The organism is Rhodospirillaceae bacterium, from assembly GCA_002728255.1.
Taxonomy (GTDB): domain Bacteria; phylum Pseudomonadota; class Alphaproteobacteria; order UBA7887; family UBA7887.
Genome location: PBWV01000034.1, coordinates 57,672 through 105,996, shown reverse-complemented (window position 1 = coordinate 105,996; position 48,325 = coordinate 57,672). Strand labels below are relative to the sequence as shown.

50 protein-coding genes, 1 tRNA gene and 1 other RNA gene are annotated in these 48,325 nt (G+C 47.8%); 21 read left to right on the top strand and 31 right to left on the bottom strand.

What is annotated here, in order from left to right:
* Positions 1 to 81 (top strand) — tRNA-Ser (locus CMM32_09120).
* A gap of 83 nt (positions 82 to 164) precedes the next feature.
* Here the strand turns inward: CMM32_09120 and CMM32_09115 are convergent.
* The 4 genes from CMM32_09115 to CMM32_09100 form a co-directional block, all read right to left on the bottom strand.
* Positions 165 to 437: a hypothetical protein gene (locus CMM32_09115; GenBank protein MBT07054.1), complete on the bottom strand. Its 273-nt coding sequence runs from the start codon at positions 435 to 437 to the stop codon at positions 165 to 167.
* A gap of 72 nt (positions 438 to 509) precedes the next feature.
* Positions 510 to 878 carry a thiol-disulfide oxidoreductase gene (locus CMM32_09110; protein MBT07053.1) on the bottom strand — a complete coding sequence of 123 codons (369 nt, stop codon included), beginning with the start codon at positions 876 to 878 and terminating at the stop codon, positions 510 to 512.
* On the bottom strand, positions 871 to 1,236 hold the full coding sequence (locus CMM32_09105) for a hypothetical protein (protein MBT07052.1): 366 nt from the start codon (positions 1,234 to 1,236) through the stop codon (positions 871 to 873). The genes CMM32_09110 and CMM32_09105 overlap by 8 nt, the downstream gene beginning before the upstream one ends.
* A gap of 137 nt (positions 1,237 to 1,373) precedes the next feature.
* Positions 1,374 to 2,153: a hypothetical protein gene (locus CMM32_09100; GenBank protein ID MBT07051.1), complete on the bottom strand. Its 780-nt coding sequence runs from the start codon at positions 2,151 to 2,153 to the stop codon at positions 1,374 to 1,376.
* 122 nt (positions 2,154 to 2,275) lie between these two features.
* On the opposite strand from CMM32_09100, the gene CMM32_09095 reads away from it, so the two are divergent.
* The 3 genes from CMM32_09095 to CMM32_09085 all read left to right on the top strand — a co-directional run bounded on the left by CMM32_09095 (position 2,276) and on the right by CMM32_09085 (position 4,150).
* Complete coding sequence (locus tag CMM32_09095) at positions 2,276 to 2,839, top strand: glutathione peroxidase (GenBank protein MBT07050.1); 564 nt, start codon at positions 2,276 to 2,278, stop codon at positions 2,837 to 2,839.
* Positions 2,840 to 2,914: 75 nt separating this feature from the next.
* The gene (locus CMM32_09090) at positions 2,915 to 3,334 is read left to right on the top strand and encodes a biphenyl 2,3-dioxygenase (protein MBT07049.1); all 420 of its coding nucleotides are present in this window, start codon (positions 2,915 to 2,917) and stop codon (positions 3,332 to 3,334) included.
* Between the two features lie 33 nt (positions 3,335 to 3,367).
* Entirely contained in the window at positions 3,368 to 4,150 is a 783-nt protein-coding gene (locus CMM32_09085; GenBank protein MBT07048.1) for an oxidoreductase, read from the top strand.
* Between the two features lie 21 nt (positions 4,151 to 4,171).
* Here CMM32_09085 and CMM32_09080 read toward each other — a convergent pair whose 3' ends face one another.
* From CMM32_09080 to CMM32_09065, 4 genes are read right to left on the bottom strand one after another with little or no spacing between them, the layout of a single operon-like run.
* Positions 4,172 to 4,666, bottom strand: coding sequence for a hypothetical protein (locus tag CMM32_09080; protein ID MBT07047.1), 495 nt, complete (start codon positions 4,664 to 4,666; stop codon positions 4,172 to 4,174).
* On the bottom strand, positions 4,656 to 5,891 hold the full coding sequence (locus tag CMM32_09075; protein MBT07046.1) for an SAM-dependent methyltransferase: 1,236 nt from the start codon (positions 5,889 to 5,891) through the stop codon (positions 4,656 to 4,658). Before CMM32_09075 ends, CMM32_09080 begins: the two co-directional genes overlap by 11 nt.
* A gap of 2 nt (positions 5,892 to 5,893) precedes the next feature.
* On the bottom strand, positions 5,894 to 6,652 hold the full coding sequence (locus CMM32_09070) for a DUF1365 domain-containing protein (protein ID MBT07045.1): 759 nt from the start codon (positions 6,650 to 6,652) through the stop codon (positions 5,894 to 5,896).
* Positions 6,645 to 8,081 carry an NAD/FAD-binding protein gene (locus tag CMM32_09065; protein MBT07044.1) on the bottom strand — a complete coding sequence of 479 codons (1,437 nt, stop codon included), beginning with the start codon at positions 8,079 to 8,081 and terminating at the stop codon, positions 6,645 to 6,647. The genes CMM32_09070 and CMM32_09065 overlap by 8 nt, the downstream gene beginning before the upstream one ends.
* An 83-nt stretch (positions 8,082 to 8,164) precedes the next feature.
* Here CMM32_09065 and CMM32_09060 point away from each other — a divergent pair, with 83 nt between their 5' ends.
* The 4 genes from CMM32_09060 (at position 8,165) to CMM32_09045 (ending at position 11,569) form a co-directional block, all read left to right on the top strand.
* Positions 8,165 to 8,782: an RNA polymerase subunit sigma gene (locus CMM32_09060; GenBank protein ID MBT07043.1), complete on the top strand. Its 618-nt coding sequence runs from the start codon at positions 8,165 to 8,167 to the stop codon at positions 8,780 to 8,782.
* Positions 8,775 to 9,425, top strand: a complete 651-nt coding sequence (locus CMM32_09055) for an anti-sigma factor (protein ID MBT07042.1) — start codon at positions 8,775 to 8,777, stop codon at positions 9,423 to 9,425. Before CMM32_09060 ends, CMM32_09055 begins: the two co-directional genes overlap by 8 nt.
* 45 nt (positions 9,426 to 9,470) lie before the next feature.
* The gene (locus tag CMM32_09050) at positions 9,471 to 9,941 is read left to right on the top strand and encodes a hypothetical protein (protein MBT07041.1); all 471 of its coding nucleotides are present in this window, start codon (positions 9,471 to 9,473) and stop codon (positions 9,939 to 9,941) included.
* Positions 9,942 to 10,195: 254 nt separating this feature from the next.
* On the top strand, positions 10,196 to 11,569 hold the full coding sequence (locus CMM32_09045; protein ID MBT07040.1) for a leucyl aminopeptidase: 1,374 nt from the start codon (positions 10,196 to 10,198) through the stop codon (positions 11,567 to 11,569).
* Positions 11,570 to 11,598: 29 nt separating this feature from the next.
* Here the strand turns inward: CMM32_09045 and CMM32_09040 are convergent, their stop codons facing one another.
* The 6 genes from CMM32_09040 to CMM32_09015 all read right to left on the bottom strand — a co-directional run bounded on the left by CMM32_09040 (position 11,599) and on the right by CMM32_09015 (position 18,917).
* Positions 11,599 to 12,528 carry a glyoxylate/hydroxypyruvate reductase A gene (locus CMM32_09040; GenBank protein ID MBT07039.1) on the bottom strand — a complete coding sequence of 310 codons (930 nt, stop codon included), beginning with the start codon at positions 12,526 to 12,528 and terminating at the stop codon, positions 11,599 to 11,601.
* Between the two features lie 34 nt (positions 12,529 to 12,562).
* Entirely contained in the window at positions 12,563 to 14,155 is a 1,593-nt protein-coding gene (locus tag CMM32_09035; protein MBT07038.1) for a microcin ABC transporter ATP-binding protein, read from the bottom strand.
* Complete coding sequence (locus tag CMM32_09030; protein MBT07037.1) at positions 14,155 to 15,183, bottom strand: ABC transporter permease; 1,029 nt, start codon at positions 15,181 to 15,183, stop codon at positions 14,155 to 14,157. The genes CMM32_09035 and CMM32_09030 overlap by 1 nt, the downstream gene beginning before the upstream one ends.
* A gap of 23 nt (positions 15,184 to 15,206) precedes the next feature.
* The gene (locus CMM32_09025) at positions 15,207 to 16,313 is read right to left on the bottom strand and encodes a microcin ABC transporter permease (protein ID MBT07036.1); all 1,107 of its coding nucleotides are present in this window, start codon (positions 16,311 to 16,313) and stop codon (positions 15,207 to 15,209) included.
* A 34-nt stretch (positions 16,314 to 16,347) separates the two neighbouring features.
* Complete coding sequence (locus tag CMM32_09020) at positions 16,348 to 18,342, bottom strand: hypothetical protein (GenBank protein ID MBT07035.1); 1,995 nt, start codon at positions 18,340 to 18,342, stop codon at positions 16,348 to 16,350.
* Between the two features lie 32 nt (positions 18,343 to 18,374).
* Positions 18,375 to 18,917: a cytochrome c family protein gene (locus CMM32_09015; GenBank protein MBT07034.1), complete on the bottom strand. Its 543-nt coding sequence runs from the start codon at positions 18,915 to 18,917 to the stop codon at positions 18,375 to 18,377.
* 128 nt (positions 18,918 to 19,045) lie between these two features.
* On the opposite strand from CMM32_09015, the gene CMM32_09010 reads away from it, so the two are divergent.
* From CMM32_09010 to CMM32_08985, 6 genes are all read left to right on the top strand, one after another.
* A complete protein-coding gene (locus tag CMM32_09010; protein MBT07033.1) occupies positions 19,046 to 19,801 on the top strand; it encodes a 3-deoxy-manno-octulosonate cytidylyltransferase in 756 nt (251 codons plus the stop codon).
* A gap of 11 nt (positions 19,802 to 19,812) precedes the next feature.
* Positions 19,813 to 20,673 carry a prephenate dehydratase gene (locus tag CMM32_09005; protein MBT07032.1) on the top strand — a complete coding sequence of 287 codons (861 nt, stop codon included), beginning with the start codon at positions 19,813 to 19,815 and terminating at the stop codon, positions 20,671 to 20,673.
* A 119-nt stretch (positions 20,674 to 20,792) separates the two neighbouring features.
* An RNA gene (gene ffs, locus CMM32_09000) (signal recognition particle sRNA small type) lies at positions 20,793 to 20,890 on the top strand.
* Positions 20,891 to 20,967: 77 nt separating this feature from the next.
* Complete coding sequence (locus CMM32_08995; GenBank protein ID MBT07031.1) at positions 20,968 to 22,650, top strand: DNA polymerase III subunit gamma/tau; 1,683 nt, start codon at positions 20,968 to 20,970, stop codon at positions 22,648 to 22,650.
* The gene (locus CMM32_08990) at positions 22,650 to 22,970 is read left to right on the top strand and encodes a YbaB/EbfC family nucleoid-associated protein (GenBank protein MBT07030.1); all 321 of its coding nucleotides are present in this window, start codon (positions 22,650 to 22,652) and stop codon (positions 22,968 to 22,970) included. Before CMM32_08995 ends, CMM32_08990 begins: the two co-directional genes overlap by 1 nt.
* A gap of 34 nt (positions 22,971 to 23,004) precedes the next feature.
* The gene (locus CMM32_08985) at positions 23,005 to 23,601 is read left to right on the top strand and encodes a recombination protein RecR (protein ID MBT07029.1); all 597 of its coding nucleotides are present in this window, start codon (positions 23,005 to 23,007) and stop codon (positions 23,599 to 23,601) included.
* A 25-nt stretch (positions 23,602 to 23,626) separates the two neighbouring features.
* On the opposite strand, the gene CMM32_08980 is transcribed toward CMM32_08985, so the two are convergent.
* The 3 genes from CMM32_08980 to acs form a co-directional block, all read right to left on the bottom strand.
* Positions 23,627 to 24,832 carry an enolase gene (locus CMM32_08980; GenBank protein ID MBT07028.1) on the bottom strand — a complete coding sequence of 402 codons (1,206 nt, stop codon included), beginning with the start codon at positions 24,830 to 24,832 and terminating at the stop codon, positions 23,627 to 23,629.
* Positions 24,833 to 24,910: 78 nt separating this feature from the next.
* A complete protein-coding gene (glpK, locus tag CMM32_08975) occupies positions 24,911 to 26,398 on the bottom strand; it encodes a glycerol kinase (protein MBT07027.1) in 1,488 nt (495 codons plus the stop codon).
* 53 nt (positions 26,399 to 26,451) lie between these two features.
* Positions 26,452 to 28,389: an acetate--CoA ligase gene (gene acs / locus CMM32_08970; GenBank protein ID MBT07026.1), complete on the bottom strand. Its 1,938-nt coding sequence runs from the start codon at positions 28,387 to 28,389 to the stop codon at positions 26,452 to 26,454.
* A 135-nt stretch (positions 28,390 to 28,524) separates the two neighbouring features.
* Between acs and CMM32_08965 the strand changes: the two genes are divergently transcribed.
* Both CMM32_08965 and CMM32_08960 read left to right on the top strand, forming a co-directional pair.
* The gene (locus tag CMM32_08965; GenBank protein ID MBT07025.1) at positions 28,525 to 29,652 is read left to right on the top strand and encodes a succinyl-diaminopimelate desuccinylase; all 1,128 of its coding nucleotides are present in this window, start codon (positions 28,525 to 28,527) and stop codon (positions 29,650 to 29,652) included.
* Positions 29,653 to 29,660: 8 nt separating this feature from the next.
* Positions 29,661 to 30,206 carry a hypothetical protein gene (locus CMM32_08960; protein MBT07024.1) on the top strand — a complete coding sequence of 182 codons (546 nt, stop codon included), beginning with the start codon at positions 29,661 to 29,663 and terminating at the stop codon, positions 30,204 to 30,206.
* Here CMM32_08960 and CMM32_08955 read toward each other — a convergent pair.
* The 4 genes from CMM32_08955 to CMM32_08940 all read right to left on the bottom strand — a co-directional run bounded on the left by CMM32_08955 (position 30,203) and on the right by CMM32_08940 (position 33,701).
* Entirely contained in the window at positions 30,203 to 30,985 is a 783-nt protein-coding gene (locus CMM32_08955; protein MBT07023.1) for a tRNA pseudouridine(38-40) synthase TruA, read from the bottom strand. The genes CMM32_08960 and CMM32_08955 overlap by 4 nt on opposite strands.
* Positions 30,986 to 30,992: 7 nt before the next feature.
* Positions 30,993 to 31,919, bottom strand: coding sequence for a methionyl-tRNA formyltransferase (locus tag CMM32_08950; GenBank protein ID MBT07022.1), 927 nt, complete (start codon positions 31,917 to 31,919; stop codon positions 30,993 to 30,995).
* Positions 31,920 to 31,955: 36 nt separating this feature from the next.
* Positions 31,956 to 32,471: a peptide deformylase gene (locus tag CMM32_08945; GenBank protein ID MBT07021.1), complete on the bottom strand. Its 516-nt coding sequence runs from the start codon at positions 32,469 to 32,471 to the stop codon at positions 31,956 to 31,958.
* Positions 32,472 to 32,582: 111 nt separating this feature from the next.
* Entirely contained in the window at positions 32,583 to 33,701 is a 1,119-nt protein-coding gene (locus tag CMM32_08940) for a hypothetical protein (GenBank protein ID MBT07020.1), read from the bottom strand.
* A 768-nt stretch (positions 33,702 to 34,469) separates the two neighbouring features.
* Here CMM32_08940 and CMM32_08935 point away from each other — a divergent pair.
* Positions 34,470 to 35,660, top strand: coding sequence for a hypothetical protein (locus CMM32_08935; protein MBT07019.1), 1,191 nt, complete (start codon positions 34,470 to 34,472; stop codon positions 35,658 to 35,660).
* Here CMM32_08935 and CMM32_08930 read toward each other — a convergent pair.
* On the bottom strand, positions 35,657 to 36,670 hold the full coding sequence (locus CMM32_08930) for an alpha/beta hydrolase (protein ID MBT07018.1): 1,014 nt from the start codon (positions 36,668 to 36,670) through the stop codon (positions 35,657 to 35,659). The two genes, CMM32_08935 and CMM32_08930, sit on opposite strands and share 4 nt — an antisense overlap.
* A gap of 34 nt (positions 36,671 to 36,704) precedes the next feature.
* On the opposite strand from CMM32_08930, the gene CMM32_08925 reads away from it, so the two are divergent.
* Positions 36,705 to 37,559, top strand: coding sequence for a DUF4743 domain-containing protein (locus tag CMM32_08925; GenBank protein ID MBT07017.1), 855 nt, complete (start codon positions 36,705 to 36,707; stop codon positions 37,557 to 37,559).
* 55 nt (positions 37,560 to 37,614) lie between these two features.
* On the opposite strand, the gene CMM32_08920 is transcribed toward CMM32_08925, so the two are convergent.
* The 3 genes from CMM32_08920 to CMM32_08910 form a co-directional block, all read right to left on the bottom strand.
* The gene (locus CMM32_08920; GenBank protein ID MBT07016.1) at positions 37,615 to 38,028 is read right to left on the bottom strand and encodes a hypothetical protein; all 414 of its coding nucleotides are present in this window, start codon (positions 38,026 to 38,028) and stop codon (positions 37,615 to 37,617) included.
* Entirely contained in the window at positions 38,025 to 39,923 is a 1,899-nt protein-coding gene (gene prpE / locus CMM32_08915) for a propionyl-CoA synthetase (GenBank protein MBT07015.1), read from the bottom strand. Before prpE ends, CMM32_08920 begins: the two co-directional genes overlap by 4 nt.
* Before the next feature lie 184 nt (positions 39,924 to 40,107).
* Positions 40,108 to 40,824: a hypothetical protein gene (locus tag CMM32_08910; GenBank protein MBT07014.1), complete on the bottom strand. Its 717-nt coding sequence runs from the start codon at positions 40,822 to 40,824 to the stop codon at positions 40,108 to 40,110.
* 258 nt (positions 40,825 to 41,082) lie between these two features.
* On the opposite strand from CMM32_08910, the gene CMM32_08905 reads away from it, so the two are divergent.
* Positions 41,083 to 41,763, top strand: coding sequence for a hypothetical protein (locus CMM32_08905; protein MBT07013.1), 681 nt, complete (start codon positions 41,083 to 41,085; stop codon positions 41,761 to 41,763).
* Between the two features lie 313 nt (positions 41,764 to 42,076).
* Here CMM32_08905 and CMM32_08900 read toward each other — a convergent pair whose 3' ends face one another.
* On the bottom strand, positions 42,077 to 42,604 hold the full coding sequence (locus CMM32_08900; protein ID MBT07012.1) for a hypothetical protein: 528 nt from the start codon (positions 42,602 to 42,604) through the stop codon (positions 42,077 to 42,079).
* On the opposite strand from CMM32_08900, the gene CMM32_08895 reads away from it, so the two are divergent.
* The gene (locus CMM32_08895) at positions 42,591 to 43,397 is read left to right on the top strand and encodes an NUDIX hydrolase (GenBank protein MBT07011.1); all 807 of its coding nucleotides are present in this window, start codon (positions 42,591 to 42,593) and stop codon (positions 43,395 to 43,397) included. The genes CMM32_08900 and CMM32_08895 overlap by 14 nt on opposite strands.
* Before the next feature lie 29 nt (positions 43,398 to 43,426).
* On the opposite strand, the gene CMM32_08890 is transcribed toward CMM32_08895, so the two are convergent.
* The 4 genes from CMM32_08890 to CMM32_08875 all read right to left on the bottom strand — a co-directional run bounded on the left by CMM32_08890 (position 43,427) and on the right by CMM32_08875 (position 47,358).
* Positions 43,427 to 44,323: an MBL fold metallo-hydrolase gene (locus CMM32_08890; protein ID MBT07010.1), complete on the bottom strand. Its 897-nt coding sequence runs from the start codon at positions 44,321 to 44,323 to the stop codon at positions 43,427 to 43,429.
* Entirely contained in the window at positions 44,324 to 45,037 is a 714-nt protein-coding gene (locus CMM32_08885) for a haloacid dehalogenase type II (GenBank protein ID MBT07009.1), read from the bottom strand.
* A gap of 1 nt (position 45,038) precedes the next feature.
* Entirely contained in the window at positions 45,039 to 46,139 is a 1,101-nt protein-coding gene (locus CMM32_08880) for a mandelate racemase (protein ID MBT07008.1), read from the bottom strand.
* A gap of 67 nt (positions 46,140 to 46,206) precedes the next feature.
* The gene (locus CMM32_08875) at positions 46,207 to 47,358 is read right to left on the bottom strand and encodes a threonine aldolase (GenBank protein MBT07007.1); all 1,152 of its coding nucleotides are present in this window, start codon (positions 47,356 to 47,358) and stop codon (positions 46,207 to 46,209) included.
* Positions 47,359 to 47,488: 130 nt separating this feature from the next.
* On the opposite strand from CMM32_08875, the gene CMM32_08870 reads away from it, so the two are divergent.
* Positions 47,489 to 47,830 carry a global cell cycle regulator GcrA-like protein gene (locus tag CMM32_08870; protein ID MBT07006.1) on the top strand — a complete coding sequence of 114 codons (342 nt, stop codon included), beginning with the start codon at positions 47,489 to 47,491 and terminating at the stop codon, positions 47,828 to 47,830.
* An 11-nt stretch (positions 47,831 to 47,841) separates the two neighbouring features.
* Here CMM32_08870 and CMM32_08865 read toward each other — a convergent pair whose 3' ends face one another.
* Complete coding sequence (locus CMM32_08865) at positions 47,842 to 48,258, bottom strand: hypothetical protein (GenBank protein MBT07005.1); 417 nt, start codon at positions 48,256 to 48,258, stop codon at positions 47,842 to 47,844.
* Positions 48,259 to 48,325: the final 67 nt, after the last annotated feature.

Here is a 48,325-nt window from a genome sequence, read left to right as displayed (position 1 = left end):
GCCGAGTGGCTTAAGGCGCACGCTTGGAAAGCGTGTGTGCGTTTACGCGTACCGTGGGTTCGAATCCCACCCTCTCCGCCACTTAGCTCATGCTAGCGATGCTGCGCCGTCGAGTTCCTCGCGGCTGCAGCATCAGACGTATAGGAAACGGGTGGACGGATGGCTCATTTATTTTGAAGAGCGCTAAGTTTCCGGGCTCGACGAAATGTCTCGGCAGTAAAAAACACACCTAAAAGTAGGATCATATGTCCTAGTACGGATGGTCCAAATATGGCGATATTCCCAATCCATAGAGAAAACACTCCTGACCACATGAAGGCAAGCGTGCTCATTAATTGGAAGCGCACTATTGTAGGAAGGTTAGCTAATGGATTCACTGAGGAATCCATGATTACTCTGTAAGGTGACGAAACATTATTTTCTGCAATCAAGTTCATTTTTTTAACTCCCTGTTTTTACCTTATATGCCTAGCAGCACTAGTTGGATCACCATCGCTTAATTTTTGCGATCATTTTTCCAGGATTTTTTGCAGGGTCGGTCGGTAGCGCAGAAATTTTTCATAAAGATGGCCCATTAATAGTTGGAGAGGATACAAATTGAGACAAATGTCTAGAACTCGAAATTTCGGGAGGGCTTTCCATATTGCATGGAAGGCATGAATTCCTGAAAGAATTTCCCCTTTTGTAGATACTGCATGTAGACGAGCGAGCGCTTCAGCTTTGGTTATACCCGCTGCTCTAAGTTGGCTGGGGTTTTTGTTTGCATCAATCCAATCAATTGGCTCAGTGCTTCTTTGTTGCTGATAATATGCTATTTCCCTCTGGCACATGGGACATTTACCATCATAAAAAACCCTTAAGGCTGCGGTTTTAGTCATCCGAGGTCTCTGTCTTAAGGAACGCAATTAAGTCCTTCCTATCCTCGGGATCAGGTATCCCGCCAAAGTACATTCGTGTTCCCTCTAGGAAATTTTGAGGCGCAGCTATGTATCGATCCAGGGTATCTTCATTCCATGAGAAGGCAGAACTTGACATAGCATCCGAGTATAAAAAACCTTCCACCGATCCTGCAGATCTGCCGAAAATACCAACAAGGTGGGGCCCTATCCGGTTCTCTTTGTCGGCCAATTCGTGACAGCTTTTGCACTCGCCAAAGAGCATCTTTCCGTTTTCATTATTCCCCGCAGCGTGTGTCCAATTAGTATTATTACCGGCTACAATTAGTGCTGCTAGCATAACAAGATTCTTCATTAAGACCTCCTTTCTTAGTGATATTAGTAATACGTCCCGGATAACATTACGGATTATAAAAAATCAGCTCGTCGTCGAAGCACGCTGAAATCTGACAGGGCTGTGTTGGAGGTTAGATGCCTCTAGAAGGGCACGCGTTTCCCACTCCAATCGAGGACGAAGCCGGAGTCTTTTTGGTTTAATGTGCTGATTACTTGAAGCAAATTAGTAGAAGCCACCTCAGGAGTAAAAACATGACCCTTATGAGCTCTTCCTAAAAATGGTTCTGATAACTTTGTGGCTACTGTTCCCGGATGGAGGCCGACACACGTTGCGAGAGGTCTTAGCCGGGCGAGTTCTACGGATAATGTTTTGATACCCATATTAAGTCCGGCCTTTGAAACACGGTAGGAATACCAGCCACCTAAATGGTTATCTTCTATGCTTCCAACACGAGCTGAAACCGCAGCAAAGACAGATTTTTTTGTTTTGGGAAGGAGAGGGTGGAAATGTTTGGCTACAAGAAGGGGCCCAATGGTATTGACGCGAAAGGCCGCGGACAGGCTTTCGGGGTCCACGTCCTTCAGAGACCGTTCCGGTGCCAAGAATCCTTGTTTATGGAGAATTCCAGACGCTACTATTACTATATCCAAGGCGCTGTTTTCTGCCCCTATAGCACCTGCTGCTGCGGCTACAGTATCTTCTTTTTCAAGATCGATGGTAGAGGCCAATATCTTTGGGTTACTAAACTGGGGCTTGGTCCTAGAAAAAGCATAGATGCGTGTAACAGAAGGTAATTTGCAAAGCGCTTCCACGAGCTCAGAGCCTATTCCACCCGAAGCTCCGATGACCGCTGCTGAGACATCATTGCCAAAAGAGTGGGCAAAGGGAGTAGAGTTGTTGGTAAGTTCTTGTGACAACATAGTTTGCAGAACTTAAAAAGAGCCCTTATTGGTGTTCAACAGGCGTTACTTCCGTGATCTAGTAGTGTAGGAAGTACGTAGTAAAAGGAAACTTAGATCATTCGGCGGGGTTTCATATGCGGATGCCTTCTCTAGCAGCATTTCTTCTTTTTTGTTTGGGAGCACAAGGACTGGCAGAAGATGGGCAGGAATCGGCCCATGATTTTTCGTTTGTCTCTATCGATGGGGGTCCGTTGCCTCTGTCCACGTTCTCTGGAAAGGTCATTTTAATAGTCAATACAGCCTCGCTCTGCGGCTTTACTAAGCAGTACGCGGAGCTCCAAGCTCTGCATGAGCGCTATGTGGAAAAGGGACTGGTTGTACTAGGAGTTCCTTCCAATGATTTTGGAAGCCAAGAGCCCGGAGGATCGCAGGAGATAAAATCATTCTGTGAGGTAAATTATGGAATTAATTTTCCAATGACGGAAAAAGTGAAGGTAAAGGGAGAGAATGCACACCCTTTTTACGCCTGGGCTGCCGAAGAGGTGGGGTTTGTGGGTAAGCCAAGGTGGAACTTTCACAAATATCTGGTTGATTCAAATGGTGAGCTCCTTGCTTGGTTTTCATCTCCTACATCGCCATTATCTAGCAAGGTGGTAACGGCGATTGAGGGAGTGCTTGTGGCCAGTTCGGAGAATGCCGGCTAATCCCAATAGCTGGCCTTAATTAGCTATTTTCTGCCAGACTGTGGGGTCATTTATAACAAATAAAGGATATAGGTTATGTCGTTGGGCCATGGAGATCTATCTAAAGCGAGTTTGTTATCACCTGAAGAGTTGGAACAAAGTGTAGTCATTACTGACCCATCTTTGCCTGATAACCCCATGATTTTCATTAGCGAAGAGTTTGAAAAACAGACTGGGTATAGTCCGGAGGAGTCCTTGGGAAAGAATTGCAGATTTTTGCAGGGCCCTGAGACTGACCCCTTGGCGATTGAGGTGATTCGGAAAGCGTTGTCTGAGAAAGATGAGCTTACTATAGATATATTGAATTATGCGAAGAATGGCGCAAAGTTTTGGAATCGACTTCGCATTCGGCCGCTCTATAGTGACAGTGGAGAGGTGCTGTTCTTCGCTGGAGCACAGAACCCTATTTCTAAAGAGAGTGTGCGGCCCAATTCTATTAAACGGATCAGTGACTAATTAGGAATTTTACTAAGCTTACCGGTAGGAAAAATGAAAGTTGGTCAATGTGATCTAACAACTTTACGTCACAGCGGATGTGCCTGGGTAACAGGTGCTAGTTCTGGCATAGGGGCCGCAGTAAGCCGTCGTTTGGTTAGGGATGGATGGGAGGTTGCCGGATCGGCACGAAATAACAAGAAACTCGAGGCCTTGAGAAGCGATTTGGGGAAAACATTTCATCCTTATCCTATGGATGTTAGAGAGATTAAAACAGTTCGTGAAAACTTTGCGGTTATAGAAGCAGCCCATGGCCCTGTATCGCTAGCCATATTAAACGCGGGGGTATACGAGGTTCGCGGGGCTAGAATGTTTGATCCTGAGGCGGCAAAAATAATGTTTGAAACCAACGTGCTGGGCACTATTAACACACTAGGTGTGGTTTTGAACTCTATGATGGAGCAGGAACGGGGCCAGCTTGCAGTGATGTCGTCTTTGGCAGGCTATAGAGGCCTTCCTAATTCTGCTGGTTATTGTGCCAGCCGTGCAGCCACTTTGGCCTTAGCGGAGTCTCTGCGAGAAGACTGCCGTGCCAAAGGAGTGAAAGTTCAAGCCATTACTCCCGGGTTTGTTAAAACACCTATGACTGCTAAAAATACTTTCCCCATGCCATTCTTGATTGAGCCAGAGGTCGCAGCGGCGAAAATAATGGGCGGGTTAAATGGAAACCGTTTTGAGATAACTTTCCCATTTCGATTATCTATTCTGATGAAATTGCTAAGAATATTGCCTTATTTCGCGTACTTTCCTTTGGTGCGAAGAATAGTGAGACGCTAGCCAGGTTAGACCTTTATTAATTTAAGTGAGCGTAGGTTCTCGAGAGAAAAATAGCCACGCCTGTCCCAGGGTTATTCCATATTTTTTTATCACGGCCCGGTTGATCAAAGTTTGGTCGTTGTGAAGCCACATTTGATCATCGAATGACGTTGTCCATTGGCGGTTCTTATATTTCCAGGAGAGGGTGTATTTCCAATGAAAGTGTGAGCCTGTTACCATTCCTGCAGCTTCCCCTCTGAGTCCCTCAGTGTAACCCCTATAGGTATTTGGACTACTTTTATAGATTGTCCATTTTCGTTTGTCGTTAGACTGGTCGGGATAGAGCACCCTCTCCTCGAGAGTTAATTTTTCTCCATCCCATTTTCCTGAGGTGAGAACCTTAAAATAATTTTTGATTTTCCCACTTCGGGACTCAAACATGCCCCAGGCTTGACATTGACCACTGAAAAACTCTTCGAGTCGAAGGTCCGTGCCATTGCCTGGTTCAATATCTAATCCCGGCTTCTTACCGGCCATTTGAGAACCTTTCAAAAATGTGTTGAGAAAGATTAAGTCTCCCGCTTCGGAACCCTGCTTCACAGTAGGCCAAATAATATTTCCATAATCGAAAGAAGCGGTTGTCGAAACCTAGCGGTTGTATCTTGGGCCAAGCTTTCTCAAAATTAGCAGCCCATTGTTTCAACGTATTTGGGTAATTTGCGTTGGAATACTGCAAGGGTGACTGAAGCCACTCAGCTTTTGGAAAAATATGGTGGAGTATTTCCTCCGACGGCAACATTCCACCAGGGAAAATATATTTCTGAATGAAATCAACGTTTTTGCGGTAGCTTGGGAATGCGATATCGTTGATGACAATAGTTTGAATAAATACCCTGCCATTTGGCGTTAAAAGATTGTTTATTGTATTTGCAAACTGAGGCCAATATCGCTCGCCCACTGCCTCTAACATTTCAATTGAGGAAATGCGATCAAAGCTGCCAGTAAGACGTCGGTAATCAGAATAAAGCACGTGAACTAGGCCGTTTAGTTTTTTCTGAGCAACTTTCCGTATTATATAATCATATTGGTTTTTTGAGATGGTGGTCACCGTTACCCGGCACCCTATCCGGGTGGCGGCGTAACAGGCGAAGCCCCCCCACCCTCCGCCGATGTCCAGCAAGTGATGTCCTTCCTTCAAACCTAGTGAGTCGATTATATAGTCAAATTTGGAGAACTGAGCTTCTTCAAGAGTTGAGTCAGGATGCTCAAAATGGCCGGCCGAGTAGGACATAGTGGGATCAAGCCAGTGGGAGTAAAACGTATTTCCCAAGTCGTAGTGGGCGGCTATGTTAATGCGACTACCGCGGAGTGAGTTGGGTTGTGTTAAATGCCTGGCCCTGGCTATCAGCCGGCGGAACAGACGTCGTTTGATGAAGGGAGCAAGTGCTTCTTGGTTGTGAACACACCACTCTAGGAGATCGGTTAGATTGGGGCTATTCCATTTGGACTGCAAATAGGCCTCGGCAAAGGCGAGGCTTCCACCGGTGAGAAGTTGCTGAAGGGTGTCCTCATCAGGCAGTGAAAGTATGGCACTTGGACCTTCTGCGTCGCTGCCTATAGTAACCTCGTTACCTCCGGAAATTTTTATGGTCAGTGCGCCAACAAAATTCAATTCTTCGGCCTTGGATAGTGCTTGATTGGAAGTGGCGCGGTTGCAAGTGTTTTTCTTTCGGGTCATTCCGGCCCATAGGATGTTTTGCATGTCTAATTCTCAGAGCTAGGATAATGGAAAAGGGGAACTCGTTTTAACCAGAGCAATAAGGCATTCCAATGTATGGCCCCGATAACCTTGAATGTTAATAATGGATAGCGAATAGCTGCCGCAATTATAGTTTCGTTGTTTAGGGATTCCTCTTTTCCACTTAGAGTTGCCGTTAAAACATGCTTAGCATTCTCGAATTCATGGATTGCAAGCTGAATATTTTTGCTGGGTGTCCTGATATAAAAATCATAGGTTGCGGACATACTGATAAATGGTGACACGAATAGCTGTTTTTCTGCGCTGTGTGTATAAAGCGTTCCTGATTTCTGGTGGTGGTCAATAGGAATCACGTAACAATGGCGGCCGCCAAAAGTATTAGTCACCTGATAAATCACAGCGGTAAGTTTTTCCTTGCTATCAAAGTAATAATAAATACTGAGGGGATTAAAAACATAGCCGTACATCCTGGGAAGGGTGAGTAGCAGTAAAGTTCCCTCCCCAGAACAACAGTTTATCCCTTTTTCGCGCATTAGATTCTCTGCCCAGAGTCGAAGTGGGGTGCCATCACTGGGCCCATGATCGCGATCAAAAAAAGAGAATATATTCCATTGATTATAAGAGAAAAATCGATGTTGCGCGGATGTACGCTCAAGGTCATCAAGGTCTAGGAGTAGCATAGCTGTCGTGTATTTGAAGCTGTGGCGTTTCGGGTACAGTCTCTTGTGCACTACTTCGCAGTGATACAGGGCCGACTTAGGCATCAACCGCCCTCGATTTTACGGCGGTGGAGGTAGAGCTATATGGAAGGTCTGTGTTTGATTTTCCCCAAGGCCGCATGGATCCGAGTGCTTCTGCAACTTGAATGGCTGAGACTAGCGCATCTTCGTGGAACCCGTAGCCGAAGTAGCTGCCGCAGAACCAGGTATTTCTCTTTCCTTGAATTAGTCTCAAGTCTTGTTGTGCTGAAAGCATCTGACTATCCAGTATGGGGTGGCTATAAGAAAATTCTCGATAAATCGTTCTAGAACAAGAAATATCATAAGGGTTTAAGCTAACAAAATAATCTTTCTGGCAATCGAGGGCTTGCAACTTGTTCATCCAGTAGGTCACGGTCATCCTGTCTAGCGATCGGCTGTTACTCTGCACATTCCACGAGGACCATAATTTCTTAAGTGAGGGCATTAAGCTGTCATCGTTATGCACCACCACTGTGTTCTTCTGGTAGAGAAATTTCCCTAATATTTGTGTTTCTGAAGGTGTGGGGGCGTTTAGTAGCCGCAAGGCTTGGTCAGCGTGGGTAGCCAGAACAACGGCGTCGTGATTTTTTGTGGCGCCGTGCATATTCCTAACAGTAACGCCATTATTGGTTCGCGATATTGTTGAAATCTCCTGGCCCAATTGTAATCTTACAGATGCTTCGTTAAGCAGGCGCCAGACATAGACGCTGCTGCCCTTGCAGACGGTTTTCCACCGGGGACGATTTCGGAACTGGAGGAGCCCATGGTTGTCAAAAAAACGAACGATTGAGGAAATCGGTATTCGTTGGGTGCTTTGACTTGAGGTTGACCAAATCGCAGAAATCATGGGAATGAGATGAAGGTCGGCAAAGGATTTAGAATACCCGCCTTCTTTGAGAAACTCACCCACAGTCAAATCTGGATGTGTGCTCACTGTGATGGAGCGAGCCTCTTTGTAGAACCTCAGGAGTCCTCTCAATAGCTGCCAAGCGTCAGGGTTTAGCAGGTTTTTGCGTTGTCCGAATAGTCCGTTAAGGCCGTTGCTACAGTACTCCATGCCTCTATCCGACAGGCTGTAGGAGAATGACATGGACGTCGTCTGAGACTTGACATTCAGATACTGTAATAGCTGAGTAAAATTCGGATAATTTTCCTCGTTGTAGACGATGAAGCCCGTGTCAACGGGGACCGAACGGTCTTCTTCAATAATCTGGATAGTGTTGCTGTGGCCACCGGGGCGGGCCTCTTTTTCATAGAGGGTAATCTTATGGTTTTTCGACAAAATCAATGCAGCTGTTAATCCGGATATGCCTGATCCGACAACTGCTATATCTAATCTTCCTAGGGGTACGGAGCCGTCCACAACAAATCCTAACTGAGGGTATGGCCATTGAACTTTATGGCAAGAGTGCCTAAGTACGCAGGCAGAGGGAGCCAGGATCGGAAGAGTTATTAGCTGGCAATGTGATCTGGCACGTGGGTTCTAGCGTATAAGAGGCTATCTTCAAAATGGCAAATAAAAAAAGCGTGCCTCTAATGGAAATAAATCACTCAGGTAATTTAGACAGCCAAAGAGCTCTGAATCCCGGGAAAACCCAGTCGGGGGCTCGCCTGGATGCGAGTTTGGTGCGTGCCATTGCAGTAGATAGAAATAGAGATGCTTTTGAGGAATTGTTTGATCGGTATGCGCCACGGGTGCGCTTTTTTGCCATGAAAATGGGTGCTGACGGGGCTGCTGCTGATGAGGTTGTTCAAGAAGCTATGTTGGCGGTGTGGAGAAAGGCGGATACTTTTGATCCATCCAAGGCCAGTTTCTCGACTTGGCTATATACAGTGGCTAGGAACAAGAGAATAACCATGCTACGCAAAACGCCCGCTCCGGCCCTGGACCCAGAAGACCCAGCTTATGAGCCAAGTGCAGAGGCGAATCAGGACGAAGTCATAGAGAATTCTGAGAACCAAAAGCGTCTACAAACGGCTATATCACAATTACCTGGGGATCAAGCAAGGATCGTTAAGATGTCTTTTTTTGAGGGTAAGGCCCATCAAGAAATTTCTGGCGAGTTAAACTTGCCTTTGGGTACTGTTAAATCAAGATCCAGGCTTGCATTAGCAAAGCTTCGGAAATCTGTGGGAGGAACACTTAATGCCTGACCAACAACTGGATGACGAGATTTTAGCTGAGTTTTCTGCAGGGAACTTGCCTGAAATGAAGGCTATTTTAGTTGCAACACACCTAACATTGTGCCCCGACAGCCGAAAGGCCGTCGAGCACTTCGACGCAATTGGGGGGTCTTTATTGGCCTCTAGTAATGGTAGTGATCCCGGCGAGGGCGTTAAGGATCGCGTTCTTGCAAGTTTGGAGGAAAACTATGGCGGAGAGCCCTCGCCAACGCACGATGAGGAGACCTGTGAGTTAATACCGGCTCCCTTAAGGAGCAAGCTTGGTTCCTCACTGGGCGACTTAAAATGGAAGAAACTAGGCGGAAAAATAAAGTACATAGACATTGCCCAGCCCGGGAAAAATAGTGCTGCGCGGTTAATGACCTTGCCGGCAGGGATCAATATGCCGACCCATACTCATGAGGGAACGGAAATGACAGTGGTTTTATCAGGGGGATTTTCTGATGCCTTCGGTAGATATAGTCGTGGGGATGTGGCTGTGCGGGGCATTCACGATGTGCACAAGCCAAAAGTGGACGCAGGAGAAGATTGTTTATGTTTTGTGGTTACTGATGCGCCCCTCCGCATGAAGGGCCTCCTTGGTTTTTTTCTTAACCGCCTAAAGCTGTGGTAAAAAAAAGCGACGCCTGAGGTCAGGGTGATAATAGTAAATGATACCATGCAGTCGGGTTACAAGTATACTTTGAGTGCGCCCGAAGGAGGGCGTTTCAACGAAGGCTTTTTGCCCTACTTCTCTCCAAAGAAGATTCTCGAATTGGGGGTTTTTGAGGGCAAATACTGTAACGATTGCCAGGATGAATTTCCGGAAGAGTGGTTTTCAAGCGCTAAAATTTGTGATCGCCCAAACCCGAAGGCGAATTGTTTTGGGATAAAAAGCCGACAGCCTCTGAGTGCTTGGAGGAAGAATGGTTGGATCTATGGGCCCGATCCTCGCGGCTGGTTTCAGTGGTTCTGTCGCTACTGGTTGGGCAGAAGACTACCTGAAATTGATACAATTCAAATTCGGAGATGGCGGTCTTTTCGTCGCCATGAGGGTCAAGTAAGGGCGAACTGCTCTCCAGGTGACTTCGGGTGTAGACCTAGGCAAAGGCAGGCACTTTTGCAGTGGGCCCACAATCCATTTATCTAGTGGTCCTTCGAGATTTTGGGTGTTAGTGATCCATAGGGGGTTCCGGTTCGTAATATATATGCCGCCTGCGCCATGTGCCAACTGGGGCGTGTTAGTTGGGGTCCCCTCTGTCCAACTGCGCTCCGCGCGGGCGGTAATTTATTAAGACTAAATTGTGTCTACTGACTTCTCAGCGCTTCCCGGTTACAACTAAGATCCATATATCTGTCACCAGGTGAGAAGAGGGTAGAGCGTTGTATAAAGGGAACTATAACATAGTTGGGCCAGGCGATGTTTCGGAATCGCCTACTCCAATTGAGGTTGTAACAGAGGCTGGATGGTCAAAGTGGAGGACCGAGGCCGGAGATACTCCAAATAAGTGGGTGGATAGCACTCAATTTTTTCCGAGGAAATCTGAGATTTGCCTGGTGCCAGACGCGAACGGTGGCTTGGAACGGGTGTTGGTGGGGGTGGGACAAGATCTTGATGTCTGGACCCTGGCGGAGTTGCCTGGTCGGCTGCCAACGGGAAATTACGTCGTCTCTTCGGAACCCGGATCCGTAAGTTCGCTAGGCGGCTTGGCAATGGGCTGGGCTCTTGGGGCATACCAATTTGATCAATATAAGACCACGAAAAGACGGCCGGGTTTGCTTGTGGTTCCAGATCCTGAGGAGTTGCAACAGGCCCAGATCCTAGCGGGGGCAGTCTGGCTCGTTAGAGATCTTATAAATACTCCTGCTAACGATTTGGGTCCTGAGGGGCTGGCGGCGGTGGCGGATGAGGTGGCGGTCGTTGGAGATGCTACTGTGACCCACATCTCGGGTAAAAGCCTCTTGGATGAGGGGTACCCCACTATTCACACCGTGGGTCGAGCAAGTCAGCAGGACCCCCGACTTATTGATCTTAAATGGGGTTCACCAGAGGCACCAAAGGTTACCCTTGTTGGGAAGGGCGTATGCTTTGACAGTGGCGGTTTAGATCTAAAACCGTCTGATAATATGCTCTTAATGAAGAAGGATATGGGTGGTGCTGCCCATGTACTTGCACTGGCGAAAGCGGTAATGCAATTGAACCTAAATATCAGATTGCGTGTGCTAATCCCGGCGGTCGAAAATAGTGTTTCGGGGTCCTCTTTCCGACCTGGAGATGTAATAAAAACACGATCAGGTAAAACAGTAGAGGTTGGGAATACGGACGCCGAGGGTCGCTTGATTCTTTGTGACGCACTAACGGAGGCATGCGAAGAGTCCCCTGAATTGCTTATCGATGTTGCTACATTAACTGGGGCTGCTCGGGTTGCTTTAGGCACCGAAATTGCCGCAATGTTTACCAACAATGATTCCTTGGCAGACGAGCTGTCCGTGCATTCAATCTGTCAACAGGATCCGTTGTGGCGAATGCCATTATGGGGGGGATACCTGGATGATCTGGAAAGTAAGATAGCTGATTACAGTAATGTGCCTAACCATCGCTATGGTGGGGCAATAAGTGCTGGCTTGTTCTTGCAAGAATTTGTTTCAAATGTGGAGGGATGGGCTCATTTCGACATTATGGGATGGAATCGGAAGGATCGGCCAGGAAGGCCATTGGGGGGCGAGGCATTCGCTGTCCGGGCGCTGGTAGCATTGTTGCTGAGGAGATATGGTTAATCTAAGAATTTATAGCGATATATCACTCTTTAATATCCCTGTGCTGGATCAACCTGATTGAGCGGAGATTTTCCCATTGCAATGCGTTCTATATTCTCAGCAACTTGGTTTGCTGCGCTGTCCGCGATAGTTAGTCCAGCTAGATGCGGTGTGACAGTTATACTAGGATGTTTCCAGAACGGGTGGGATTCGGGTAGCGGTTCCGTTTGAAAAACATCCAGGAAGGCACCAGAAATATGCTCTTCTTCTATTAACTGCAGAAGGTCTGGCTCTACTACATGCTCTCCTCTTGCTAAATTAACTAAATAAGCGCCCTTGGGTAAGAGGGCTAGGGTATCTTTGTTTAGAATGCCTTTGGTGATGGGTGTCAACGGCAAGGCACAGATCAAAATATCGGTAGAGTGGAGTATGTTTTTTAGGCCAGTTGCTCCGTGGTAACAGGTTATACCCTCTACTTCTTTTAGATTTCGACTCCAACCTGCGACTAAAAATTGGAATGACTTTAATTTTTGCGCTATTGAAAGACCGATTTCGCCCAGGCCCAGTACTCCAATCCGGCTATCCTCAAAGGGTGTTGGCTGAGGGACATGCCAGAGGTGATCGGCAGCAGCTCGCCGGAGTTCATCTATTCGTCTATGACGGCTTAAAACCGCCAAAACCGAATACTCGACCATCTGTCGAGTGAGTTCTGGGTCTACGAGACGGGCAACGGGGACGTCTTTGGGCCTTTGTGGATCATTAAAGATGTGATCTATGCCTGCGCCAAGTGATTGAATTAGCGATAAGTTAGGAAGATTTGTTAGAGCCCCATATGGCGCCTTCCAAACTAGGGCTGTATGCACGTCACTTCTTTTCCCAACATTGGGCCAGACCCTTAAGTCAATATTTGGAATCAATTTTTGTAGGGCACGACGCCATTCATCAGGATTATCGCTCTCACTAATAAAAAGAATGGTCATGTCAGATCCTGTTAGGTGCGGTTACAGTAGTGGGCTATTGAAGAAAGGCGGAGTCGATTAAACGTTTTGTATAATTCGTTCGGGGTTTCTCAAACAAATGTTGTGTTGGGCCAAACTCAACGATTGAACCATTCTTCATAACAGCTACTTCGTTGGCTAAGGCTTTTATAACACGGAGGTCGTGACTAATGAAAACATATGCGAGGTTATATTGTGCCTGAAGTGCCCGCAGTAAATTTATTATTTGTGCTTGTACCGATAAGTCGAGAGCAGAAGTAGGTTCATCAAGGACTAATAGGTTTGGTTTAAGCACCATTGCTCGAGCAATGGCGATACGCTGTCGTTGCCCTCCCGAAAACTCGTGGGGGTAGCGATGCATATCTTCAGGGATCAGCCCCACCTCAGTTAGTGCATCGGTTACTATTCGTTCTCGATGGTCTGGGGTATTTCCAATGCCATGAATTTGGAGACCTTCTTCGATTATTTGTTGCACCGATAACCGAGGGCTTAAAGAAGCGAATGGATCTTGAAACACGATTTGCATCTCGCTTCGAAAGGGTAGCAGGGCTTTTTGTTTTTTATTTTGCATATTTTGACCCTTAAACTTAATCGTCCCTTCACTCGATATTAATCGCAACATAGCAAGACCTAGGGTAGTTTTTCCTGAGCCGGATTCGCCAACGATTCCCAGCGTCTCCCCTTCTCGAATCGATAGCGAAATCCCGTCTGCTGCTTTGATGTGACCTACAGTCTTGCGCAAAATCCCTCGCCGGATAGGGAACCATACTTTCACGTTGTTCAATTCCATCAGCGTTTTTTGCGATAAATCCGGTGGATTTGGGGCGCCCGCCGGCTGAGAGTTTAGTAAGGTCTTGGTATAGGAGGCTTTTGGGATATTAAATATATCTTTGGTGTAGCCATGCTCGACCAATTGGCCTTGGTTCATTACGTATGTTCGGTCGGAAAAATTACGGACTACGGTCAGATCATGTGTGATTAGAAGTGTGGACATTCCCAGGTCGTTTTGAAGCCTTCGTAATAAATGCAAAATATCAGACTGTATGGTGACGTCGAGAGCGGTAGTGGGTTCGTCTGCTATGAGCAGACGAGGTTTATTAGCAAGAGCCATAGCAATCATAACTCTCTGCCTTTGCCCTCCCGAAAGCTGGTGAGGCCAGGCATCAAACCTCGACTTGGCATCAGCGAGTCCCACGACATCTAACATTTCCAATGCTTCATCGTTAGCCGATGCTGCCCTATACCCACGGTGCACCTGTAAGATTTCTGCCACCTGTTTTCCAACGGTGTGAAGTGGGTTAAGGGATGTCATAGGCTCCTGAAAAATCATGGATATTTTGCTACCCCGTATGGCTTGCATTTCTTTTTTGCTAGCGCCGATTAGTTCATGTCCCTCGAAGATTATGCTGCCTTGGGGATGGGTCGCCTGTGGATAAGGAAGTAATTGTAGTATAGATAAAGCAGTAGCAGATTTTCCTGATCCAGACTCCCCGACTAGTGCAACAGTTTCTCCCTCGGATATCGTGAGTGAAAAATTTTGCACTGCGTTGACGATCCGATTTGGGAGTGCGAAATCTATGGATAAATTTTTAATGTCAAGAAGGGGCATTATATCCGTCCAGGGAATAGTTTTCGTGGATCGAAGGCGTCTCTGACAGCTTCCCCAATGAATACCAAAAGTGATAGCATTAGGGCTAAGATAAAAAAGCCAGTGAGGCCAAGCCACGGAGCTTGTAAATTATTTTTTCCCTGATTTAGCAGCTCNCCCAAAGACGCGGATCCTGGGGGGAGTCCAAATCCCAAAAAATCAAGAGAGGTCAATATTGTAACGGAACCTGTCAAAATGAAAGGTAGGAAGGTGAGGGTAGACACCATTGCATTAGGCAAAACATGCTTAAACATGATCTGAAAATCGCTTTGTCCTAGGGCGCGGGCAGCCTTTACAAAGTCAAAGTTTCGAGCTCGCAAAAATTCTGCGCGAACAACCCCGACTAGGGTCATCCAGCTAAAGAGTAACATGAGCCCTAGAAGCCACCAAAAATTAGGCTCTACAACACTGGCTAAAATGATCAAAAGATAAAGGATGGGTAGTCCTGACCAAATTTCTATGGCTCGTTGCCCCAGTAAATCTATCCACCCACCGAAATAGCCCTGGATTGCACCTACCAGAATGCCGATGATGGATCCGCAGATTGTTAGTGTCAGACCAAATAGTACGGAAATACGATAGCCGTATATCAGTCGCGCAGAAACATCTCGTGCCTGATCATCAGTTCCAAGCCAATTCGAACGGTCGGGTGGGGAGGGCGCAGGAGAGTCTAGATTATAAATGATTGTGTCATGTCGGTATGGGATTAGAGGCCAGATCATCCAGCCGTTTTCGTTTATGAGTTCTTGAATATAAGAATCCTTGTAGTTGGGTTCTGTCTCGAAATCGCCACCGAAAGAGGTCTCCGGATAAGAGATAAAAATAGGATAGTAAATTTGCCCCTCAAATTTGATTAGGAGGGGAGTATCATTAGCTATGAATTCAGCCGGCAGGGTGAGCGCAAATAAGAACAGAAATGTCCAAAGGCTATAGTATCCCCGGCGATTCTGCCTAAAGTTATCGAGTTTACGTTTTAATAAAGGAGATATTTGAAATACTGGGAGAGGCAAAGCTACACCTCGCGATTTTCAAAGTCGATTCGTGGATCGACCATGGTATANGTTATATCTCCAATGAGATGCATGATAAGTCCTAAAAGGGTGAAGCAATAAACAGTGGCGAACATAACGGGATAGTCACGATTTATGGCGGCCTCGAAGCCAAGTAGGCCAAGGCCATCAAGAGAAAAAATAATTTCTGTTAGAAGTGAGCCTGTAAAAAGTATTCCAATAAACGCACTGGGAAAGCCTGCGATAACGATTAGCATGGCATTTCGAAAAATGTGTCCTATCANAACTTTGCGCTCTGTTAGCCCCTTTGCTCTTGCTGTAATTACGTATTGTTTATTTATTTCCTCTAGGAAGGAGTTTTTTGTTAAGAGGGTAAGTCCTGCAAACCCAGCAATCACCATGGACAAGATAGGCAGCGCCATATGCCAAAAATAATCTACTATCTTTCCAGGGCTGCTTAGTTCTTCCCAGTTGGCTGAAGTGAGGCCGCGTAGAGGAAACCAATCCAAATACCTGCCGCCTGCAAATACAACAATAAGAAAGATTGCNAANAANAAGCCAGGTATGGCATTGCCGACGACNACAGCTGCAGAACTGTATAAATCAAACCGNGATCCATCTTTAATTGCTTTTACAATGCCCAGGGGAATTGAAATCAGATAAATAAGTAAAGTGGTCCATAGACCCAAGGATATGGAAACCGGCATTTTTTCCTTTACGAGATCAACGACGCTGCGGTCCTGAAAAAAGCTCTCGCCGAAATCAAAAAGGAGATAGTTTCCCAACATTTTAAGAAACCTCTGGTGCAGTGGAAGGTCAAAACCATACATGGCCTCAAGCTGTGCGATGAGCGTTGGATCAAGGCCCTGGGCACCCCGGTACTTACTAGTGACCTTGGTACTATTCTGAATCTGGGCTTGGCCCAGTACCTCTGCTTGTGAGTCGCCGGAGATCCGCACTGTAGCGTCAACCGCAGTGCCTGCATATTGAGANATTATATTTTCAATGGGACCGCCCGGCGCAGCTTGAATTACTAGGAAATTGATCAACATAATCCCAAATAAGGTCGGGATTATTAGCAATAGGCGCCGTGTTATATATGCTGCCATGCCTCAAGGTTTCGGAAATGGATTCTGTAGGGTATTACGACGACCTAAAAAAACGACGCCTAATATATAGCATTACTACCACTATNNTAATGCCTAGAAAGGCTAAATATAGCATTGTATCGCGCTCTTGTTTAGCTAGGTGCTCGGGGGCAATTGTATCTGGGGGTTCTTTCGCCTCCGAGAGGTTGCTTACAGGGGTAACCTCTGCGGCGCGGTGTTGGCCGTTGTCATACCACCAGGTGTTTGGGAATGGGGTTCCATATTTTGGAGATATTGACGGCTTGCCAAATATATCCCAGTAGACCATCCGAAAACTTCTGATGTGCCAATGNGGAATTACATANTNNCCCCAGAGCAAGACNCGATCNAGTGCTNGGNNGGNAGTTACTAGGCTNTCNCTATCTGGAGAAGAGACNAGAGATTCAATTANGGANTCNANGANCGGANTNTTTATTCCNNTGAANTTTTGGCTNCCNGCNGCATCGGCAAAGTCTGACCCCCAATACCCTCGTTGTTCATTTCCTGGACTCAACGACTGGCCACGGGCGACGACTATTATATCAAAATCAAAGTCATCAAGTCGGTTTTGATATTGTGCGGTATCGACGATCCGAATGCTCCCGTCAATTCCCAAACGTTGTAAATTTTGTACCATAGGTGCTACAACCCGCTCAAAGGCAGGGGACACTAGAAGGAACTCGATAGACATCTGAGTCCCCTCACTATTTTTTAGGGAGCCATCTGTAATCACCCAACCTGCCTCTGCTAAGAGCGCCGTGGCCCGCAGGAGATTTTCCCGTATATTCCCGGAACCATCAGTAGTAGGCACTTTATAGGGTTCGCTGAACAGGGCATCGGGAATTTGATCTCGAAATCTTTCTAAAAGTAAAAGTTCTTTGCCTTCAGGGATGCCGCTGGACGCTAGTTCTGTGTTAGAAAAATAGCTCGTTGTCCGAGTGTATTGACCATAAAAGAGGTTGTCGTTAGTCCACTCGAAATCGAATGCAAACATTAAAGCTCTTCTTACCAAAGGGTCAGCAAACTGTTGTCGGCGAAGATTAAAGAAAAAGCCTTGCATCCCAGTGGGGCTTTCATGGGCAATAAGTTCCTTTATTAAGCGCCCTTCCTTCACAGCCGCAATGTCATATGCGCTGGCCCAGTTCTTAGCGATATTCTCATTCCGAAAATCATACTCATTGGCTTTTAGGGCCTCAACTGCGATGGTCGAATCTCGGTAGTAATCATATTTTATTTTGTCGAAATTGTAGCGGCCCCTATTAACGGGTAGGTCTTTCCCCCAATAGTCAGCAACACGGCTATATGTCACCGATCTCCCTGGTTCAAAAGAATCTATTTTATACGGCCCACTCCCAAGCGGGGGTTCCAAAGTCGTTTGCGAAAAATCACGGTCCGCCCAGTAATGTTTGGGTAGGACTGTAAACTGTCCCATTATTAAAGGTAGTTCACGGTTAACGTTTTGCCCAAAGCTAAATTTAACAGAATGAGGGTTAAGTTTCTCTGCTTTCGATACCTCCCCATAGTAAGCCTTGTAAAAAGGATTTCCACTTTCCATCAAAATGTTAAAGCTAAAGATAACGTCATCTGCCGTTATAGGCATACCGTCATGCCAGTGAGCCTCGGGATGGAGATTAAAAATTACCCACGACCTGTCTTCCGGCATCTCAATGGATTTCGCTAGTCTTGCATACTCTGTAAAGGCCTCATCCTGGGAGCTTTCCAAAAGCCCATCATATATCATCGATAATCCTGTTGCGGCGATTCCCTTAATTATGAAAGGATTAAAACTGTTGTAAGTGCCGATGGCTGCCAACCGAACAGAGCCCCCTTTTGGAGCATTTGGGTTCACGTAATCAAAATGAGTGAAACCTGGCGGGTATTTAATGTCTCCATACATTGATAAAGCATGTGATTTTTGGATTTCTGCACTACTATTCTCCCTTGAAGGTGACGTTAGGGCTAAAAGACAGAGCATTATCAAAAGGAATTTTTTCAGATGCCTTCCTAGCATGTATCTTCCCTTTCAATAAAAGTGGTTGAAATTCAGTTCTCGGGCAAGTCTGTAGGCGTTGAGGAAAGACTTCTTAGGTATACAAGCACATCGGCACGATCTGAGGGGTTCCCGATCCCCGGAAAGGCCATCTTGGTACCCTTTGCATATTTTTTTGGAGAGGTCAAAAATTTATCAAGCTCAGCGAAGTCCCATTTTCCTTCTATATTTTGTAATGCATTTGAATATGGGAACTCCGTTCCTGACGCGATATCACGGCCAACAACATCCCATAAATTGGGGCCAATTTTAGAGTCTTGGCCTTCAGAAAATGTGTGACAGGCGATACATTTCTTGCTTATTTTTTTGCCCGAATCGCTATCAGCGTTGGCGAGTAATACGATTAGACTTGGGNCCTTATTTGCGGCAGGCTCTGTATCTCTCGGCGCAAACTCAACTGTTGCGATAGTATAAGCTGGACCGGCCGTTTTGCTGTGGCCACGAAATATGCTGTCAGCCAGCATGTTTACGAGCATGAGGAAAAGCGCCGTGGTTAAGGCCGCTCCTATATATTTATTGATTTCTATTGCCGNCATGGCTTTTACATTCTTTCGTTGTCTGTCTACAAAGACGTTATCGGTTTTTTATGAAAAAGTGTAATACTTAATAGTTTATAGTGATCAGGAGCNCCAGCGTTTATCAGCGGGGATAAAGGGTATAAATTGTGAAAAAGGCTGAGCCAGTACTAATTATTATTCCCTCGCGTTTGGGGTCAAGTAGATTGCCCCGTAAGCCGTTGGCAAAGATAGGTGATGCTCCAATGATCGTGCAGGTTTGGCGTCGGGCAGTGGAGGCCGATGCTGGCAGGGTTATTGTGGCATGTGCTAATGTGGAACTAGTAGATGTGGTTCACGATGCGGGAGGCGAGGCGGTCTTGACCAACCCCGACCTACCTTCAGGGTCTGATCGTGTTTTTCAGGCACTCGAAAAAATTGATCCCAAGGGCATCTTTGATAAGATAGTTAATTTGCAGGGAGATTTGCCTAATTTACAGCCAAAAGCTATTTCAGCTGTGCTGGCGCCTTTGCGAGATCCGGAGGTAGACATAGCCACTCTGGCAGCTAAGATCCAGGATAAGGAGGAACGGNACGATCCAAATGTAGTTAAGGTTATTGCCGCATTGGGAGATACAGAAGCCACGAGGGTGGCGAGAGCGCTATATTTTACTCGCGCTGTTGCACCGGCTGGGGCTGGGGATTTGTGGCATCATATAGGGATATACGCATATCGGCGTGCCGCCTTGGTCAAATTTGTTGGGTTGAGGCCCAGCAGTCTGGAGTTGCGAGAGAAACTTGAACAGTTGCGGGCTCTGGAGGCCGGGATGCGGATAGATGTGGCCCGAGTGAATGACGTTCCTCTAGGCGTAGATACCCCAGCTGATTTGGCCAAGGTGAGACGGATATTCGGGGCCGACGAGTAAGTGGGGAGCGAATGGCAGAGCGTTCAGATAAGAAAATAGCGTTTCAAGGTCTTCAAGGGGCCTACTCTGATATGGCGTGCAGGGGGGCATATCCAGACTTGGAGCCATTTCCGTGTTCAACATTTGAGGAAACTTTTGCCGCTGTAGAGCAGGGAAGAGCAGCCTTCGCAATGATTCCAATCGAGAATTCTATTGCCGGCCGGGTGGCCGATATTCATCGCCTATTGCCTGGCTCAAAGCTGCATATCATTGGAGAGCATTTCCAGCCCGTCAACCACCACTTGCTTGGGTGCAGAGGGGGCTCGGTTAGAGATCTTACCGAGGTGCATAGTCATATGCATGCTCTAGCTCAGTGTCGATCACTGATTTCTGGCCTTGGGATCAAAGCGCGAGTAGTTGCTGATACGGCAGGAGCTGCTGCCGAAATCAGCAAAACAGGTGATAAGCGCCATGGGGCGATAGCTTCNCGATTAGCTGCGGAGATTTATGATCTTGATATATTACGAGAGAATGTTGAGGACGCTGAGCACAATACGACTAGGTTTGCTGTTATGTCTAAAGAACCGATAGACCCGAACCCAGAAGATGGACCAATCATAACGACCTTTGTTTTTGAGGTTCGTAATATACCTGCGGCGCTTTACAAGGCTCTTGGTGGTTTTGCTACAAATGGTGTCAATATGCTTAAGCTAGAGAGCTACCTTGGGGTCGATTCCTTCACATCTGCTAGATTTTATGCGGATGTGGCTGGGCATCCAACTGATACATCGGTAAGGCTCGCACTGGAAGAGCTAGGTTTCTTTTCCAGAACAGTCACCATTCTGGGGGTATATTTTGCGGATAGTTACCGAAATAGAGGCCCGCAAAGGTAGCCGATTTTAGCCCAAGGAATTTTTGTGGTGAGTTTAAGGCAAGACGGCTTCTCTGTGTGCAGTGAAAATAGTTACTATGGGTTTTGGTGCCCCTGGTGAAGAATGATGATATAGTGTCCTGGGAGTTCGGTGGTGGGCAGATGGCTCGGTAACCCGGTCAGATCCGGAAGGAAGCAGCCGTAACGAGGCTTTTCTGGGTTGCTGCCGGCTCCTTTTTCGCGGCTTAGGGAAGAACACTCTAAGATGGCCNAGGCGGGGATAATAACTTTGAGTAGTAAGGGTGTGCAGTAGAAAATGAGTTCTTCACAGGGCGGTTATACCGTATTGGCAAGGAAGTATCGGCCTCATTTTTTTGCTGATTTAATAGGTCAAGAGGCTATGGTTAGGACTCTTGCCAACGCCTTTAATATGGGGCGGTTGGCTCATGCCTTTCTTCTTACTGGTGTTCGGGGTGTTGGCAAGACAACCACCGCCCGCCTAATTGCTCGAGCATTAAATTGTTCTGCCGGGCCGCAAGGTGCTGAGACGGAGACATTTGAGCCNTGTGATGGCTGCGCTGATTGTAAAGCGATCTCTCTGGGCAATCATCCCGATGTTCTTGAGATGGACGCTGCGAGCCGGACCGGTGTCGATGACATTCGAGAACTTATTGACGGGGTTAGATATGGGCCGGTGCAGGGGAAATACAAGGTATATGTCATTGACGAGGTGCATATGCTGTCGGTCAATGCATTTAATGCCCTCCTCAAGACCCTGGAGGAGCCGCCTCCTCACGTAAAATTTATTTTCGCGACTACGGAAGTGCGCAAGATACCTGTGACGGTGATTTCGCGTTGCCAACGGTTTGATCTCAGGCGGGTGTCGGCAGATGCTTTGATTGAACAGTTTGAGAAAATACTAAAAATGGAATCTGTTGCCGCCGATTCTACTGCCCTGTCATTAATAGCGCGGGCTGCAGATGGTTCGGTGCGAGATGGTTTGTCCATTCTTGATCAGGCGATTGGATACGCGGGCGATGAGCCAGTAGGGACGGAATTAGTCAGGAATATGATAGGCCTTGCGGATCGAGCCCGGGTGTTTGATCTTTTTGAACAAGTAATGCAGGGCGAAGTGGGTGATGCATTTTCTACTTTACGCAGTCAATATGGTGCAGGTGCCGATCCATTGGTTGTGCTTGAGGACTTGTTAAGGGTTGTCCATTGGTTGACTAACCTCAAGTTGGAAACCAATACAGAGGCAGTAGAAGAGCTCCCCGAGGTGGAGTTTGAGCGAGGAAAGGCCGTGGCCGCGAAACTTAGCGTTTCGGATTTGACAAAGGCTTGGCAGATACTACTTAAGGGCCACGGTGAAGTTCAGTACTCGTCAGCCCCCCTGGAGGCAACTGAGATGGTGTTGGTCAGGTTGGCTCATGCAGCAGACTTGCCAAATCCCGCCGAGCTTGTCACAAGAATTGAGGGGGCGGGCGATACTCATGGGGGTCAGAAATTGCGTGCCACTGTAGACCCTGCTGAGGGAGACATGGCTGATACGGACCGACGGGTGCTAACGGAGACTGTGACATCAGAGAGCGGAGTTGTAAAACAGTGTCCAGACAGTTTCGATGGTGTGGTGAAGCTATTTTCGGATCGCGGCGAAATGAGGTTATATGCTTGTTTGCAGGACCGCGTACGTCTAGTGAGCTTTAGTGTAGGGCATATCGTAATCCAAGTCGGTGAGGACGCCTTGCCGAAGCTTGCGATGTTGGTTGGCCGGCATCTTAGGGAGTGGACAGGCCGGAAATGGGTAGTGGAGCTTGCAGATATTGGTGGTGGGAAAACCTTAATGGAGCAGAAGTTAGATAAGGAGGAGCGAGATAAACGTGAGGCTACTAAAGACCCTCGTGTCCAGGCCTTATTAGACAACTTTCCTGAATCCGAAGTGACTGCCGTTCGTGATATTTCAGAAAAAAATGGGTCGATTGGTGAGGAAGCACAATGATGAAAAACCTAGGGCAGCTTATGAAACAGGCTCAGGCTATGCAAAGTAAAATGGCGGATATGCAGGCTAAAATGCAAGAGGCGGAGGTCGAGGGCTCTTCAGGGGGGGGAATGGTGGTAGCAACAGTCAATGGTAAGGGGGAGTTGAAAAAATTAAAGATCGATCCTGCGCTGGCAGATCCCATGGATATTGAGGTTCTCGAAGATTTGGTTGTTGCAGCTTGTGTTGATGCCAAGGCGCGGGCCGATACCCAATTTGAAGAGGAAATGAAGAGTATGACTGGGGGGTTACCTCTACCACCAGGGATGAAGCTTTTCTGATGCTTTTTTTGGGCGATAGAACGAGTTTGGGCTAATGGCTGGACACGATATTGAACGTTTAGTTCAGTCTCTCTCGAGACTGCCGGGGCTGGGTCCACGGTCGGCGAGGCGGGCGGTGTTAGCCATGTTGGAGAAGCCAGAAAAATTTATGCAGCCTTTAATAGGAAATTTGATTGAAGCGGAAAAATCAGTCGTTAAGTGTGGCTCCTGTGGCAATCTTGATTCCGTAGACCCTTGCCAACTTTGTTCAGATTTAGAGCGGGATCAAAGCAAATTATGTGTAGTCGAAGATGTAGCTAGTTTATGGGCCTTAGAACGGGCTCACGTGTTCAGGGGTCGTTATCATGTGCTCGGCGGAGTTTTGTCGCCATTGGATGGTGTTGGTCCTGAGGATTTAAGCATAGCTGCCCTTCTAACCCGGGTATCTGTCAACAAGTTGGATGAGGTTATTCTTGCTTTGGGTGCTACCGTTGAGGGGCAAACCACTAGCCACTACCTAGCCGATCAATTGTCAGGGGCGGAGGTTAAGCTTACTAGATTGGCCCACGGAGTGCCAATTGGAGGAGAATTGGACTATTTGGATGATGGCACTTTAGGTGCTGCATTGACGGCCCGCCGCCCCTTGATATGATCCTTCGTGCACTATCAAATATTTGTTAATGGTCGCGTTTAGCTCTGCCCGTTAGGCCGCCCGTTGGGAGCGGCGGGTAGTTTTNTAGNACATCTTCATTNGGCTCGGTNCCCCANCCCGGTNTTTCATCCAATATAAGGTGCCCGTNTTTTATAGTAGGAGTATGGGTAAATAGGTCTTTATCCCAGGCCACCCTGTCAATATCAATTTCCATTATCCGCAAGTTGGGCGTTGCGGCAGCAAAGTGGGCACTCATCATGCTGCAAAGGTGGCCGTAAAAATTGTGTGGTGCGACATTCACTTCATAGGCATTAGCAGCAGAGGCTATTTTCATTGATTGCCAAACTCCATTCCACATAGTGTCGACAATGGCAACGTCAATCGCCTCAGCCTTAAAGTATGGAAGAAACTCACCAAGACCAATAAGAGTTTCGCATGAGCTTATAGGGTGGCGGCTTGCCCTACGAATGTGTGCTAGAGCTGCGGGGTTGCGACTATCAATTTCTACCCAGAATATATCGTGATCTTCGATTGCCCGTAATATTTTTAAATAGCCTTCGGTTTTGGCGTTAAAGTTCAAATCCAAAAGAATATCCATTTGGGGTCCTGCTCCTTTGCGGAACGCTTCCAGATGNTTTNTTATGTTCNCGAGAACGTTACGTTCTACATTTAGNTCAGGGGCAAATGGCGANGAGAATCCTGGGCCCCAACCCCGAACTGAACCGTTTTCATATAAAAAAATATTAGTTTTTAGNCCAGTAAAGCCCTTNGATTGCACTTCCCTTCCCATTTTCTCTACGTCATCCAGANNCTGAATTGCAGGAGGGTAAAAATCAGGATGTTGAATCCGCCAAGTGGCACAATGCGACCAGTAGACCCGGATCTTATCGCGTATTTTGCCTCCCAGAAGAGTGTAACAAGGGACCCCTAGAGATTTGGCCTTGGCATCTAGGATTGCGTTTTCGAGAGCACCCAGACCTTGCCCGACTACACCGCCGGCGCCTGGTCTTGTGCATGCGTGCAAATCTGAATAAATCCGTTCATGGTCGTGCACGGATTCGCCTATTACTCTGTTAGAGAGACTATTGATGACGGCCGTAACTCCCGGCGAACCAAAGCCTTCGTCGTATTCACTCCAGCCTACAATCCCATTTTGGGTTGTCACCTTGACAAAATAGTAATTTCTCCAGCCTGCGCTGCAGCTCAGTGTTTCGACCGCCGAAATTTGCATGTTCCCTCTCTCCTGGGTCTATATAGAAGATTTCTTTCCTTTGTTTCAACTGATAGCATGGTTTCCTCAGGGGTATGGCTATCTTACCGAGGCCTTTTGAACCGCATTGGCCCAGCCCTTCAAAAGCTCAGAACGCTGTTGGTTTTTCATAGACGGAATAAAAGTTCCGTCGGTCAGAGAAATACTTTTTATCTGGCCAAGACTACTAAAAAGGGAGGTTTTGAGGCCGGCCGTAAAAGCTGCCCCCCAAGCCGTGGTTTCAGTAAGTTTCGCCCGTTCTACTCTCAGGTCGAGAATATTAGCTAATCTCTGGCAGAACCAGTCATTGGTTGCCATGCCTCCATCTACTCGTAGAGTTTCAAGTTGGTTGCCATCTTTTCGAGCTGCTTCCACGATGTCGGATGTTTGGTAGCAAACAGCATCTAACGCGGCCCGAGCCACCTGTGATCCCGCCGTGTTGCCTGTTATGCCATATAATATGCCTTGGGCGTCCGGATCCCAGTGAGGTGCCCCGAGGCCATTAAAGGCGGGTACTAAGAATAAGCCATCGTCGTCTTTTGCAAGTTGAGCTAGTCGTTCAATCTCAGAAGCTGTTGAAATAATTCTCAACCCATCCCGTAACCACTTTACCGCGTCCCCAGCCACGAAGATGGATCCCTCTGTAGCGTAGGACATCTTTCCTCCAAACCGGTACGCTACGGTGGTTAAAAGTCTATTGGAGGATTGTAATCTCTCTATGCCATTGTTTATCATTAAAAAACCACCGGTTCCATAAGTGCCTTTGGCGGATCCCGATTCTACACATCCGTGCCCGAGCGCGGATGCCTGTTGATCTCCAATAATGCCGAGTATGGGTATTTTACGCCCAAATAGGGTCGGGTCTGTCTGTCCAAAAACATGGGAAGAATCACAGACGGTGGGCAGGCAGGGAACGGGTATTCGGAAAATGTCTAATAGCTGTTTGTCCCAATTGGACGTTCCAGTGTTAAATAAACTAGTGCGGCTAGCATTGGTTGCATCTGTAGAGTGGCTAGTTCCTCCCGTTAATCTCCATAGAAGAAACGAATCCACGGTGCCAAAAAGGTTTAGCCCGTCCTCTGCACCTGGTCTGACATCATCCACATTGTCTAAGATCCAAGCCAGTTTGGTAGCTGAAAAATAGGGATCCAGTACAAGGCCGGTTTTCTCTTGAATGATAGGTTCCCATCCATCGGCCGTTAGTCTGTCACAGGTATCAGTGGTCCGCCGGTCATGCCATAAAATCGCGTTGTAGACGGGTTTTCCAGTATTGCGATTCCAAACAAGTGTCGTTTCTCTCTGGTTTGCGATCCCGATCGCGATTACTTTGCTCCCTTGGCTCTCTGCCTCCTGAAGGGCTTTGTGGGCTGATTGAAAAGTTGTGTCCCATAGCTCCTCTGGGTCTTGTTCCGCCCAGCCATTCTGTGGATGGATTGTTGTTACTTCGCTTTGTTGGGATGCTAGAATATTCCCCGATCTATCAAACACCAGTGATCGGCTAGAGCTTGTTCCTTGATCGATGGCCAATATGCAAGGTTTGTCGTTCATGGAAGTGGCAGAGGTTTTGGTGATGATGTGAGGGCCACTTTCTGGCCGGCCGCCTATCGGTTCATTCGCCTATCTATGAGATCTTCAACGACTGCCGGCTCGGCTAATGTCGAAATATCTCCAAGATCCTCGTGTTCATTCGCAGCAATTTTCCGCAAAATTCTCCGCATAATTTTACCTGATCTAGTTTTGGGTAGGCTTGGCGACCACTGAATCCAGTCAGGCGATGCTATTGGACCAATCTCTTTCCTAACCCATTTTGTAAGTTCTTTTCGCAGTTCCTCGGACGGCTCTTGATCAGCATTTAGGGTAACGTACGAATATATGCCTTGCCCCTTAATTTCGTGCGGCGCTCCCACTACTGCGGCTTCAGCCACTTTGGGGTGGGCGACAAGAGCGCTTTCTACTTCTGCGGTTCCCATGCGATGTCCAGATACATTAATTACATCGTCAACGCGGCCTGTTATCCAATAGTAACCATCCTCATCTCTGCGACAGCCATCGCCCGTAAAGTACAAATTTTTGTATGTTGAGAAATATGTTTGGATAAACCTATCGTGGTCGCCGAAAACCGTGCGCATTTGTCCTGGCCACGAATCAGAAATACATAAATTACCTTCGCAAGGCTCATCTAGAATATTCCCGTCACTATCTACGATGACGGGTTGCACGCCGAAGAATGGTGTGGTGGCGGATCCAGGTTTTAGCGGGGTAGCACCAGGGAGTGGTGTAATAAGGATGCCCCCGGTTTCTGTTTGCCACCATGTATCTACTATTGGGCAGCGCCCTTCCCCCACCACCTGGTGGTACCATGACCATGCCTCAGGGTTTATAGGCTCTCCGACTGTGCCTAGTAACCGGAGGCTTGTCCGGTTCGTTTGCTGGACCGGTGAATCACCCTCGCGCATAAGAGCACGGATTGCAGTTGGAGCCGTATAGAAGATAGTTACGTTGTGCTTGTCACATACTTGCCAACAGCGAGATGCATCGGGGTAATTAGGGACGCCTTCAAACATTAAGGTTGTTGCACCGTTAGCGAGAGGGCCATAAATAATGTAACTATGCCCTGTTACCCAGCCAACATCTGCAGTGCACCAATAAATATCATCCTCGTGATAATCGAATACTGCTTCGTGGGTTAATGAGGCATATAACAGATAACCAGCAGTTGTGTGGAGGACGCCTTTCGGCTTTCCGGTGGATCCTGAGGTATACAGAATAAAGAGGGGGTCTTCTGACTCCATTGGTTCTGGCTCACATTCAGATGGAACTGTTTTGGCCTCGTCTTCCCATCGAAGATCACGGTCAGTGTTCCATCCAACCGATGCCCCGGTTCGAGTAACCACTAGTACCTTGGTACAATCAGGGCATCGCTCCAGAGCCTGGTCCACATTAGCTTTAAGCGGGATAGCTTTATTCCCTCGGACTCCTTCATCTGCGGTTATTAAGAAAGATGATTCACAATCTATGATTCTGTCGGCAAGGGAGTCAGGGGAAAACCCGCCGAATACGACAGAATGTATAGCCCCAATTCGTGCACAAGCCAGCATTGCGTAGGCCGCCTCTAGGACCATGGGCATGTAGATGGTGACCCGGTCCCCCTTTTTCACGCCATGCTTCTTCAGAACGTTAGCCATCTTGCAAACTGAATCTTTTAACTGGCTGTATGTTATTTTCTTATCGACTTCTGGATCATCGCTTTCCCAGATAATGGCTGTTCGGTTTGGATTGGCCGCAGCATGACGATCAACACAATTATAGGTAACATTTAATTTCGCGCCATCAAACCACCGGATAGAGACGTCTTCCTGCTGAAAGCTTGTAGCTTTTACACTTTTCCACCGTTCTATCCAGTCTAGTCGCTCGGCTTGTTTGGCCCAAAATGTTTCGGGTGCGTTTGTAGATTCCTTATACATTTCTTGGTATGTGTTCTGGTCAATATGGCTTGAGCCAGAAAAACTGTCTGGAACAGGGTGTGTTAATTTTTCCATCGTATTGGTTCTCTCATCCAAATAGTGGTAAGAAACAGGATAATCTAGGATCGCTCTTGAAAAAGCACTCAGCGGTATAATACCTATCAAATAGGCATTGAAACAGTGGATTTGGTGAAAATTACCAGCGCTTTAATGCGATGCCCAAGCATCACCCCCCTTGATGCAGGTGCTTTGGGCGTGCTGGAAGGTTATCTTAAGAAATTAGGATTCTCGTGCACCGTGCTCCGTTTTTCAGGTGACGGATCTGCAGAAGTGACCAATCTTTATGCCCGTTTAGGCACCGAATCGCCAAATTTTTGCTATGCCGGCCATACTGATGTTGTTCCCGTGGGGGACCCCAAGGATTGGCAGCACCCCCCTTTTGATGCTGTCGTGCAGAATGGCTTTTTACATGGCCGTGGTGCCGTCGATATGAAGGGTGCCATAGGCGCATTTGTAGTTGCCGTCGAACGATATCTTCGATTGCTGGAGTCGGAAGGAAGAAAAAATCCTGGCTCTATTAGTTTTCTAATAACTGGCGATGAAGAGGGAACTGGGATAAATGGCACCCGCAAAGTGTTGGAGTGGCTGAAAGAGAGAGGGGAGATTTTGGACCACTGTTTGGTTGGGGAGCCAACTAACCCAGAGAAAGTAGGGGACATGGTGAAGATAGGACGGCGCGGCAGCCTGAACGCTGTCATCCAGTTGATCGGTAAACAGGGACATGTGGCGTACCCCGACAAAGCTCTTAATCCGTTATCACGCATGGGGAATCTTTTGGATAAGATAACCGGATATAAGTTTGACGAAGGGACGCCCAGGTTTGAACCAAGTAATTTGGAGATAACAAGTGTCGATGTCGGAAACATGGCCACTAATGTTATCCCAGGGGAGGCGACTATTCGTCTAAATATCAGATTTAACGACAATCATACTAGCAAGCAATTAGCGTCTTGGCTGAGAGAGGTGTGTCAAAAGTATGCAGGTAGTCACAAACTCAGCGTTGATGTCTCAGGAGAGGCATTTGTCACTGCGGCAGATGATTATGCAGAGCTGGTTGTAGATGCGATCAACGAAGTTACCGGGAGTAAACCTGCATTATCAACCTCGGGAGGCACTTCAGATGCACGTTTTATAAAGGATGTCTGCCCCGTAGTTGAATTCGGACTTATTAGTCAGACCATGCACCGGACAGACGAATGTGTTTCCATTGGGGAGTTGGAGCGTTTATCGGATGTGTATACTGCGATCCTGCATAATTATTTTTGTCCGGGATGCTAGGTTGAGTGATGGCTAGGGAAATTGTTAGCGCACTTTACGGGGCATTTCTTTTGATGAGGTTTGCCGCGGCGGGCTGTAATTACTTCAATTACACAGTAGCGGGGTTCTGGCGGTCATTTGGCGCGGCTGTTATTGCTCTACCCTTATTTCTAGGTGTCGTGTATGTCCACACTTGGGCAGGGGAGGGCGTAGTATCTTTTGAAGTGCGGCAATCTATTTTTCGTTATGGAAGTGGATGGCTGGTCTATCCGCTAGTAGCGTTGGTCTTAGTCAAAATTTTAGATCGGATGGAGAGTTATGTTGCTTATATTATCACGAATAATTGGTTCGGAGTGGCCCAGTGGCTTTTGGTCGGCGTGGTTAGTACGGTAGGGCAGGCATCCGGCTCTGAGCTAAGTAATTTAATTTCTATCTGTTTGCTACTGTTGTTGGTCTGTTATGATTTTTTTATTGCCAGGCTAGTGCTCGATTTAACGGTAGGGAAGGCAGTACTTGTAGTGTTCATCGGAGTTCTTTCAGGAATGGTGCTGGATACTTTAATCCTCGATGCTTAGGTGGGTTTGGGAGGCGGGGTGACTAGCTTTCCAGCTGGATGTTTGTACGAAATGGCTTTTAGATATAAACCCTCTGCAGGTGCGCAGGGCCCGGCCTCTGTACGGTCTTTTTTCTCAAGAATTATCTTCACTTCATCAGACTGTAATTTCCCTGTACCAACCAACATTAGGGTCCCTACGATGTTTCTAACCTGTCTGTGAAGAAAAGAGCGAGCTTCTACGGTGATTTGGATTGTTTCGCCATGGCGGGAGATTTCGATCTTATCCATGGTTTTTACTGGGGACTTCGCTTGGCATTCTGCCGCCCGAAAGCTGGTAAAGTCGTGTTTCCCAAGCAGGTGCTCGCCAGCAGCTCTCATTAATTTGACATCTAGGTGCTTGGGAACAAGCCATGCTCTCCCTTGTTCCAGTGTAAGCGGGGCACGGCGATTTACTATAATATACAAGTACTCCCGCTTGGTAGCAGAGAACCGTGAGTGAAATTCTTCAGATACGAGTTCGGCCTCCAAAACAGTAACTTTTGCGGGTCTTAGATAGGCGTTCAAGGCGTCCCGGACGGTGCCAGCTGAGAAGGGCATTGCAAAATCTAAGTGGGCAACCTGACCAAGTGCATGGACGCCCGCATCCGTTCGGCCGGCACCAGTGCACGCTGTCGTGTTGCCACAAAATTTTTCAGCGGCCTGCTCGATTAATTCTTGTACCGAAGGTCCATTAGCTTGACGCTGCCATCCAACCAAACCGTGGCCATCATACTCAACTAAAAGTTTGTATCTGGTCATCTGTCGCCTACGAAAGAATTGTCCCAATGGGGATCGGAGTACCTCTGAGCACCTCACTGGTGGGCAGGGGCTTTTTGCCTGGCCTTTGCACTATTCTGGGGTGAAGCTTTCCTTGTCCACAAGAAATTGTGAGACAATTATCTAAGACTTCGCCGGGAGCTCCATCTGTGCAGGAATCATCTATGTCTGCTGCCAGTATCTTCCACTTTTCGCCAGCCCTGATAAAAGACGCCCCTGGTTTAGGACTTAACGCGCGGATTTGCAGCGATAGCTGAGCGGCTGGCTTCATCCAATCCAGAGGTTCGTCTGAAGAGTTCAGGCGGTGGGCATACGTTATCCCGTTTGTTGCCTGAGGATGTTCGGGAAGTGGGCCCTCGGCTAGGTGTTGCAATGAGTCTACAATCATATTAGCTCCCAGGGTGGCTAGACGATCATGGAGAGCGCCGGCGTCATCGGCACCGATCATCAGTTCTTCTTTTGCAATTATTGGTCCCGTGTCCAACCCTGTCTCCATCCGCATAAGGGTGATGCCCGTTGTTTTGTCTCCTTCCATGATTGCCCTCTGGATGGGTGCGGCTCCCCTCCAACGAGGCAGTAGGGAGGCATGTATATTAATGCATGGTGCGTTACGATTACGCACAATTTCTTGCGGAAGAATTAATCCATAGGCTGCAACGATAACGACGTCTGCCGCTTTAGCTAAAAAGTGCTGGATAACACGGGCTTCCCTAAAGCTGGTTGGTGTCTCGACAATAAGATGGTGGTTTAACGCAAATTTTTTGACGGGGCTCTCAACTAATTTTTGACCGCGGCCGCTTGGCCGAGGTGGTTGGGTATAAATACAAATCGGCTCGTGCCCGGCTTTTATGATTTCATCAAGGGCGCGGCAGGCAAAATGTGGTGTTCCCATAAAAATTATTCGGAGTGGTTTCATAGTGACCCTACCACGAGCGAGCTCCCGCACATTTTACTAATTGTGACGTCTATTCTTGGCTAGCTTTTTGAGGATCATATTTCTTTTCAGGCGTGAAAGATGATCGACGAAAAGAATTCCATCTAAGTGGTCCATTTCGTGTTGGAGACAGGCGGCGAGGAGACCGTCAGCTTCGATCTCCTTCCTGTCGTTGTCTTTATCAGTAAAGATAACGCGAATTTTTGCAGGCCTTTGGACCTCTGAGTATTGTGTGGGGAGAGATAAGCACCCTTCTTCAGTGGTGTTCATCTCTTTGGAGGTCCAGGTTAGTTTCGGATTAGCCACGAGCAAAGGTTCTCCTGGCACGCCTCCGTCATTCATATTTAGATCTATAACCAGCACACGTGCAGAAACCCCTACTTGAGGAGCTGCAAGGCCTATCCCAGGTGCTTCGTACATTGTTTCCAGCATGTTATCCATCAAAGTACGAACCTCGCTATTGACAGAGTCGACTGGCAGGGCTGGGCGTTTCAGACGTTGGTCCGGCGCTAGTATAATGGGAAGTAGCGACATTATTAGCTTGAAATCCTGTCATTGGACGATCGAAGTTCGTGTATAAAGTGTTAAGACTCTAAATTAAGTAGGTCAACAGTTGTTGTGACGCCTTTAGGGCTAAGTTTTCTGTTATTCCCTTGTATTTAGGACTCTGCAATAGGCCCTCCTTTGGAGGGCCTGGGCACAAAAGTTTTTGGCAGAACTGAGTGTTGCAAAAGGTCCTGCCTCAACCCTATACAGCCGTCCTATAACTGGTAAGTCCAACTGATTGGCTTTAATGGATAGTCCTGTAAGCAGGCTGGCCAGGCTCTCTGCAAGCTCTGCGGTATCTTTTGATGCGAGCTCGAGGGAGCGATAGGAAGATAGCAGGGCCAGAAACCCGGGTTTTTCCCTTATTATCCGCCCAGACAGCGTGAGGTCTTGTTCTTCGGGATCACTCCTCTTTTGCTGTTGGCTGGTTTCCGGTGTAGGCTGAGTTTGGATGTTCGTGCCCTCGTTAAATTTCTTCAGGGCATCCATGGCCCTCTCGTGGCCCTGGCCCGCAGCTAAAAGATACCATTTTTTTGCTTTAATGCTGTCAACAGGAACGCCATTACCCATTTCATAGGCGTGGGCTAAGTCAAATTGTGCCTCTGCAACGCCACTTTGGGCGGCTCTCTGAAACCTTTGAATTGTATATGTGCTGTGCTTAACAATGTTTCGCCCTGTCGCATAGCTTGAACCTAAGGGTACACGTTTATCGTAATTCCATTGCAGGGTCGCTAAAGAGTACCATTTGTTGGCCATTTCAAAGCTTTGTGGTACGCCCCATCCTTCTTCGTAAAAGCGCGCCAGCCGAGCTTGTGCTTCGGCATGTCCTAGTTCCGCCGCTGCGGTATAGTATAGAGCAGCTTGGTCGTAGTCAGGACTACCAGAGATGCCGAACTCTAGGAGCTGACCCAGCAAAAACATTGCTAGTGGATCGCCCCCGTCGGAGGCTTTCACATACCAGTTTTTAGCTTGCTTTAGATCCTGGGAAACTCCTTGTCCCATTTCGTATCGTTGGCCGAGGGCTGTTCGCGCTCCTACATCGCCTTCCTTTACTAACTGGCGAAGGGCTTGAATGGAACTTGGTTTGTTCCAGGATCCAAAAGATGCGCAGGCGCTGATCCCAATAACTAGGAGCAGCAACTGACATGATATAGAAAAGGCTTTTAGCACAGACTTGCGCCCCATCCCCCTCTGTTTGCCTCCCTCATATCGTTTCATCTCCAATTAGTGTGGGATAGATTTCAGCATACTACGTATAGGTCATCAAATGGAGAGCCCAGTCTAATTATTCAGGGAGGTTGCCTAAGTGTGGTCGAAAGCTTTATGTTGGCTATATGCCGCCTTAGCTCAGTTGGTAGAGCATCGCATTCGTATAGATTGGTTTCTGTCTATGCGTCCCTCTGGGGAAACCTCGAGGTGAAAAGGTCGCTAAAACGGGGAAACCTAAACAGTCTGGCTGTTGGCAATCCCGTGCTAGTCTCGGTTGGGATGAGTGTAGAGACTTTATACGACCCACCTACGGCCATTGGAGCTATGGTGAAGAGAAAGTCCAGACCACAAACATCACGTGAGTGATGGCAATGAAAATTGTAGTTGGTATGAATGCGGGGGTCGTGTGTTCAAATCACACAGGCGGCACCATCCTCCTTTGGAGGGCCTGTTAGTCCATGGAGAAGCGCCTTGTCTGGTTAATTTTGAACTAAAGCGAGGATATGTGGGTTGAGAGAGATATTGGTTGCCCAGCGGATTTTCTACGAAGAAAAGATCCGGCCCATCGGCTGACACGTGCAGAGATTTTAGATGCATGATCTCTTTCCGCGCTAGTAGTTGAAGGTATGCCGCTACTCGGGACGGCTGCTTGTGTCTTGCATTTTTAGGTGCCTGCTAAAAAAATCAGTGCCAAGGTGGCCCCATTTGGGCTAAAAGAGGGAAGAGATAGCCTTAACCCCGAGAAACTGTCGCGTACATTTCTAAATATATGTTGTTATGCCGGCCCTGATATTAATAGTTTTTATAGACCTATTAGGTTTCGGTCTAATTATACCTATATTGCCGTTTTACGCGGAACACTTCGGCGCGGCCCCAGGGATTGTTACCTTGTTAATGGCGAGTTACTCCACGATGCAGTTTATATCTGCACCATTCCTTGGGTCCGTAAGTGACCGTTTAGGACGGCGCCAAGTAATATTGTTAAGCTTAGTGGGGACTTGTGCGGCCTATTTGCTTATGGCGTATGCAAGCAGCCTTCTCATGCTTTTTGTGGCACGCATGTTGGCAGGCTTCTTCGCAGGCAATATTGCAGCCGCCCAAGCCTACATTGCTGATGTAACTGAGCCTGAAAATCGTGCACGTGGAATGGGACTTTTTGGGGCAGCCTTTGGATTAGGGTTTATTTTTGGACCGGTAATCGGGGGGGTTTTGTCAGGATCAGGTTCCGGCGAGGTGAACTTTTATATGGCGCCGCTTTTTGCAGCTGGCCTTTCAGCGGTAGCTGCAGTATTGACCTTGGCTCTATTAAAGGAGCCAGAGAAGAATAAGGGAGTAGGAAAGAGAGAGGGGCGTTGGTTCGCACCTATAGTGGGGGCTATAAAACAACCTGATATGAAACCTCTTATACTTCTTTTCCTATTAGTGATGTTCGTATTTGCAGGCTTGGAGGCTACCATAGCACTTTGGGCGGAGCGCCAATTTTATTGGGGCCCAAGGGAGGTAGGCTATTTGTTTGCCTACGTTGGCGTGGTGGCCGCGATTGTTCAAGGTGGGTTAATTGGGCCTGCAACTAGGGCTTGGGGGGAGGAAAGGGTAATTTTTGTAGGTATTTGGGCACTGATAATGGGTTTTGTGCTGATGCCTCTTTCCTCTAATCTCAGCCTACTATTATTGGCGACGGCTTTGCTGGCGGGCGGATTCGGTTTTTGCAATCCGGCCCTGAATAGCCTCATTTCCCGACGTGCTTCTGTATCGGGTCAGGGCGCTGCTCTTGGNGTTGCGCAATCAGGCGCTAGCTTGGCTCGTATAATGGGCCCTACATTTGCGGGAGCAATCTTTGGCATATGGGGACGGCATGCTCCGTATTTATCGGGTGCTATAATTTTGCTCTTTGCAGTCTGGGTCGCGTGGCAGCTAGTTCGGGTTGGCAGAGACAACAAACGAGCATCCAAAAATAAAACGGGCTAGAAGAAAGTTTTCCAGGTATTTCCTTGTCCTGAAGGCGGCTCATTATTTGGACGGCGAATCCATTCTGTAATATCTCTCAAGACCATTTCAGCCTGCAGATCCCTGAGTAGCATATGGTATCCTTTGGGGTATACCAAAACCCGTGGGCGATTATTCATTGCGGTTAACATTTTTGCTGTAGCGTGTTTCGGAATGATTTCGTCATGGGCTCCGTAGAGTAGTAAGGTGGGTCCTCTGAGGTTTGGTGTATTTCTTAAGGCGGAGTCCATTAGGTTAACCAAGCCATACATTGCATCTATTCGAGTCTTCTTGATTACTAGCGGATCTTTCCCAAGTTCCAGCAACATTTGACGGTTGTCCGATGCCTGTATTTTAAGTCCCTTACCTGATAGGCGAAGCCATGGTATTATGCGGTTGCCAAGCCAAAGGGTAGCTACATACATTGGGGACATAGTTTCCCTGGCCCAAACCGCCGGCGCTACGAGAATAAGCCCCGATATAACTTCGACGGGAAGACGATCGGAGGCTGCGATGAGAAGCGCACCACCCATACTTTCCCCCAAAAGATATAGAGGGATATTTGGGTGCACTTCCCTGAGTAGAGCAACTGCCGCCAGGAGGTCTTGCATAAGGATACGGGTTTCTGGCCACATGCCTGCACCCGACGTGGCTCCAAAACCTCGTTGGTCATAGGCGTAGACTAGGAAGCCCTCCNNAGTCCAGTGTTGAGCGGGTTTGGAGAAGGCGTTACTATAGTCATTGAACCCGTGGAGAGCGAGTATGATAGCCTCCGGGGCGCCTTGTGGGCTCCATTTTTTTAGGGGTAAATTTATTCCATCGCTGGTCACTAACTCGGTCTTAGACATGCGCATCTGGCCTACTTCAAGACCCGTATTTATTTTGTCTGTCGTGCAAGCCGCTAATCCTATGGCCAACGATAACGGCGCTAGGATGAAAAATAGTATAGGCCTTGATTGTTTTTTTGCCATTAGTGCAATATTGGGCCGCATTTCGGATCACAAGTAATTATATTAGTGGAAGTTTATGACTTTTCTGGATCATATAAAACTTTGCAACAAACATGATCTTTCTCGCTTTAGGGAGTTAAAGGTAGCCGGCAAGAGAATCGGATGGATAAAGGACAGCTTGCAACAAAATTTTTCAAATTTTTCAGAGTACCTTGGTTATAGAGACTCCGAGTTTGTAATAGGCTCCCACCTTAGTACAAGCGCTCTACGTGGTAATGCCATGGATAAAATTGGCCAAGCGCTGTACGAACAGAAAATGACAAAGCNACCATTAGATGAGTTTTATTCTGTGGGGTACAGATTTGGCCAAAGTTTTTTTCAGTTGAACCGGGCCTATGTTTCTGCGTTTGGAGTGCGAGCATATGGGATTCACCTTACTGGGTATGTCCGAAAATCAGGAAACATTTTTGTATGGGTGCCAAGGCGTGCATCAGATAGAGTTGTTTATCCTGGGAAATGGGATAATACAGTTGCTGGAGGCCAGCCAGCAGGGATTAGTCTGCAGGAGAACTTGATCAAGGAGTGCGCTGAGGAGGCTAATATAGNGCCGGCCTATGTTGCGCATGCAAGGCCCGTGGGGACGATTAGTTATCGTCATGAGCTCCAATATGGCCTACGCGACGATTTAATTTTTGCGTACGAGCTAGAGTTACCATTGGATTTCCAGCCAACCAATACCGATGGCGAGGTGGAGGACTTCCAATTGTGGCCGGTGGAGGAGGTCATGGATGTGGTAGCTGCTGGCGACGANTTTAAGTTTAATTGTAATTTGGTGCTGATTGATTTTTTCATACGCCACGGGATTTTGACTAAAGCACACCAAGATTTTGATGAGATACGCTGCCAATTGTATAGAATGGACTATCAGTAAGGTGAGACCCATATCGTTATAAAGGGCTGCCGGGCACTACCTTATTGTGTTGCGTTCAGGCAGTTGGATCATCTCCAAAGAGCCGTCGAATTGCCTCTATTTCGGGATCGGCCATTCGACCGCTAGAGGTCGCAGATATAGGAATAAGGAAAGAAAGTTTTAGGCCTTCGTGTGTTGGTGCTGTTGGCTTGCCTATTCCGTCAACTTGGTAGTACATGGGCGTGTAGTGGGTATGGGTCCAGGGACTGTATAGCGTCCCCGGGGCGTGGAGTAATCGCAATACCTCTATGGAGAGGGAACATTCCTCCATGAATTCCCTTCGTAAGGCCTGTTCTGGCGTCTCATTTGTTTCAACCCCACCTCCAGGAAATTTAAGAATGTCTTTTCCTGCGACCTTCTCTTCAGAAATCAGGATCCTGCTGTCGCGAACAAGCAGGCCATAGGCGCGGAGATTTACTGGCCCGTTCACTTTGCCGGATAGCCTGCCGAACTGAGATCTTGGGCGATTTCATTTAGGGAGGCGGGCTCATCGATTGTAGCTGGTATCTCATAGGGCTGGCCATCCGCTATCTTTCGCATTGTGCCGCGTAGAATTTTTCCAGATCTCGTTTTGGGGAGACGTTTTACGATTACCGCAGTTTTGAAGGATGCAACAGGTCCAATCGAATCCCGCACCATTTGCACTGCTTCAGCCGTTATTTCGTCACCTGGTTTGTTAACTCCCGCCTTAAGAACTAGGAGACCGATAGGGATTTGTCCTTTAAGAGGGTCGGCCACTCCCATAACGGCGCACTCCGCTACAGCGGTGTGGGATGCCAGAACCTCTTCTATACCGCCAGTCGATAAACGGTGGCCGGCTACATTTATGATGTCATCTGTGCGTGTCATCACCCATATATATCCATCCTCATCGATATAACCGGCATCGCCCGTTTGGTAGTATCCTGGGAACTCTTTAAGGTAGGAGTTAATGTAGCCTTCGTCATTGTTCCATAATGTTGGCAAACACCCTGGGGGCATTGGCAGTTTTATCGAAAGTGCTCCAATTTTGCCTGGAGGTAGTGGCGAGGTGTTTTCATCTAGCGCTTCTAATTCAAATCCCGGGGCGGGTTTGGTTGAAGAGCCAAATCGTATTGGAAGTGCGCCTAGTCCTAAAAAGTTGCCAGTTATTGACCATCCGGTTTCTGTTTGCCACCAGTGGTCAACTATGGGAACGTTTAAGTGTTGATGGGCCCACTCCATTGTATCGGGATCCGCACGTTCCCCNGCAAGAAACAGTGACTTGAANTGACCAAGATCGTACTTTCTTAGTAATTTGGCGTTTGGGTCTTCGCGTTTAATTGCCCTTAAGGCGGTGGGTGCTGTAAACATTGTTTTCACTTTGTGGTCACTAATGACGCGCCAAAAAGCGCCAGCATCTGGAGTGCCAACGGGCTTCCCTTCATATATAATAGTTGTGCACCCTTGCAAAAGTGGCGCATAAACAATGTAGGAATGGCCCACCACCCAGCCGATATCGGATGCTGCCCAATAAACTTCCCCTGCATGGGTGTCATAGGTATTAGTCATGCTCCATTTTAGAGCCACCATGTGGCCGGCGTTATCGCGAACTATCCCCTTAGGTATTCCGGTGGTTCCTGAAGTGTAGAGAATATAGAGTGGATCCGTCGAGGAGAGCGGCACGCATTCTTGTGGATATCCTTTAGACATTACATCCATCCAGTCACAGTCTCGGCCAGCGACCATAGATGCTGGACTCGCATCTCTTTGAAAGATAATGCAGTGAGCTGGTTTGTNTTGTGAAATACCAATGGCTTCGTCTAACAAAGGTTTGTACGGAACTACCCGCCCAGGCTCGATCCCGCAACTTCCCGCAATGACAGCGACGGGTTCCGCATCATCGATCCGTGTTGCNAATTCGGGCGCGGCAAAGCCCCCAAAGACGACAGAATGAATAGCGCCAATACGGCAGCATGCGAGCATTGCTATCACGGCTTCGGGGATCATTGGCATATAGATGAGTACGCGGTCTCCCTTTTTTATGCCCATGTTGCTTAGTCCACCCGCAAAATTAGATACCTCATTGCGGAGTTGGTTATAGGTGTATTTTGATGAAATTCCGGTTACGGGGCTTTCATAAATAAGGGCTACATTTTTGCCAGCNCCATGCTCATCCACGTGCCGGTCGAGAGCGTTGTAACATGTGTTCACTTGCCCACCTGTAAACCACCGATAAAAAGGAGGATTGCTTCTATCTAGCACTGTATCCCATTTTCTGTGCCAGAAGATGTCCTCAGCTGCTTCGGCCCAAAATTCTTCAGGGTTTTTTAGAGAACTCAGGTAGGTCTCGTCGTATCGACTCATATTGATCTGCTCTTCATCAGGTTGAGGTCCAACCGTTTTNTAGATCTAAGTTTAGACTCTTTTTGATTCCGTTACACTGACTGGTTATATCTCTCAGATGAGTTTATCCGGGAGAACCAAGGGGTAAAAAAAACCGCTCGGNAGCGGGCCGAGCGGTTTTGATAACTCATGTGATTTTTCGGGCTTACCTATTTTGGCCCAATAGATGCATTAGCATTATGAAAAGATTTATGAAATCGAGGTAGAGCCGGAGCGCTCCCATGATAGCCTTCTTCTCCGCTATTACTGCAGTATCTCCTTCATAGTACTGATGTTTAATTTGCTGAGTGTCGTACGCAGTTAACCCAGTGAAAATCAACACTCCAGCTACTGAAATTATGAAGTGTAGGGCACTTGAAGCAAGAAATATGTTTACTATCATTGCTATCAATATGCCAATCAAGCCCATAAAGAGGAAGGAGCCCCAGCTAGCTAGGGATTTCTTAGTCGTGTACCCGTAAAGGCTCATAGCCCCGAAAACGGATGCAGTTATGAAGAACACACGGGCCACGCTGGTCCCAGTGTAGACAATGAAAATAGATGATAACGACAAACCCATAACCCCAGCAAAAGCCCAGAATAAGAGCTGTGCCGTCGCCGGCCGCAAGCGGTTTATTCCAAAACTAAGCACAAGGATAAATGCAAATGGTGATAACATTACAAGCCATTGCAGGGGCGTCCCGAAAATTGCCTGCATAAGAGCCGGCGAGGTCGAAACGAAGAAGGCAACCGCTCCCGTTAAGGCGAGCCCCAGGCCCATATAGTTATAGACTTTCAGCATAAAGGACCGGAGGCCCTCGTCTATCTGGTCCTGGCCAGAGGCTCGGCCCTGTGAAAATGTGGTAAAACGTTGTTCAGCCATAGATAGTTTCCTGTCTGCTAACCCTTTGGTTAATAGTTTCGCATATGTTTATATGGTTATTTCGANGTCTGGTTCAAGCGCTTTTGCGTATCTTCACNCCAACGCCCGCCTTTGTATCATGGTTTGGTCAGCTGCTGCAAAGGAAAGTTGTTAGACTTCATAGAGTAGGCTAGTTTTCATTCGGACAGTATAGTAGCCCTACTTAAAGATGGTTTTTGTGAGGGAAATGTTGAAATAGAGCTAATGGAAGAAGAAGTTATGAATACGGGGAAGGCTCACCTTGTGTCGTGCCTAAAGTCGACTTATTTTATCGATTCAGAAAATTTGGTGGTCAAAGACTTTGCCGAGACACAAGCAGGATCAGGGTCGGATCTGGAGCGGGGGGTGCGGCTATATTATGCTGTCCGGGATTCTATTCGCTATGATCCNTACGGNATTGGGCGGCAGCCAAAAGACTATCGGGCCAGCCTTTGTCTGAAGCAAAAAACTGGATTTTGTATTACAAAGGCGGCCCTCCTCGCGGCATGTGCTAGGGCAGTTGGGATTCCCAGTCGAGTAGGGTATGGAGATGTTAGAAATCACCTGGCTACCCCAAAGTTACTAGAGTTGTTGAGGACAGACGAGTTCGTTTTCCATGGCTACACAGAGCTGTTCTTGGGTGAGGTCTGGGTTAAGGCAACCCCTGCTTTTAATATTAGTTTGTGTGAGCGGTTTGGAGTATTTCCCCTAGAATTCAATGGACGGGAGGACAGTTTGTTTCACCCCTATGATTCCTCGGGACGTCGCCATATGGAATATATTCGGGAACGGGGGTCTTTTGTCGACGTCCCGTTTGATTTAATAATGAGCACCTTTAATGAATATTATCCGGTTGCCATGGAGAATGGCTTTGATTCTGGTGAGAATGACTTTCTAAATGAAGATGGGGGTAAAGAATAATCGCGCTCAGGTGGCGGAAAAAGCGTAGCTATTTGAGGTGCTCAATAAAAGTTCTCATCGGCTGTGGAAAGAGCTTTGAATGAGAAAAGACTATTCCTTGTCGAGCATTAACGATCATGTTGAGCCCAGGATTGGGCAGGGAATTATGGGTATCAAGGGTAGTGGCCAAGGGGAGGAAAGGGTTGCTGCCGGTGGCTATAAGATGTCCTAGTTTCGTAATGGATTGTAGCCCGGATGTAAGGTCTATGTTGAGAAGAATTTCCCCATGCCCAAGAATGGAATGTGGCGAACAGGGTTCTTGGGTGGGTGCAGACTATCCGTCCTCGTGTATGCCAATACCATGGGGAAGCCTTCGCTCCATCATACGCTTTGACCAGCCCTTCATTCCATTTTTGGTGATGAAGTNCCGCCATTCGGCGAGGCATTGAGCCTTTCCCCTAGTGTAGGGGCTTATGCAGAGGATGATGCTTAACAAGCGTTTTGGATAGTATCGTCCCATATAAAGCTCCATAACTCCACCCATAGATTCCCCAACAAAACGGAAATGTTCCACACCTGCTGTATCTGCTACAGTCATTGCACCTTGCGCCAAGCCCTCAAAAGACCACTCAAAATTCTCGTTTGGAATGTGGGAGCGTCCATAACCCCTGACGTCAAAGCTGAGGATGCGGTATTTATCGGAAAGTTCTGGAATCCATGAGCTNCAAATTCCACTATTGATGGCAGCCCCGTGATGAAGCAGGATGNTTTCCGGCGATTCCACCCATGGTGGTGTGGTGTCTATGAGATCGTAGTGTAGTCGGTCGTTATTAGTGTTGACGGNTGGCATGNTAGGNCCCATTGTCTCTCTACATTGGNATCGTTTTTCCTATGCAGTATTCTGTCGCAGTGTCGCTTTAGTCGTAAGCTACTTAGACTGGTGGCTATTTTATTTAACCAACCAATGTAATTATTTGAATATGGCTTCAACACTCCGACCAAAAGATGCTGCAACGCTTGTGCTTATAAAGAATCCGGGGATTGCACCAGAGGTCTTGCTTGGTCAAAGACATGGTGGGCATGCATTTATGCCCAACCGGTATGTATTTCCGGGCGGACGGGTTGATCCATTGGACAGTAGGGTAGTGCCTGCAACTAATCTCACGCGAGATGTTGCTCATCAATTGGAAAAAAATTGTAGTCCAGCCCGTGCCCGTGCCCTTGCTGTAGCTGCTGTTCGTGAAACGTACGAGGAGACAGGGCTTATGTTGGCGGGCGAGATGCCTGATGGCGTGTTGACTAGTAGGCATGGGTCATGGTCGGCTTTTGCCAAGCAGGGAGTTGGCCCGGCGCTTGCTAATCTTGACTATATTTGCAGGGCAATAACACCTCCTGGACGATCAAGGAGATTTCACGCAAGATTTTTTATGGTAGATGCAATCCATGCGCGGGGCCAAATTAAGGGTAGCGGGGAGCTATTGGATATTGGATGGGTGCCATTGGAGGAAGCAGCAAAACTGCCTATTCCATCAGTGACTGGTCTGGTCCTTAAAGAGGTGATTAGCTTAATTTCTAATCCTCCACCTCGCAATAAATCCCGAGCCACACCAGTCTATCAACGTCGGTATGGGCAGGATTCAATCCGTCGCGAGTGATTATTTCCTACCGTAAGTGAAGTGAACGCCTATGAGCTGAGTTGAAATGATGAGCGTATGCTTGGCGTCTCATCACAAAGCACCCGGCCGGTTTCGACCATATGGATTAGGTGGGCTAGCACGGATCTTCCAGCGGCCCCATAAAGCTTGCGGTCAGTTGATTTATAAAGTCGCTCTACGATATCCGGAATTTTTGTCACACCCGCATGCAAGCAGGCCTTTATATCTTCCTCTCTCTTCTTCCTGTGGGCAATAAAGGCCTGAACAAATTCTTGTGGACGTTCAATTGCGGGACCGTGGGTGGGCCAATAACGAATCTCCTGCCGGGCCAGTAATTTTTCCAGTGAGTGGAGGTACGATCCCATGTCGCCGTCGGGTGGGGAAATCACAGAAGTAGACCAACCCATGACGTGATCCCCAGAAAACATGATATTCTCTTCTTTAAGCGCGAGGCAGATGTGGTTGGAGGTGTGGCCAGGCGTGTGGATGGCCTCCAAGGTCCAACCATTACCTTCGACCAACATATTATCTCGTAATTCCCGGTCTGGCACAAAATTGTAATCCGCGCCTTCCTCTACTTGTTCACCTGGATGGGCGGTTCCATGTGGCCCAAATCCCCAAGTCGTTGCTTGGGTGGCGGCTTTTAGGTGGGGTGTAGCTGGGGAGTGGTCAATGTGTGTATGGGTAATGACTATGTCGGTGACTGTTTCTCCTCGGACTGTCTCCAGGATAGCTGTTATGTGTTCAGGAATATTAGGACCGGGATCAATAATAGCTACATGCCCTTTCCCTACAATGTAGGTTCCAGTTCCGTGAAGGGTAAACATACTTGGGTTTTTAGCTACCACTCTGCGAATAAGCGGAGAGAGTTGCGCCGCTTGGCCATACTCGAAAGATAGTTCGCGCTTGAATGGGATGCGATCCATCTAAGTGCCCAACTGCTCTGCAAGGTCGATAAGGTCTTCTGCCACGAAGTTATAACCAGTTGTTGGGGCTCTGTCAGCGGACTGATTGGGCCCATACTCGAGAGGTCGTCTAACGAAGGCTGTCTTTAGGCCGACTGCCGAGGCGGCAACAAGATCGCTATTATGGGCAGCAACCATGAGTGTTTGGCTGGGCGTTATGCCAAGTAATTCGACGCTCTTCGCATAGGCTTGGGGTTCGGGCTTATAGTGGCCAACGACCTCTGCACCCAGGACTGTGTCCCAGGGGATGCGCGCCCGTTTAGCCATGTTTACAATTAACGCAACATTCCCATTGGATAGTGACGCCAGGGTGAACTTTGTTTTTAATCGGTTCATACCGGCTACAGAATCCGGCCAAGGGTCTAAGCGGTGCCACATGGTATTGATATGGTTCAGCTCTTCTTTGTCTAGGTCATCTAGCCCAAACTCTCCCAACAGCTTGTGTAAATTCATGAGATGGAGGCCATCCAAATTTACCCAGTCTACTTCCCCGGTCCGAACTCTCTCCATTGCAGGTTGATAGAGATCACGCCATGCATCCGCGAAGGCGAACCAGTCGAGCTCTAGTTTCTTGGTATCACCCCAGACAGATCCTTCCCGTCCGATTGAGCCTCTCCAGTCAACTACAGTGCCGAAGACGTCGAAGGCGAGAGCCTTAATGTCCAAATCAACCATACTATATATCCATCTCAAATTTTTTAACGATCAGGTCGTCCCATTGTATTCCGGCCCCTGCCNTTTCGGGAATAGCAAGTGTCCCATTAGATAATTTGAAAGGCTCCTGTAGTATGGGATTTACCCAGTCCTGCCACTCAAGCCAATGTGCAGTCTCCGTCACTGCCAACAGGTGTGCAGAGAACTCCGGATAGAGATGAGAGGAAATTGGGACTCCAGCGGATCCTGCGATAGAGGCGGCGTGGAGCCACCCCGTGACGCCGCCAATTCGCATTAGGTCGGGCATCATATAATCTCCTGCCTCTGCCGCTACAGCCTCAAATAAGCTCCGCGGGCCATAAAAATTTTCGCCTAGTTGTACCGGAGTTTTAAGCTCACGAGCCAGTTGAGTATATCCTGGGAGCTGGTCGTAGGGGATCGGTTCTTCGAACCAATAGAGCCCGCTGTCATCGAGGGCATGGCAGCGGGATAACGCCTCTCCAATAGTTTGTCCCTGATTGAAGTCACACATCAATTTGATGTCAGAGCCAGCACCTTTGCGAACGGCTTCCAAAGCGCCTAGATCGTCATTCAGACATTCTCGCCCAATACGTAATTTGAGCGCGCCAAAGTCTCCTTCCTCTTTAAGTTCGGCTGCTTCTTGTTCAAGAGTGTCAATCGGTGTCAGCCATAGTCCGTTACTGTTGTATGCGGGAATGGGNTCTGTGCTGCCGCCAAGNAACCGGGCTAGAGGCATATTTGCGGCTTTCGACAATGCATCCCAGGCAGCCATATCGATTCCAGAAACGGCGATGGTGGCCACCCCTTGTAAGCCAATAAGATTTAGCATTTTTCTGTGAGTGTAAAAATCGTTTGCGGGCGCTATCACTTCGCCCTTTCTTCGCTCTATCAAGTCATGAATTGCCGGTATAATATATTTAACGGAGTTGGCAAGATATGGTTCGAGATAGGAAGTTCCGGTAATTCCTTCCTCCGTCTCTAAGTCTATTAGGATCACGGGCCATTCCCTGAATTCTCCGACCCGTGCTACTACTGGTCGAGCAAGAGGGAGAAGGGCGGCGCGGGTCCGAACGCCACGGTATGTTAATTTATCAATTTGCATGGCTGTTTCCCTATCACACTTATGCCTTCAAACATAAACTATTGGTACTAAAATAAAGGATTTTTTGTTACGAGTTTCCCCGGGCGTCTATCGGGACAATCTGGATAAGCATATCTCCTTTCATGCAGTGGTAATTATCGTACAGATTAACCGTAGGATCGCAGTGTGGCACAATACAAGACACGCGATCACCAGTAGTAAGAATCTTATTGTTCTCAGGTGAATACACTATGGCTCCGTGCTCATCCCCCATAAACTTGTAAGTTGCTTCCGCGGGGGCCCCACGGATTATTTCAGGTACAGGTCCATCTGTTGCAAAACTTTTCAAACCAGCATCAATCACCGAATGAGTATTGTGGATGGCGCTAACAACTGTAGCAAGAACTGTCAGGGAGGGGGCAAAGGGCTTGGTCCCCGCTTCGTTGAGCTGAACGGTATTGTATTGTACATCAGTGAATAGGTAGGAACCGGCCTGTAATTCTGTAAACACGTCGAATCGGTGATCAATATCATAGGTTCCAGTTCCACCGCCGGTGACAATTTCGGGGGTAATCCCATCCGCCTTGAGATCTGCCACGAGCTTAATAAGGAGAGCCGCTTGTGTAGTCATGGCTTCAAGCCTCTCAGAATAGCTTTCGATATGCTGCAAGTGACCGGCGTATGCTTGTATTCCACGGAATACCAGGTTTTTGTTCTTGGCAATTAGCAGGGCAAGGGCCCGAGCTCCCTCTACATTTGCGGTTCCTGTCCGATGGGTTCCAATGTCCAGGTCCACCAGCAACCCAAGTTGTTTATCAGGGTTCGTTTGGTGTTGGATTTCCGATAAGTGGGCGACGGTACCCGGGTCGTCAACCACAGCCAAAATATTGCTGTTTTGACGATTCAGCTCAACTAACCTATTTATTTTAGGCAGTCCAGCAATTGGAGAAGTGAGCAAGACGCCCTTAAGGCCGTTAGCCGTCAGGGCTTCCGCTTCTCTGAGGGTTGCGCAGCATATTCCCACAGCTCCTGCCTCTATCTGTTTCTTTGCCAATAAACTGGATTTATGGCTTTTTGCGTGGGGCCGAAGTTTTTGGCCAGTGTGCTGGCAATGTTTCATCATTGTCTGTATGTTGCCTTCGNCCTGCTCGAGGTCTAGGAGNAGGGCCGGCGTAGAGAATTGGGCCAAGCCCCCGGGAATGTTGACTAGATGGGAGTTCGGTCCGGCGTAGTGTTGCATGATTGCCTCTCTTTATGGGGTTGGAGGATGTTCATCTCTTGGTTTAAGCGGCGACGCTGCGATAGGCAATGGCTGCTGGTGGGGTATAAACCAGCGAAGAATAAAACGAATTAGGATGGAATCAAGAAGTATGGTTTGGACAGAGAGGGCAGTAAAGCGGCTATGTAGTCTTTGGTCTAAGGGGGTTCCTGCGAGAGAAATTGGGGAAAAGCTTGGTGGAATAAGCCGAAATGCTGTAATTGGAAAGGCTCATCGACTTGGTTTATCTAAGCAGGTCGGGACTGGAGATGCGGAGAACACGCCGGCAATTATTCGAGCTGAGGATCTCACTGAGAAAATGTGCCGATGGCCAATTGGGCATCCAGGGGATGACGATTTTAGGTTTTGTGGTGAGCCTAGTATTCCGACCCGACCATACTGCGGTGAACATTGCGTTCAAGCCTATAGAGGACGTTCTGAGGAGGCGGCCTAAAGTGGAGGCCGCTAATCTGGGGCAGTTCCTCTAGCTGTTTGGATTGCCTTTATCCCTTCGGCGGCCGCTTGGACCTGACTATCACTGGCGTTTTCAATGGCTGTATCATAGGTGACCCCCGCTTGGGACATCTTTTGGATAAGCAAAACCTTTTTAGATTCACACATTTCAGTTGCAGTCCATGCNAGGCGTCCTGCATGTCGTTTTCCATCATCTATTTTTATACTCGNTGCGACGGAACAACGAATATAGTTTTGGAGAGCCTCCTCANCGTCCGCTTGCACTCCCGNGTCCAGACTTTCCAAAGAGTTTACGGATGGACTGTAATGAGTACATCCAAGAATTTGGCTTACAGCTAGCACTGGAAGAAAAACAACAAGCTGATTTATCCGTGGGGGTAGCCACTGGAGTATTCCCGGGAATGTCACGATTTGACCTCCATATGCGCGAAGCCTTTAGGTTGTTTGGCGCACTCGTGTGTCTCAAGACTTGTGC

Excerpts from the sequence above, each read along its gene's own strand:
- CMM32_09115 (MBT07054.1), bottom strand. The coding sequence starts at position 437 with ATGAACTTGATTGCAGAAAATAATGTTTCGTCACCTTACAGAGTAATC.
- CMM32_09110 (MBT07053.1), bottom strand. The coding sequence starts at position 878 with ATGACTAAAACCGCAGCCTTAAGGGTTTTTTATGATGGTAAATGTCCC.
- CMM32_09105 (MBT07052.1), bottom strand. The coding sequence starts at position 1,236 with ATGCTAGCAGCACTAATTGTAGCCGGTAATAATACTAATTGGACACAC.
- CMM32_09100 (MBT07051.1), bottom strand. The coding sequence starts at position 2,153 with ATGTTGTCACAAGAACTTACCAACAACTCTACTCCCTTTGCCCACTCT.
- CMM32_09095 (MBT07050.1), top strand. The coding sequence starts at position 2,276 with ATGCCTTCTCTAGCAGCATTTCTTCTTTTTTGTTTGGGAGCACAAGGA.
- CMM32_09090 (MBT07049.1), top strand. The coding sequence starts at position 2,915 with ATGTCGTTGGGCCATGGAGATCTATCTAAAGCGAGTTTGTTATCACCT.
- CMM32_09085 (MBT07048.1), top strand. The coding sequence starts at position 3,368 with ATGAAAGTTGGTCAATGTGATCTAACAACTTTACGTCACAGCGGATGT.
- CMM32_09080 (MBT07047.1), bottom strand. The coding sequence starts at position 4,666 with ATGGCCGGTAAGAAGCCGGGATTAGATATTGAACCAGGCAATGGCACG.
- CMM32_09075 (MBT07046.1), bottom strand. The coding sequence starts at position 5,891 with ATGCAAAACATCCTATGGGCCGGAATGACCCGAAAGAAAAACACTTGC.
- CMM32_09070 (MBT07045.1), bottom strand. The coding sequence starts at position 6,652 with ATGCCTAAGTCGGCCCTGTATCACTGCGAAGTAGTGCACAAGAGACTG.
- CMM32_09060 (MBT07043.1), top strand. The coding sequence starts at position 8,165 with ATGGAAATAAATCACTCAGGTAATTTAGACAGCCAAAGAGCTCTGAAT.
- CMM32_09055 (MBT07042.1), top strand. The coding sequence starts at position 8,775 with ATGCCTGACCAACAACTGGATGACGAGATTTTAGCTGAGTTTTCTGCA.
- CMM32_09050 (MBT07041.1), top strand. The coding sequence starts at position 9,471 with ATGCAGTCGGGTTACAAGTATACTTTGAGTGCGCCCGAAGGAGGGCGT.
- CMM32_09040 (MBT07039.1), bottom strand. The coding sequence starts at position 12,528 with ATGACCATTCTTTTTATTAGTGAGAGCGATAATCCTGATGAATGGCGT.
- CMM32_09035 (MBT07038.1), bottom strand. The coding sequence starts at position 14,155 with ATGCCCCTTCTTGACATTAAAAATTTATCCATAGATTTCGCACTCCCA.
- CMM32_08990 (MBT07030.1), top strand. The coding sequence starts at position 22,650 with ATGAAAAACCTAGGGCAGCTTATGAAACAGGCTCAGGCTATGCAAAGT.
- CMM32_08985 (MBT07029.1), top strand. The coding sequence starts at position 23,005 with ATGGCTGGACACGATATTGAACGTTTAGTTCAGTCTCTCTCGAGACTG.
- glpK (MBT07027.1), bottom strand. The coding sequence starts at position 26,398 with ATGAACGACAAACCTTGCATATTGGCCATCGATCAAGGAACAAGCTCT.
- acs (MBT07026.1), bottom strand. The coding sequence starts at position 28,389 with ATGGAAAAATTAACACACCCTGTTCCAGACAGTTTTTCTGGCTCAAGC.
- CMM32_08965 (MBT07025.1), top strand. The coding sequence starts at position 28,525 with ATGCGATGCCCAAGCATCACCCCCCTTGATGCAGGTGCTTTGGGCGTG.
- CMM32_08960 (MBT07024.1), top strand. The coding sequence starts at position 29,661 with ATGGCTAGGGAAATTGTTAGCGCACTTTACGGGGCATTTCTTTTGATG.
- CMM32_08955 (MBT07023.1), bottom strand. The coding sequence starts at position 30,985 with ATGACCAGATACAAACTTTTAGTTGAGTATGATGGCCACGGTTTGGTT.
- CMM32_08950 (MBT07022.1), bottom strand. The coding sequence starts at position 31,919 with ATGAAACCACTCCGAATAATTTTTATGGGAACACCACATTTTGCCTGC.
- CMM32_08945 (MBT07021.1), bottom strand. The coding sequence starts at position 32,471 with ATGTCGCTACTTCCCATTATACTAGCGCCGGACCAACGTCTGAAACGC.
- CMM32_08940 (MBT07020.1), bottom strand. The coding sequence starts at position 33,701 with ATGAAACGATATGAGGGAGGCAAACAGAGGGGGATGGGGCGCAAGTCT.
- CMM32_08910 (MBT07014.1), bottom strand. The coding sequence starts at position 40,824 with ATGGCTGAACAACGTTTTACCACATTTTCACAGGGCCGAGCCTCTGGC.
- CMM32_08890 (MBT07010.1), bottom strand. The coding sequence starts at position 44,323 with ATGGATCGCATCCCATTCAAGCGCGAACTATCTTTCGAGTATGGCCAA.
- CMM32_08885 (MBT07009.1), bottom strand. The coding sequence starts at position 45,037 with ATGGTTGATTTGGACATTAAGGCTCTCGCCTTCGACGTCTTCGGCACT.
- CMM32_08870 (MBT07006.1), top strand. The coding sequence starts at position 47,489 with ATGGTTTGGACAGAGAGGGCAGTAAAGCGGCTATGTAGTCTTTGGTCT.